The 57671-nt window shown below is 50.9% G+C and carries 50 protein-coding genes (2 of these 50 cut by a window edge); 30 read left to right on the top strand and 20 right to left on the bottom strand.

All coding sequences use genetic code 11. The annotated features are described in order from the left end of the window. The 4 genes from porK to porN all read left to right on the top strand — a co-directional run. A protein-coding gene (gene porK / locus J2I46_RS05885) for a T9SS ring complex lipoprotein PorK/GldK (RefSeq protein WP_229379541.1) crosses the window boundary here: on the top strand, positions 1–542 show its end. Its footprint begins 601 nt before the window's first position; only the last 542 of its 1143 coding nucleotides appear in the window; the start codon falls outside the window, past its left edge; it ends in the stop codon at positions 540–542. 45 nt (positions 543–587) lie between these two features. Further along, on the top strand, positions 588–1412 hold the full coding sequence (gene porL / locus J2I46_RS05880; RefSeq protein WP_207328019.1) for a type IX secretion system motor protein PorL/GldL: 825 nt from the start codon (positions 588–590) through the stop codon (positions 1410–1412). A gap of 118 nt (positions 1413–1530) precedes the next feature. Next, positions 1531–3123: a type IX secretion system motor protein PorM/GldM gene (porM, locus tag J2I46_RS05875; RefSeq protein WP_207328018.1), complete on the top strand. Its 1593-nt coding sequence runs from the start codon at positions 1531–1533 to the stop codon at positions 3121–3123. A gap of 59 nt (positions 3124–3182) precedes the next feature. After that, a complete protein-coding gene (porN, locus tag J2I46_RS05870; RefSeq protein ID WP_207328017.1) occupies positions 3183–4250 on the top strand; it encodes a type IX secretion system ring subunit PorN/GldN in 1068 nt (355 codons plus the stop codon). A 122-nt stretch (positions 4251–4372) separates the two neighbouring features. Here porN and uvrC read toward each other — a convergent pair whose 3' ends face one another. The 3 genes from uvrC to porW form a co-directional block, all read right to left on the bottom strand. Next, on the bottom strand, positions 4373–6187 hold the full coding sequence (gene uvrC / locus J2I46_RS05865; RefSeq protein WP_207328016.1) for an excinuclease ABC subunit UvrC: 1815 nt from the start codon (positions 6185–6187) through the stop codon (positions 4373–4375). 93 nt (positions 6188–6280) lie between these two features. Next, positions 6281–8632, bottom strand: a complete 2352-nt coding sequence (locus J2I46_RS05860) for a penicillin-binding protein 1A (RefSeq protein WP_207328015.1) — start codon at positions 8630–8632, stop codon at positions 6281–6283. Positions 8633–8740: 108 nt separating this feature from the next. Beyond that, positions 8741–11002, bottom strand: coding sequence for a type IX secretion system periplasmic lipoprotein PorW/SprE (porW, locus tag J2I46_RS05855; protein WP_207328014.1), 2262 nt, complete (start codon positions 11000–11002; stop codon positions 8741–8743). A gap of 153 nt (positions 11003–11155) precedes the next feature. Between porW and J2I46_RS05850 the strand changes: the two genes are divergently transcribed. From J2I46_RS05850 to J2I46_RS05815, 8 genes are all read left to right on the top strand, one after another. Then, positions 11156–11401: an AtpZ/AtpI family protein gene (locus J2I46_RS05850; protein WP_207328013.1), complete on the top strand. Its 246-nt coding sequence runs from the start codon at positions 11156–11158 to the stop codon at positions 11399–11401. A 109-nt stretch (positions 11402–11510) separates the two neighbouring features. Continuing rightward, positions 11511–11873, top strand: coding sequence for a hypothetical protein (locus J2I46_RS05845; RefSeq protein WP_207328012.1), 363 nt, complete (start codon positions 11511–11513; stop codon positions 11871–11873). Between the two features lie 19 nt (positions 11874–11892). Next, positions 11893–12996: a F0F1 ATP synthase subunit A gene (gene atpB, locus J2I46_RS05840; protein ID WP_207328011.1), complete on the top strand. Its 1104-nt coding sequence runs from the start codon at positions 11893–11895 to the stop codon at positions 12994–12996. Positions 12997–13047: 51 nt separating this feature from the next. Beyond that, entirely contained in the window at positions 13048–13305 is a 258-nt protein-coding gene (atpE, locus tag J2I46_RS05835) for an ATP synthase F0 subunit C (RefSeq protein ID WP_207328010.1), read from the top strand. 165 nt (positions 13306–13470) lie between these two features. Continuing rightward, a complete protein-coding gene (gene atpF, locus J2I46_RS05830) occupies positions 13471–13965 on the top strand; it encodes a F0F1 ATP synthase subunit B (RefSeq protein ID WP_207328009.1) in 495 nt (164 codons plus the stop codon). A 13-nt stretch (positions 13966–13978) separates the two neighbouring features. After that, on the top strand, positions 13979–14518 hold the full coding sequence (atpH, locus tag J2I46_RS05825) for an ATP synthase F1 subunit delta (protein ID WP_207328008.1): 540 nt from the start codon (positions 13979–13981) through the stop codon (positions 14516–14518). Between the two features lie 140 nt (positions 14519–14658). Then, positions 14659–15816: a pyridoxal phosphate-dependent aminotransferase gene (locus J2I46_RS05820; protein ID WP_207328007.1), complete on the top strand. Its 1158-nt coding sequence runs from the start codon at positions 14659–14661 to the stop codon at positions 15814–15816. Next, complete coding sequence (locus tag J2I46_RS05815; RefSeq protein ID WP_207328006.1) at positions 15813–16670, top strand: prephenate dehydrogenase; 858 nt, start codon at positions 15813–15815, stop codon at positions 16668–16670. Before J2I46_RS05820 ends, J2I46_RS05815 begins: the two co-directional genes overlap by 4 nt. Positions 16671–17398: 728 nt before the next feature. On the opposite strand, the gene J2I46_RS05810 is transcribed toward J2I46_RS05815, so the two are convergent. Beyond that, positions 17399–18070, bottom strand: a complete 672-nt coding sequence (locus tag J2I46_RS05810) for a DUF6973 domain-containing protein (protein WP_207328005.1) — start codon at positions 18068–18070, stop codon at positions 17399–17401. Here J2I46_RS05810 and J2I46_RS05805 point away from each other — a divergent pair. Both J2I46_RS05805 and J2I46_RS05800 read left to right on the top strand, forming a co-directional pair. Next, on the top strand, positions 18064–18306 hold the full coding sequence (locus J2I46_RS05805; RefSeq protein WP_207328004.1) for a hypothetical protein: 243 nt from the start codon (positions 18064–18066) through the stop codon (positions 18304–18306). The two genes, J2I46_RS05810 and J2I46_RS05805, sit on opposite strands and share 7 nt — an antisense overlap. A gap of 125 nt (positions 18307–18431) precedes the next feature. Continuing rightward, positions 18432–19298: an aldo/keto reductase gene (locus J2I46_RS05800; protein ID WP_207328003.1), complete on the top strand. Its 867-nt coding sequence runs from the start codon at positions 18432–18434 to the stop codon at positions 19296–19298. A 73-nt stretch (positions 19299–19371) separates the two neighbouring features. Here J2I46_RS05800 and J2I46_RS05795 read toward each other — a convergent pair whose 3' ends face one another. Both J2I46_RS05795 and asnS read right to left on the bottom strand, forming a co-directional pair. Beyond that, positions 19372–19827 carry a ferritin-like domain-containing protein gene (locus J2I46_RS05795; RefSeq protein WP_207328002.1) on the bottom strand — a complete coding sequence of 152 codons (456 nt, stop codon included), beginning with the start codon at positions 19825–19827 and terminating at the stop codon, positions 19372–19374. Between the two features lie 188 nt (positions 19828–20015). After that, a complete protein-coding gene (gene asnS, locus J2I46_RS05790; protein ID WP_207328001.1) occupies positions 20016–21467 on the bottom strand; it encodes an asparagine--tRNA ligase in 1452 nt (483 codons plus the stop codon). Between the two features lie 144 nt (positions 21468–21611). Here asnS and J2I46_RS05785 point away from each other — a divergent pair, with 144 nt between their 5' ends. The 4 genes from J2I46_RS05785 to J2I46_RS05770 all read left to right on the top strand — a co-directional run bounded on the left by J2I46_RS05785 (position 21612) and on the right by J2I46_RS05770 (position 23442). Then, positions 21612–22169: an RNA polymerase sigma factor gene (locus J2I46_RS05785; protein WP_207328000.1), complete on the top strand. Its 558-nt coding sequence runs from the start codon at positions 21612–21614 to the stop codon at positions 22167–22169. A gap of 5 nt (positions 22170–22174) precedes the next feature. Then, the gene (locus J2I46_RS05780) at positions 22175–22501 is read left to right on the top strand and encodes a hypothetical protein (RefSeq protein WP_207327999.1); all 327 of its coding nucleotides are present in this window, start codon (positions 22175–22177) and stop codon (positions 22499–22501) included. A gap of 158 nt (positions 22502–22659) precedes the next feature. After that, the gene (locus tag J2I46_RS05775; RefSeq protein ID WP_207327998.1) at positions 22660–22974 is read left to right on the top strand and encodes a hypothetical protein; all 315 of its coding nucleotides are present in this window, start codon (positions 22660–22662) and stop codon (positions 22972–22974) included. A gap of 69 nt (positions 22975–23043) precedes the next feature. Next, positions 23044–23442, top strand: a complete 399-nt coding sequence (locus tag J2I46_RS05770) for an Hsp20/alpha crystallin family protein (RefSeq protein WP_207327997.1) — start codon at positions 23044–23046, stop codon at positions 23440–23442. 104 nt (positions 23443–23546) lie between these two features. Here J2I46_RS05770 and J2I46_RS05765 read toward each other — a convergent pair whose 3' ends face one another. After that, the gene (locus J2I46_RS05765) at positions 23547–24413 is read right to left on the bottom strand and encodes a YitT family protein (RefSeq protein WP_207327996.1); all 867 of its coding nucleotides are present in this window, start codon (positions 24411–24413) and stop codon (positions 23547–23549) included. 133 nt (positions 24414–24546) lie between these two features. Continuing rightward, on the bottom strand, positions 24547–25248 hold the full coding sequence (locus J2I46_RS05760) for a hypothetical protein (RefSeq protein WP_207327995.1): 702 nt from the start codon (positions 25246–25248) through the stop codon (positions 24547–24549). Between the two features lie 233 nt (positions 25249–25481). Between J2I46_RS05760 and J2I46_RS05755 the strand changes: the two genes are divergently transcribed. The 6 genes from J2I46_RS05755 to J2I46_RS05730 all read left to right on the top strand — a co-directional run bounded on the left by J2I46_RS05755 (position 25482) and on the right by J2I46_RS05730 (position 34192). Next, positions 25482–26045 (top strand): hypothetical protein, encoded by a 564-nt coding sequence (locus tag J2I46_RS05755; RefSeq protein WP_207327994.1) that lies wholly within the window; start codon positions 25482–25484, stop codon positions 26043–26045. 103 nt (positions 26046–26148) lie between these two features. Then, a complete protein-coding gene (locus J2I46_RS05750; RefSeq protein WP_310588992.1) occupies positions 26149–26718 on the top strand; it encodes an RNA polymerase sigma factor in 570 nt (189 codons plus the stop codon). A 188-nt stretch (positions 26719–26906) separates the two neighbouring features. Beyond that, complete coding sequence (locus tag J2I46_RS05745) at positions 26907–27962, top strand: FecR family protein (RefSeq protein WP_207327993.1); 1056 nt, start codon at positions 26907–26909, stop codon at positions 27960–27962. A 111-nt stretch (positions 27963–28073) separates the two neighbouring features. Continuing rightward, complete coding sequence (locus tag J2I46_RS05740; protein ID WP_207327992.1) at positions 28074–31517, top strand: SusC/RagA family TonB-linked outer membrane protein; 3444 nt, start codon at positions 28074–28076, stop codon at positions 31515–31517. 27 nt (positions 31518–31544) lie between these two features. Next, positions 31545–33068 (top strand): RagB/SusD family nutrient uptake outer membrane protein, encoded by a 1524-nt coding sequence (locus tag J2I46_RS05735; protein WP_207327991.1) that lies wholly within the window; start codon positions 31545–31547, stop codon positions 33066–33068. Positions 33069–33133: 65 nt separating this feature from the next. Then, a complete protein-coding gene (locus J2I46_RS05730) occupies positions 33134–34192 on the top strand; it encodes a glycoside hydrolase family 43 protein (RefSeq protein ID WP_207327990.1) in 1059 nt (352 codons plus the stop codon). Between the two features lie 3 nt (positions 34193–34195). Here the strand turns inward: J2I46_RS05730 and J2I46_RS05725 are convergent, their stop codons facing one another. The 3 genes from J2I46_RS05725 to J2I46_RS05715 are packed head-to-tail and all read right to left on the bottom strand — an operon-like array spanning position 34196 to position 37623. Continuing rightward, positions 34196–34915: a YqjF family protein gene (locus J2I46_RS05725; protein WP_207327989.1), complete on the bottom strand. Its 720-nt coding sequence runs from the start codon at positions 34913–34915 to the stop codon at positions 34196–34198. Positions 34916–34969: 54 nt separating this feature from the next. After that, the gene (locus J2I46_RS05720; RefSeq protein WP_310588991.1) at positions 34970–36958 is read right to left on the bottom strand and encodes an OmpA family protein; all 1989 of its coding nucleotides are present in this window, start codon (positions 36956–36958) and stop codon (positions 34970–34972) included. A 32-nt stretch (positions 36959–36990) separates the two neighbouring features. Next, the gene (locus J2I46_RS05715; protein ID WP_374758075.1) at positions 36991–37623 is read right to left on the bottom strand and encodes a 7-carboxy-7-deazaguanine synthase QueE; all 633 of its coding nucleotides are present in this window, start codon (positions 37621–37623) and stop codon (positions 36991–36993) included. Between the two features lie 147 nt (positions 37624–37770). On the opposite strand from J2I46_RS05715, the gene J2I46_RS05710 reads away from it, so the two are divergent. Continuing rightward, positions 37771–38013, top strand: a complete 243-nt coding sequence (locus J2I46_RS05710; protein ID WP_207327987.1) for a GlsB/YeaQ/YmgE family stress response membrane protein — start codon at positions 37771–37773, stop codon at positions 38011–38013. Positions 38014–38024: 11 nt separating this feature from the next. Here J2I46_RS05710 and J2I46_RS05705 read toward each other — a convergent pair whose 3' ends face one another. Continuing rightward, positions 38025–38450, bottom strand: coding sequence for an NfeD family protein (locus J2I46_RS05705; RefSeq protein ID WP_207327986.1), 426 nt, complete (start codon positions 38448–38450; stop codon positions 38025–38027). A 173-nt stretch (positions 38451–38623) separates the two neighbouring features. Between J2I46_RS05705 and J2I46_RS05700 the strand changes: the two genes are divergently transcribed. Next, a complete protein-coding gene (locus J2I46_RS05700; RefSeq protein ID WP_207327985.1) occupies positions 38624–39844 on the top strand; it encodes an MFS transporter in 1221 nt (406 codons plus the stop codon). Between the two features lie 77 nt (positions 39845–39921). Here J2I46_RS05700 and J2I46_RS05695 read toward each other — a convergent pair whose 3' ends face one another. Continuing rightward, on the bottom strand, positions 39922–40992 hold the full coding sequence (locus J2I46_RS05695; protein WP_207327984.1) for an agmatine deiminase family protein: 1071 nt from the start codon (positions 40990–40992) through the stop codon (positions 39922–39924). Positions 40993–41054: 62 nt separating this feature from the next. Here J2I46_RS05695 and J2I46_RS05690 point away from each other — a divergent pair, with 62 nt between their 5' ends. Beyond that, a complete protein-coding gene (locus tag J2I46_RS05690; RefSeq protein ID WP_207327983.1) occupies positions 41055–43457 on the top strand; it encodes a leucine-rich repeat domain-containing protein in 2403 nt (800 codons plus the stop codon). A gap of 7 nt (positions 43458–43464) precedes the next feature. Here the strand turns inward: J2I46_RS05690 and J2I46_RS05685 are convergent, their stop codons facing one another. Continuing rightward, the gene (locus J2I46_RS05685; protein WP_207327982.1) at positions 43465–44031 is read right to left on the bottom strand and encodes a superoxide dismutase family protein; all 567 of its coding nucleotides are present in this window, start codon (positions 44029–44031) and stop codon (positions 43465–43467) included. A 310-nt stretch (positions 44032–44341) separates the two neighbouring features. Between J2I46_RS05685 and J2I46_RS05680 the strand changes: the two genes are divergently transcribed. Continuing rightward, positions 44342–47533, top strand: coding sequence for a leucine-rich repeat domain-containing protein (locus tag J2I46_RS05680; protein WP_207327981.1), 3192 nt, complete (start codon positions 44342–44344; stop codon positions 47531–47533). A gap of 29 nt (positions 47534–47562) precedes the next feature. On the opposite strand, the gene J2I46_RS05675 is transcribed toward J2I46_RS05680, so the two are convergent. Beyond that, entirely contained in the window at positions 47563–49491 is a 1929-nt protein-coding gene (locus J2I46_RS05675; protein WP_207327980.1) for a tetratricopeptide repeat protein, read from the bottom strand. A 122-nt stretch (positions 49492–49613) separates the two neighbouring features. Here J2I46_RS05675 and J2I46_RS05670 point away from each other — a divergent pair, with 122 nt between their 5' ends. Then, positions 49614–50339, top strand: coding sequence for a universal stress protein (locus tag J2I46_RS05670; RefSeq protein ID WP_207327977.1), 726 nt, complete (start codon positions 49614–49616; stop codon positions 50337–50339). 74 nt (positions 50340–50413) lie between these two features. On the opposite strand, the gene J2I46_RS05665 is transcribed toward J2I46_RS05670, so the two are convergent. The 5 genes from J2I46_RS05665 to J2I46_RS05645 all read right to left on the bottom strand — a co-directional run bounded on the left by J2I46_RS05665 (position 50414) and on the right by J2I46_RS05645 (position 56089). Beyond that, complete coding sequence (locus J2I46_RS05665) at positions 50414–51028, bottom strand: DUF4276 family protein (protein WP_207327974.1); 615 nt, start codon at positions 51026–51028, stop codon at positions 50414–50416. After that, positions 51025–52146, bottom strand: coding sequence for an AAA family ATPase (locus tag J2I46_RS05660; RefSeq protein WP_207327972.1), 1122 nt, complete (start codon positions 52144–52146; stop codon positions 51025–51027). The genes J2I46_RS05665 and J2I46_RS05660 overlap by 4 nt, the downstream gene beginning before the upstream one ends. Before the next feature lie 141 nt (positions 52147–52287). Then, positions 52288–52809, bottom strand: coding sequence for a DUF4494 domain-containing protein (locus J2I46_RS05655; RefSeq protein WP_207327970.1), 522 nt, complete (start codon positions 52807–52809; stop codon positions 52288–52290). A 130-nt stretch (positions 52810–52939) separates the two neighbouring features. Further along, on the bottom strand, positions 52940–55567 hold the full coding sequence (locus tag J2I46_RS05650) for a PspC domain-containing protein (protein WP_207327968.1): 2628 nt from the start codon (positions 55565–55567) through the stop codon (positions 52940–52942). A 15-nt stretch (positions 55568–55582) separates the two neighbouring features. Beyond that, entirely contained in the window at positions 55583–56089 is a 507-nt protein-coding gene (locus tag J2I46_RS05645) for a PadR family transcriptional regulator (RefSeq protein WP_207327966.1), read from the bottom strand. A gap of 397 nt (positions 56090–56486) precedes the next feature. Here J2I46_RS05645 and porU2 point away from each other — a divergent pair, with 397 nt between their 5' ends. Continuing rightward, on the top strand, positions 56487–57671 hold the start of the coding sequence (porU2, locus tag J2I46_RS05640) for a putative type IX secretion system sortase PorU2 (protein WP_207327964.1). It continues 2163 nt past the right edge of the window; 1185 of the gene's 3348 nt are visible here — the first part of the coding sequence; it begins with the start codon at positions 56487–56489; its stop codon lies off the right edge, out of view.

Raw genomic sequence — 57671 nt, 5'->3', positions numbered from 1 at the left:
TCCGGTTACCCTCGGAGGCTGAATGGGAATGGGCTGCTCGCGGTGGTAAGCAGGGGGCTAAATATCCCTGGGGTAACCCATACGTAGCTAACGGTAAAGGCTGCTACCTGGCTAACTTCAAACCACAACGCGGTAATTTCGATGCAGATGGTTACCCATACACGGCTCCTGCCAATCAGTATAACGCCAACGAGTACGGGCTATACAACATGGCCGGTAATGTAGCTGAGTGGTGCCGTGATGCCTATGCCGACAACGCTAATGCAATTGTGTGGGATATGAACCCCGATAACCAGAACCCCGATGAGCCGCGTAAAGTAGTTCGTGGTGGTTCGTGGAAAGATATCGCCTACTACTTAGAGTCGGGCACACGTACCTATGAAGACGAAAACGCCCGGCGGTCCTATATTGGTTTCCGTTGCGTGATGGATAACCTTGAAGGGCGTACAGCTTCAGCAAGAGGTGGCCGTTCGTCTGGCCGTTCGTCATCGAAATCATCTTCTTCAAAAGCCCCAAAAGGCACAAAAGGAAGTAAAGCTTAACCCTTTTCAATTCCACTTTTTTTAAAATCATCTGTAAACCAACTCATGGCAGCAGGAAAAGTAAATTTCTTTTGGGACCGTCTTGTTCCTACCATTTATAGTGCCGGTGCCGCCGTCGTAATCTTCGGAGCCTGGGCCAAAATTACCCACAATGAACAGTTCGGCTTTATGCTGACAGTGGGCTTGCTGACAGAGGTAGTGATCTTTGCATTGTATGCCGTTCAGAGTTTTACTCAGCCAGTCGCTACTGGTGACGATTACGAGTGGGAGCGTGTTTATCCTGAATTAGCTCCTGATTACAAAGGGGAGGCCCGTAAACCCGTGGCCGCCACCCCACAAGCTAATGGACTGACCGCTAATATGGATCAAATGCTGGCACAGGCTAAAATCACGCCTGACGTATTTGAAAAACTTGGATCGGGTTTCCAGAATCTGAATAGTACGGTTTCCAAGCTGACCGATCTGACAGATGCTACCGTAGCTACCAACGATTATGCTCGTAACGTGAAATCAGCTTCAGGTTCTATTTCAGAGATGAACAAGTCATACGGTACAGCAATCACAGCCATGAACTCTATGGCTGATGCTACTACCGATGCCAAAGACTACCGTGACCAGTTCCAGAAAGTGACCAAGAACATGGGTGCCTTGAACGCCGTGTATGAACTGGAACTGCAGGATACCAACAAGCACCTGAAGGCTATGAATGCTTTCTATGGTAACCTGACTTCTGCCATGCAGAACATGGCCGATGCCAGCAAAGACACGCAGCAGTTTAAGTCAGAACTGTCGAAACTGACGGGCAATCTGGCCTCGCTTAACAATGTCTACGGCAGCATGCTCACAGCCATGCGCGGCAGCAACCAGTAACAAATTAAAATTCAACGTTAAAGTCCGTGGTCTTGTCAAGTGCTCGATGAGCATTCGATACTGGCTGGGCTTTGACGTTGTTATACAATCATAAACAGTACTAAATCACTACCAACTAATGGCAGGTGGAAAAGAGACACCCCGTCAGAAAATGATCGGGATGATGTATCTGGTGTTGACCGCGTTACTTGCATTGCAGGTGACATCGGCCATCCTGGAAAAATTCGTCCTGCTGAACAATTCGTTAGAACAAGCAACGGGTTCAGCCAATCGGGTCAATCAGGAGACACTGGAAAAAATAAAGGCAGCTGTCAGTAAAACGGGTAACCGCCCCGCTGACGTTGCTGTATTACAACAGGCCGACCTTGTTCGCAAGAAAGCGGCTGATATGATTGGTCAGATCGACGGGCTGAAATCACAATTGGTTGAAGCGGGTGGAGGAACCGATGAAGAAGGGAATATCAAAAATCTGAGTGAAGAAGAGAAAGTAGCGCAGCTATTGGTTGGTAACAACCGAAATGGTGAGGCTTACAAACTTCAGGGAACGCTGAACCAGTATGCCGACGAATTGTCGAAACTGGGAAACGCTAAGTTTGCACCGCTGGCTCTTGACGGAAAAGATGATCCGATTGCCAATCGGTCGAAGGAACAACGCACGAAAGATTTTCCGACGTTGAACTTCGCTCAGACTCCTGTTCCGGCTGCTTTGGCTGTATTAAGCCAGAAACAGGCTGACGTTCGTCGTATTGAAGGTGAAACCCTGAATTATCTGGCAACGAAAGTTGGTGCGCAGGACGTGAAGTTCGATAAGATCATGGGTATGCTGAGTATGCAATCAAATGTGGTTGTAGCGGGCACCAAGTTCAGGGGCGAAATGTTCCTGGCAGCATCGTCGTCAGGTATTCAGCCCCGCATGAGCCTCAGTGGCGGCCCTGTTCGTATGGACAATGGGCGCGGTATTATTGAGTTTACCGCGCAAGGTGGTTCGTATGATAGTCAGGGGTTATCGAAACGCGTTTTGTCTGGTACAATTTCATACAACGCGCCGGATGGTACCGTTAAAACTGTTCCTGTTAAGGCAGAATACGCAGTAGCGAAGCCGACGTATCAGGTTGAAACCGGAACAATGCCTCCGCTTTATTTAGGTTGTGAAAACAAACTCAGCATTCAGAGTCCACAGCTGGGAGCTTTATGGAATCCTGTATTTTCGGCTAATGGTGCTGCAGTATTGCCATCGGGCGGAAAAGGTAAAATCACTGTTGTCCCTAATGCTGCTGCTGTATCCTTGAACATTAGCAACGCTGGTAATCTGTTAGGCACGGAGAATTTTAAAGTGAACAGAGTGCCTCGTCCTACGATTGAATACCTTGTGGGCGGCCGCCCTGCTACCGATCCTCGTGGTGTACCGGTTGGCTCGGCTCGCAGTATCAGTGTGCGGGCTGTGGCTGATCCAAGTTTCGCGGCCTATGCTCCTAACGATGCCAACTTCCGGGTAACAGGTATAACAGTGAATCTAGCCCGTGGCACACGTCGGGTTGCTGGCCCAATAACCTTACCGGCAGGAGGCGGATCATTGGGGGCTATGGCCTCTGAAATGGAGCCAGGTGACCGCCTTACGATTACGCTCGAAGGTGTTCAACGTCGCAATTTCCGTGGTGATATCAGCGACGTTCCTATGGGAAGTATGTTGCAGGTAATATCCTTATATTAACTATACTAAAGCGGCTTACGAGCCGTTTTTAGTGAGAATACAGGTAAAGAACACAGGCTATGAAGCAAGTGATAATGATACGGACGATTGCCTTTACAGCTACAGCTACGCTGGCACTGATGGGCGGTGCAGCTATGGCGCAGGAGCGTGATAACAGCAAAGCTAATTCCATGTCGGTTCGTCCTATCGACGATAGCGACATCATGATGAAGAAAACCCTTTGGCGTCGTATCGACCTGAAGGAGACGCAGAATCGGAGTATGTTCGCTAAAGGTAGTGAGATCACCAAATACTTGATCGACGCGGTGAAAGCCGGGCTGCTCGATGCGTACGAAGATGACTCGTGCACCAGGAAGATCTCGCCGGAAAAATTCCATGAAAAACTGCTTGTCCCGAATCAGGACGGTGGTCTGTCAAAGGAGGAGATCGAAGCTGGTTTTGGTAAGCCAGCCGATACCAAAAATGATGGCTGGGGAGATACTAAAAAGCAGGAACCAGCTAAAACGGCAGCTAAAAAACCAGCTGATGACGGTTGGGGCACCCCAGCACCAAAGGCAACCGCTAAACCAGCTGACGACGGTTGGGGCACTCCAGCACCCAAGAAAACAGCTAAGAGTACGAAGGGTAAAAAAGGCAAGGTAACGCAACCTGTTGCCCCGGTTGTTCAGAAGGATACTGTAGCGGTTGCTAAAGTTGCTCCTGCACTAACTGGCGACGAGTATTTTCCTAAAGAACTCAGTATTCTTGAAGTAAAGGAGGACTGGATTTTTGATAAGAAACGGTCGCGATTATACTACGATATTCAGACGATAGCCATGAAGCTACCTGCTGATAAGAACGCTGCTGGTTTCGAAGTGCCTGTAGCCACATTCAAGTACAAAGACCTCGATAAGCTGTTCCGGTCAGATCCGAAGAAGTTTGTGTGGTATAACTCACAGAACCAGGCTCAGCACAAAAATTTGGCCGATGCCTTTGACCTTCGTTTATTCTACGGTCGGATCACGAAAGTGGCTAACCCAGAAGATAAAGAGCTTGTTGGTATTTATGGTGATAAGGAAGGACTCATGAAATCGTATCAGACAGAGTATGATCTGATGGAAATTGAACACGGCCTTTGGGAATATTAAACCATTAAGCGTTACAAAAAAGGGCTCCTGCTGATCAGCAGGAGCCCTTTTTTGTAACGCTTAATGGTTTCGTGGGTGGAGCCGAAGGCGCGCAAAGCAATAACCGGAACGTACCTGGTCTTTTACACATCCTGTTCTTGCGCGCTGAAATAGGCCTTTACTTTTTGTGCCTTATCCTCGCCAATCAACTCTGCAATGGCGGCTACATCGGCTTCTCGTATCTTCTTAACGCCTTTAAAATGCGTAAGAAGTTTTCCCGCTGTCTTCTGACCAATGCCTTCAATTCCTTCCAACTCGCTAATCAGGCTGTTCTTGCTACGCTTATCCCGGTGATGCGTAATGCCGAACCGGTGCGCTTCGTCGCGGCAACGTTGAATGAGTTTTAGCGATTCTGACCGCTTATCTAGATATAAGGGTAGCGTATCTTCCGGGAAGTAGATTTCTTCCAACCGTTTCGCTATGCCAATGATTGGAATTTGACCGTATAGATTCAGGGCTTTCAGCGCGTCGCAGGCAGCGCTTAATTGCCCCTTACCACCATCGATGATAATCAGATCGGGGAGGGGGCCTTTCTCTTCCAGCATACGAGTATATCGGCGCGTAACTACTTCGTGCATACTGGCGAAGTCATTAGGCCCGATTACCGTTTTTATACTGTAATGCCGGTACTCCTTATTAGCTGGCTTTCCATCAATGAAACACACCATGGCCGATACCGGGTTTGTTCCCTGAATGTTGGAGTTATCAAAGCATTCGATTCGGTGAGGAAGATTCTTTAGCTGTAGGTCCTGCTTCAACTTAATGAGCACGCGATCTTTCTTGCTTGAGCTGGCAGTGGCTTCTGCGGCTGCCCGATCCTGGCGTTCACGACGAAAATACAGCACGTTCTTCAGCGACATATCCATCAGTTTGCGCTTGTCGCCGATCTGCGGAACCGTCACTTCTGCTTTCAAATCTGTGTCGAGCGGAATATTTGTAATAATTTCTTTAGCCTGGCTACCATACTGATCTCTAAACTCGATAATCATCATCGCTAACAGGTCTGCGTCGGCTTCTTCCAGCTTTTTCTTGATCTCGACCGTGTGGGTTTGAATGATCGTACCGTTCACCACCTTCATAAAATTGATGTAGGCAGCTACTTCGTCGGAAGCAATAGTGAACACATCAGCGTCGGCGATCTTCGGATTGACAACCGTTGATTTGCTTTGGAACCGTTGAATGACATCGAGCTTATCTTTATACTGCTGCGCTTGTTCGAAAGCCATTGTACCGGCAGCTTCAACCATGCGGTTTCGGAAGTAATCCTGAGCCGGCTTCAGCTGGCCTTTTAGAATGGCATGAATCTGCTCAATATCGGAGTCATAATCGGCCTCTGCCTGCTTTCCTTCGCAGGGGCCTTTGCAATTGCCAATATGGTATTCCAGACAGACCTTGTATTTGCCCGCCTCAATGTTTTCGGGTGCCAGGTTGTAGTTGCAGGTACGTAGCGTGAACAATTGGCTGAACATCTCCAGCACCGTGTACATTGGTTTCAGATTGGCAAAGGGTCCGTAATAAGTCCCTTGACCGCGTTCGATGCGACGAGTGGTTACCACACGTGGAAAATGTTCGTTCGTAACGCAGATGAATGGGTACGTCTTATCATCACGCAGCAGAATGTTATAGCGCGGCTGATACCGCTTGATCAACTGATTTTCGAGCAAAAGGGCGTCGAATTCAGTATGAACAATGGTGAATTCGATTTTCCGAATCTGGCTTACTAACCGCTGCGTTTTGCGGTCATGCTGATTCGATTTAACGAAATAGCTGCTGACCCGATTTTTCAGGTCTTTGGCTTTGCCTACATAAATGACCTCTCCTGTGGCATCGAAATATCGATATACACCGGGCTCATGAGGTACCCTTGCTAATTCCTTTTTGTAGTCGAATTCTGGCATGTATCGTTAACGAACGTACCTGGCTAAAGGTTGCCGTTTTATGCCTTCTGGGCGGTATCGTCTCGATACTGGCAGGGCCAGCAGATACGAACATTAATTCAAGATTTCCTCTTCTTCCGTAGGGGCAATCTGGGGTGGAATATACCGCTGGGCAGAATCGATGTAATAACCACCACAGTCTACTTTATAACCATTTGGTTTCAAAAATGGCCCCGGTTTATATTTGGTCAGCGATTTTTCAGCGTATACTTTCTGCATGAACAATCCCCACGCAGGCATAGCCAGACGTGCTCCCTGACCAAACGCAATATCCTTAAAGTGGATAGACCGGTCATCGCCACCAACCCAGAGTCCAGAGACCAGATTTTGCGTAATCCCCATGAACCATCCATCTGAAAAGCTCGATGTAGTACCCGTTTTCGCCGCAATCTGGTTTCCGCTTTCCAGAAGTTTATACTGTGAGGCGAGACGTGCTGCTGTTCCGCCCGGATCTTCAGTAGCCCCACGCATCAGATACAGCATATCATACGCTTTTTGAGCGCTGATGACCTGCACGGCGTTCAGCGTGAAATTGTGTAATACGTTGTCGTTCTTGTCCGTAATTCGATAGATTGTGATAGGCTCTACGCGGTGACCACTATTGGCAAACGTGCAATAGGCGGCTACCATGTCCATAACAGAAACGTCGGCAGTTCCCAGGCAAAGGGTTGGGTTTGTGGGAAAACCCGTTGTATCGATTCCCAGGTCGGCCGCCGTCTTTTTAACCGCCGCTGCTGTAGATTTTTTGATAAGCCGCGCCGATACACTATTAACGGATGCACCGATTGCTTCACGCAGCGATAATGCCCGCCCACTGTAGCGGCCAGTAGAGTTCTTGGGTGTCCAGGAACGGGGACCATTGCCATCTTCATATGCCGCAAACGTAACGGGGCTGTCCGTGATTCGGTCGCAGGTGGTGAAATAATTATTATTCAGCGCTGTCAGATAGACAAACGGCTTGAATGTCGATCCTGGCTGACGTTTTCCTTGTGCCACATGGTCGAACTTCATGTACTTGAAGTTGATACCCCCTACCCACGCCCGAACGTAACCGGTGGTAGGATCCATCGAGACAAAACCAGTATGAAGCAGGCGTTTGTAATAACGTAACGAATCAATCGGACTCATAACTGTATCTTTCTCCATACGCCGATTGGCATAGGTGAATACCTTCATCTTAACCGGCTTATTGAGTTCTTGCCAGATTTTTGCTTTGTCGTCGCCGTATACTTCCTTCAGCAACCGATATCGGCTGGTGCGTTTCACTGCATTTTCAATGAAGTTGGGCATTTCCTGCCATTGGTTGGCTGCATTCTTGAATACCCACGGATTTCGTCCCCGCCACTGCTGGTAAAATTTCCCCTGCTGATCCCGCATATTGGCCATCACGGCCTCTTCGGCTGCTTTCTGCATACGGGAATCGAGCGTCGAGTAGATTTTCAGGCCGCTGGTGTATAAGTTCAGGTCTTTGCCGTTTTCCTGGTTATACTGCTTGATCCAGCTTTTCAGGTAATCTCTGATGGCCGCGCAGTAATACGGAGCTTTGTTGGTATTCTGATTCTCAATATTGAAATCGAGCTTTAGCGGCTTGATTTTATAGGCGACGTATTGATCGGTGGTCAGAAACTTATATTTCTTCATCTGTGCCAATACTACATTTCGCCGCTCACGCGATCGGTCCTCGAAAACGCGGGGATCAAACAGTGACGGATTCTTTAACATACCTACCAGCGTTGCGCTCTCTTCAACAGAGAGTTGCCAGGGCTCACGGTTGAAATACGTTTTAGCCGCCGTCTTGATACCATATGTATTGTTGCCGAACGATACCGTGTTCAGATACATCATAATGATTTCCTGCTTGGTATAATTGCGCTCAAGCCGTACCGCCAGAATCCATTCCTTTGTTTTGGCAATCACGAGCTTAATAACCGGCAGGTCACCTAAAATGCCTTCATACTGCTCTTCCCGCGTATTGAACAGGTTTTTTGCCGTCTGTTGTGTCAGCGTACTACCTCCCCCTGTGCTGGCTGTATTCTGAAACGTAAGAATGCCTGTGATGGCTCTGGCAATAGACCGGAAATCGATGCCTGAATGCTTCATAAAACGAGCATCCTCAGTGGCCAGTAACGCCGAAATGACGTTGGGCGATACCTGTGTGATGTCGATCGGCGTGCGGTTTTCCAGATAGAACTTGCCCATCTGCGGGCCGTCATTAAAATAGATGGTTGAGGCCTCCTGGCTCTTCGGATTTTCCAGTGCTTTCAGATCAGGCATGCCGCCGAAAAGCCAAAGGAAATTCACCGATACCGCCAGTACATACAGCACAATGGCGGCCAGTGAAATCAAAACAAATTTCCAGAGTCGGGAAATGGTAGTGCGATACTGCCCGGAAGCAAAGTCAATCATGGGTGGGAGAAAGCTTCAAGTTTCATGTATCAGGTTTCAAGTGCCTTGCTTTACCGACATTATGTAGTGAAACAACGCACTTGAAACCTGACACCTGAAACTTGGAACTTATTGTTTAGTCCTTTTCGCCGTAAGCTGCTCAGCGGCAACCTGACGTTCTTTTATATGTGAAAGTAATGGACTCGTCGGATAATCACGAACGAATTCATTCAGGGCTTGCCGGTAGGCATCACCGCCCTGTACCCGACCAATCAGGATAATCCGCAACAGGGCCATTTTGTCGGCAATCTTCGAGCCGCCGAACGTACCCAGCGCTGCTTCAACCCGTGCCAGCGCTTCTGTGCTGTTGCCCGATTGGTACAACTCATACAGCTTTCCATAGGTTTGGTTGGCAGCAATCTCGTTGACACCACCCTTGCCCGATTCTGTACCACCAATTGCTACCGGGTTATTTCCCGCCGCCGTCAATAGTTTAGCGTACGACGACGTTGGAAACTCAGCTAGAAGTTTATCACGCCAAGGCGACGATTTTCCCGCCTGTTCAGCAGCAAGGTACAATAGATAGTAGGCTTCGGGTTTATAGCTGGAATTAGGATAGCGGACCAATAGTCGATCCAGTGTGGTCATGGCCAATAGCGGTTGTTCCAACTGAAATTTGTACAGCTTGCCCTGGCGGTAAAGGGCCGACTCGAGCAGGTCATTCGATTTTTGCAGTGCATCTGCCGAGAAGGGTATCTGCCGATACAACTCGTCCTTTTTTGTTTTACGCTGATTCAGCGTATTGGCCACTGGTGGGCGCGACCCCGCAACAGGTAACGTTGCCGCGGGGTTGGTAGCGTCTGCGGGGTTAGGCGCATTCAATGGGTTGCTATCACCAGCGATTGCCTGAGAGGCATCTTTATTTTGCCGCCGCCAGTTATCGGCCAGCGGACGATTTCCCCAAACCTGCATGAATTCCTGCTTGCCCTGTACCATCTGAATCGGGTTGTAGAGCACCCAACGGTCATTTGGAGCCAGATCAGAATTGGTGGCCTGCGCACCAGACAAGTTAGTGCGCCCGGTGATTTGCTTGGCCAGTTCAGCCTGAGCCGCATCTTCCTTCTCGCGCTGGTCAATGATTTTATCTAATAGCTGATCCAGGGCGGCCGGGTTCATCTGTGCCATGCGCTGCAAACTATCTTCCCGATCAATTATGGTCTGATTATTCACAAACTCATCCAGCGACTTCTTCCGGTTAGCTATGGTCGTATATAGCGCATTATTCTGCGGCAACAGTGCCAGTGAACTATCGTAATAGGCCTGAGCCTTGCTGTAGTTGCGCTTTTTCTCAAAATACAGATTACCCATTTCAGCGTATGTTAATGGGACCTGCGCCGTATTAGATACTCCTGTTTGAATTGCTTTGTTGAAATTTGCTAATGCTCGATCATAATTACCCCGGCGCGCATCGGCCTTGCCCATCGTGAAGTAAATCTTGTCTTTCAGATCTGAGTTTTTGCGGTCGTTCAGCATTTCCTCAAACCGTTCCGCGTTTTGAGCCAGTTGCTTCGGGTCATTGCCATCAGCCTGCATCAGGTAAATGTTGGCAAAAAACTCCTGATTATAGTTGGGCCGACTGCGAAGCACTTGCTGAAAATGAGGGGTAGCCAGCGCTGGCTTTCCTGCCGATTCATACAATTGACCTGCAATCAGGTGCAAACGAGCCATCGCTTCCGACTTTTTCAGCAATGGAAAGGTCGCATCCAGAATACCCGCAGCTACCAGTGTTTCTCCTTTCCGCTGATGCAGGTAAGCCTTTGTCAGGTAAAAATTTCGGGTGTTCAGTTTATTCAGCGGTTGCGCGCGCAGGTACTCCGCCACAGTTAACGCGTTCGGGAAATCGCCCGATTCAGTGTAGGCCCGCATGAGTAGAATGAGCGCTTCGTGCTTATCGGCATCGTCGGTGCCTTTCGTGTTCACGTATTTAAACACCTCAATCGCATTGGGCAAATCCTGCCGGTAGAGGCGGGTTTTGCCGATGAGCACATACGCATTATCGACCCACTTACTGTTCTGGTGCCGTTCTGCCACCAGCGATGCTTTCTTGATCGCATCATCTAACTGCGGACGTACCGATTGCGTCGCGTTTGAATCGAGTGGCAGGAGAATGGGCAGCGTTTCGTTGTAATTTTCCTGCCTGTTTTTGAACATGTAACGCTCCACTTCGTCGATATCGTCGCGTGCCATAACATAGGCGTTGAAATGAGCAGTCAGGTTATGATACCCCTTGCTCATAGAGCCATTGCTATGCTGCGAACACGACCAGAATTCACCCGCCAGCAAGGCAATCAGGCCTAGAGAAGCGATGGAGTTAAGTCGGAAACGGAGCATACACGATAAAGATGTTGGCTATTGCCCCTTTCCGGGACGTACCTTTGTAAAAGTGACAAAATAATGCTGAATCAGTTGTAGATAAAACGAGCCACCTACCGGCTAACGTATCGAATCCTGTGCCAGCGTGGCGAAATTAGCTATTTTCCGACGATGAATTCATCCGAACGCCCAAACAAGCCCGCTCAGGGCAATAACGATGACCGACGTCCGTCGGCCTTTGCGCAATACAGCGGTATCGGTATTCAGATGCTGGGAACCATCGGCGTGGGCGTGTATGCCGGTATGAAACTCGATCAGTGGCAGGGCAACAAAACCCCCGGCTGGACAATAGGGCTTTCGTTGTTCGCCATTTTTGCGTCGCTTTATCTTTTTATCAAGCAATTGCCCAAAAATTAAACCAATCGATTTAACAGCATTAAGGCGATTGGCAGGATATTATTTGGCTTCTTTGGTAAACGCCTTATTAAAATCAGGTTAATGCTGTTAAACGAAAAATTAACATGTAATGCGTGATTCGCTGCTGTTAACGGCATTCATAGGAATTGTATTTTTTGTAGCTGACCGATTATACAAACCAAACTGGCTGCATCCCTACTGGCCTTATTTATTGTTGTTCTACACCATGTTGTCGGTGTTGCTTCATCGGCTCATGAGTTTCGTAAAAGACCCTAAATCAGCGCAGTTCACCACTTTCTTCATGGCTTTCATCACAGCCAAGCTGATTCTGAGCTTAGCGTTCATGGGCGTGATGCTGTACAACAACGTACCTGGCCGCAAAATCTTCGTTCTTAGCTTTCTTGGATTGTATTTAGTTTACACCAGTTTTGAAATCTACGGCCTTACGCGTAAATTGCGGCGCGATTCGTAGAAACGCTTACTTATTTCATATGATGAGTTCGTCAATTAATAGATTTTTGCTCGCTTTTGCCCTTTTGTTCAGCACGGTAGCGGGTGCATTTGCGCAGGAGCACACCGCCGAAGGTGGTCACGAAGCTCACGCTGAAGAGAAGAAAGGATTTAAGGTTGGTGACATGATCACTCACCACATCAGTGACGACAAAGGCTGGGAGTTTGCTCATGGTCTTACCTTACCACTACCCGTTATTCTGTACACAGCTGATCGGGGTGTAGAGGTTTTCTCCTCATCACGGCTGGCCCACGGCGAAGTTTACAATGGATACAAGCTGGAACACGGTCATGTTCATCGGGTCGATGAAGCTGGTAAACCTGTGGAAGACATTCATGTAAGTGATTTTTCGATCTCGAAGAACGTAGCGTCACTGTTAATCAGTGCGCTTATCCTGTTCTTCGTCTTTACGTCAATCGCTAAAAGCTATACCGTAAACAAAGGAAAAGCGCCTAAAGGCTTACAGTCATTCCTTGAGCCGATCGTCATGTTTGTTCGTGACGAAATCGCCAAGCCGAATCTAGGACCGAAATACGAAAAGTATCTTCCATACCTGCTTACGCTGTTCTTCTTTATCCTGGTAAATAATCTGCTGGGCCTGTTACCCGGTGGCGCCAACCTGACCGGAAACATTGCCGTCACGATGGTTTTAGCGGTCATTACGTTCTTTGTTACAAATTTCAGTGGCAATAAGCATTACTGGATGCACCTGGTAAAACCAACTGGTGTACCTGTAGCCCTGCTACCGATTATGATTCCGGTCGAGATCGTTGGACTGTTCATGAAGCCATTGTCGCTGATGATCCGGTTATTCGCCAACATCACGGCCGGTCACATTATCATTCTGGCGCTGCTGTCGCTGATCTTCATTGCTGGTCAGGCAAGTGCCGGTACTGGTTATGGCGTAAGCTTGATCGTAGTTCCCTTTACCCTATTCATGAACCTGATCGAATTGCTGGTTGCTTTCCTGCAAGCGTTCATCTTCACACTGCTGACATCGATGTATATCGGTAGCGCCATTGAAGACCACCACGAAGCCGATCATGGTATCGGTTACGAAGGTCCTGGCGAAGAGATCGGGTAGTTCTTAGTTTGCTTTCTTTTGTTTCTTTTTCACATATAAATCTGTTTGAAGATGTTAGCTTTTTTGCTGTCAATCTTATTGGAAGCGACTGGTAGTGTAGCCATCATGGGTGCTGCTATCGGTGCTGGTCTGGCCGCTATTGGTGCTGGTCTTGGTATTGGTCGTATCGGTGGTAGCGCGATGGAGGGCATTGCCCGCCAGCCAGAAGCCGCTGGTCGTATCCAAACCGCCATGCTGATCATTGCCGCCCTGATCGAGGCCGTGGCTCTGTTCGCTGCCGTTATCTGTCTGCTGGTTGCCTTGGCTTAATCGCCCGGTCATCAGTACGTATCTTGTCTGAGCACTAGGCAACGACGCACGGGATACACCGCATTTCTAGTTAGCCTGCCAATTGGGGTTGCCGTTGGCAGGCAACTTTTACAACAAAAGAGAGCCTATAATTTCTTGACTCATTACGCTAATTTATAATTTACTATGGACCTGCTTACCCCCGATATTGGCCTGTTAGTTTGGCAAGTAGTCATTTTTGGTTTACTGTTCTTTCTGCTCAGCAAATTTGCCTGGGGCCCTATTGCTTCGAGCCTGAAAGAGCGCGAAAACAGCATTCAGGGTGCCCTTGACCTTGCCGAAAAAACGCGTGGTGAAATGGCTAAACTGAAATCGGAGAACGAACAGATTCTGGCACAGGCCCGTATCGAACGCGACACGATTCTTCGTGGTGCTAAAGAAACGGCCGACCGTGTTATCGCTGAAGCCCGTGACAAAGCCGTTGCCGAAGGGCAGCGTATGCTGGAGCAGGCGCGCGATGCCATGCAGAACGAACGTCAGGCACTCGTTGCTTCGATGAAGAAAGACGTTGTCAATCTCTCGATTGAAGTAGCCGAGAAAGTGCTGCGTCGCGAATTGGCCGACAAAGCATCTCAGGAGAAACTGGTACAAGACCTGGTGGCGTCATCACGGTTAAACTAAACGGTAGTAAACGATGGCTATTTCAACGGTTGCTGCCCGGTATGCTAAATCGCTGATCGATTTGGCTCAGGAAAAAGGTATTGTGGAAGAGATGTATGGCGACATGCTCTATTTCCAACGTACCATTTCTGAAAACCGCGCGTTGGGTGTTTTGCTGAAGAACCCTATCGTGCGTAACGCGAAAAAATGGAACATTATCAACGCGGTATTTGGCAGCAAGCTGAATCCGATGACGATGTCGTTCTTTAAGATCGTAGCGCAAAAAGGCCGCGATAATATTCTCGAAGATATTGCTGTTGCGTTTTGTACTCAGTTCGATAAGCTGAAAGGCGTTGAACGGGCTACGGTAATCACTACGGTGCCCCTCACTGAAGAGCTTCGCACCCAGCTGAAAGCCAAAGTGAAGTCGTTGACCGGCGGGAAAACGGTTGAACTGGAAGAGAAACAGGATGGCAAACTTATTGGTGGGTACGTTCTCCGCGTAGGTGACCGTCAGATCGATGCGTCGCTTCGGAGCCAGTTAAATGATCTGCGACTGGCCTTCCTGAACTAGACAACTTGCATGATATGCGTAAAAGCCGCCCCTGTCTGGGGCGGCTTTTGTATTTTTGTAGGAACGGGTTTCGGCTACGTACCTGGAATGTGACTTCATCAACTGTACAAGCTTATTCATTCACGTACCCAAGTTAGATTGTGATTATCCCTCTTGCTCACCGCGCCAATCAGGCTCAGGAATACTATTTCTCCATCAAGTTGGCCGAAGTGCGTAAGCTACAGACAGCGGGTCATGATGTTATTAACATTGGCATCGGTAATCCGGATATGATGCCTTCTGAAGCGACTATCGACACGCTAGCGCAAACGGCACACCAGCCAACAGCGCACGGTTATCAATCGTATAAAGGGATTCCGGCCCTGCGTCAGGGAATCGCAGCATACTATGCCCATACCTACGGCGTACAGCTTGATCCCGAGACCGAGTTACTCCCGATGATTGGCTCGAAAGAAGCGATCACTCACCTTTCGTTGACGTTTTTGAATGAGTGTGACGAAGTGATGGTGCCTGAACTGGGCTACCCGGCGTATCGGGCGGTGAGTCAGATGGTAGGCGCAAATGTAGTTGAGTACAGCTTGCTGGAACATCAGGGTTGGCAACCCGACTGGCAACAGATGGCCGACCAACTAACGGAACGTACCCGGATTATCTGGCTGAATTATCCGCATATGCCAACGGGCGCTCCAGCCACGCGAAGTCTCTTCGAAGAAGCCGTTAGGTTTGCGCATGAACATAAGCTGCTGCTCTGCCACGATAACCCTTACAGTTTGGTGCTGAACAAGAAAGCGCCGATCAGCCTGCTATCGATTGATGGTGCTAAAGAGGTGGCCGTGGAACTGAATTCGATGAGCAAGTCGCACAACATGGCTGGCTGGCGTGTTGGCTGGCTGGCTGGCGCAAAATCGTATATCGATGCGGTCTTGACTATCAAAAGCAACGTCGATTCAGGCATGTTCCTAGCGCTACAACAAGCAGCAGCTACGGCCTTACAAAACCCTGATGAATGGCATGCGCAGCGCAACGCCGTATATCAGGGCCGGCTGGAAGCCGCTTATGCGTTTTTGGATACGCTGGGTTGTACCTATGCCCGCGATCAGGAGGGAATGTTTCTATGGGCCAAACTTCCTGATAGTATTCCATCTGCCGAGGCCCTCGTTGATGATTTGCTGTATAACAAGCATATCTTCATTGCCCCCGGCCTGATCTTTGGCCCCAAAGGCAATCGCTATATCCGAGTGTCGCTCTGTATGCCAAAAGAACGAATTGAGCTGGCTGTAAACCGGTTACGTATATGACTATTTCGATTGTTGGTGTTGGTTTGCTCGGGGGCTCGTTTGCGCTGGCTGTTCGCGAAAAATACCCCAAGGCACGGTTTATTGGCGTCGATGCGTCGGCGGTACATGGCCAACTGGCATTGGCGAAGGGCATTATTGATGAAATGATGCCCCTGACTGAGGCTGTAGCCCAAAGCACATTAGTTGTGCTGGCAACGCCCGTCAACACGATCTTGACCCTATTGCCTACAGTGTTGGATCACCTGCCGGTCGATGCTACTGTGCTTGATCTGGGTTCAACCAAGGAGGGAATCTGCGCGTTGGTTGATCTGCATCCGAACCGTGCACAATTCGTAGCGGTTCACCCAATGGCGGGCACTGAAAATTCGGGACCCGGTGCGGCGTTTCGGGAGTTGCTCCCCGGCAAAAACCTGATCATCTGCGACCGCGAAAAAAGCCAGTCCGATAGCCTAAGCCTGGTAGAAGCCATGTTCAACGACATCGGCATGAAGCTGTTTTACATGACACCGCAAGAGCATGATCTACATTTGGCTTACGTATCACACCTGAGCCACATCAGCGCATTTGCCCTGGGATTAACGGTGCTGGAAAAAGAGAAAGATGAACAGGCCATCTTCGATATGGCCAGCACAGGTTTCAGCAGCACCGTCCGCTTAGCCAAAAGCTCGCCCCAGATGTGGGCACCGATCTTTGACCAGAACCGCGATAATGTATCGCAGGCCCTGGCCGATTATATCGATTTTCTGCAACGGTTCAAAGCCGTGATCGACGAGCGGGACGTACCTGGCTCACTCGATTTTATGGTCCGTGCCAACGTCATTCGCCGCGTGCTGGAAGGTATCGAAAAACGGTAAGTAGTTGGGTACGTATCAGAAAACAGAAGCTGGGCTCACATCCGGCTTCTGTTTTGTCTCTTCAAGCTATAAGTTACCACAGATGAGAGAGTGAACTATTAGTCATCAACATACTCTCACTTGAGCCTCAGAACACCGTCAACCGGTGATGAATTTCTTTGTAAGGTAACCCGTAGAAAAAGAACACCTGAAGTTTAGCTGGGTAATAAGATGCTTGGCGAGGTTGATGCCGAATAGCGACGTATGAACTGTCCTCGCGTTGCACAATCTCATAGTTAACGACGCCCTTGGATAACATTGATTGCCTCGACGTTGATGGCCAACGCATGGTATCTTGATGCGAGATCAACGATGCATTGATATGCTGCTGTATCACTGTCTTCACTGAATCATATGCACTAAGTGTATCTGAAAAAGAAAAACAATAGCTGTGAACAATACGGTTCTTGAACTTTAACGAATCAAGGTTTGGCTCTCCCAAGAGTGAATAGTCACTGCTTTTATACGGAAATTCCAGGTGCATTTTTCCATTACAACTCACTTTCGTTGAATACAGGTTAGGTCTACTGAAGCGAAGAGTATATTTCTTAGCTGCCTGTTCAACCGTAAGCGGTAAGACCCAAGTTTGACCAGCAAAAGTGAATTCTCTGGGGCTGTGCAACACAATAATAAGTCGGTTGGGTATTAACGCAGTAATAATAAATACTGCACTAATGCCGATTGTCCATCTACGGAGTAGGTTGCCCATTGATTTTATGAAGTCTTCCTGTTCTAAAAGCGTTGAAAATTTCTTCTGCTAAGTTGTCCCTATTGGCACATCCTATTTGAGCTTGAATAGCTAGTCCAACATTATTATTGAACAAGTCCATTGCCGCTGATTGTGCTCTAGCCGGAGGAATCCCACCGCAATTTTCATGAAGAGTCGCCATGTTTCCTGCATCAAAATCGCCGAAATCACATGCATTGAACGCAATGAACATGGCGTGCTTGACCGCATTAAGCGGTTCAGAATCTTGATCGGTAAAATTAGGGAATCTATCAAATATCCTATCAACTACATCTGAGGCATTTAAAAGCATACACACCGCTGCGTGTAAAGGGTTTCTACCTTCAAAGGCCATTTCGGCTAGATAAGAAATTTCACAATCATTGGCATGTGGCGGTTCAACCGGGTTCGGATTACCATCGCTACCGCCACTAATTCTGGTAGGATCGTCCGATTGTTGCAGGGATGCATCGACACACCAAGGTGCCCCTATTGGGTCCCAATCCTCATGACCATCTTCATAAGTCGTTACAAGGTAAGATTGAAAGCAACTTTCTTCGTGTAATGGAGGTAGATCAAAATGGGAAATAGTCGTCTGTATTAAGCCAAATAGCGGCTGGGTTAGAGATGACACCTGCCGAAATTCTGGCCTTTGCGGAACGAATGACTAATTTTTTTGAGCGGTGCAGTGGCGCAATCGGGTTAAACAATGGCACTCAGACAAATCACTATGACAATCGTGAGTTGATACATGAGCTTGAAAAGTCAAAACTGGAGATTGAGAAACTGCGCCTAGAAGCGGACAAGCTCAGAGTAGAGCGAGAGAAGGCCGAACTGGAAGTTCGCTATTGGCGCGAAAAGCAGGGTTAACCGGCTTCGGCAACGTACCCAACCAAAGAAAATACCCGGGGTTGAAAACAGTTAGCGGTTCTGACTAGTAAAGTAATGGAGGTTCATGAGGATGGACCTAAAACAAGAGTCAACAACCAATACCCATGCAGTCAACAACTGAACAACCAGCTACCGCCTCAGGCACAATTACGCTCGGTGGCGATCTAACAGTAAATCGTTTAGGCTATGGTGCCATGCGCATTACGGGCGAAGGCATCTGGGGACCACCCAAAAATCGCGACGAAGCCCTGCGCGTGCTGAAACGCTGCCTCGATCTTGGCATCAACTTCATTGATACCGCTGATAGCTACGGCCCATTTATTTCAGAAGAGCTTATTGCAGAAGCATTGCACCCCTACGCTGATGATCTGGTTGTTGCCACAAAAGGAGCCTTGCTTCGTACCGGCCCCAACCAGTGGCCGGTTGATGGTAGCCGTAAACACCTCGAAGAAGCCCTAAACGGAAGTCTGAAGCGTTTGAAAGTTGAGCAGATCGATCTATATCAACTACACCGGTTCGATGATAAAGTGCCTTCGGAAGAGTTTCTGGGCTTTTTGAAAGAAGCACAGCAGCAAGGTAAGATCAAGCACATTGGCCTGTCGGAGGTTGATGTCGATCAGATCAAGGAAGCGCAACAGTATTTTGAGGTGGTTTCGGTGCAGAATATGTACAGCTTCGGTCAGCAGAAATGGAACCCCACGCTGAAATTCTGCGAAGAGCAGAATATTGCGTTTATTCCGTGGTACCCGCTCGGTGGTGGTGATCTCTCGGCCGAGAAAGCCATTCACACGGTGGCTCAGCGACATGGAGCCACCGATTTCCAAATCGCGCTCGCCTGGCTGTTGGCGGCTTCGCCCGTAATGCTGCTCATTCCAGGTACGTCGTCGGTGAAGCACCTTGAAGAAAATACGGCGGCAGCTACCATTAAGCTAACCGACGAAGATTTCAAAGACATGCCATTGCCACAGTAAGCAATTGAACGTCACGAAAAAGGGGATGCAATCAGTGATTGCATCCCCTTTTTTTACAGGTAGCCGGAGCTACTTATTTATTACCCCGTAACGAGACAATCTTGTCACGTGATTCTTTGAGTTTCGTTAATTGGGCCGACAGATCCTCCTTGATGTAGGCAGGGATTTTGTCTTCTTCAATCGCCTCTTCATAGGCCTCAACAGCTGCGTTTTCGCCGAACTCTACGGAGCTTAAAACGGTGTCGCGGTCTTTGCCGGTGATAGCTGTTTTGATGTCGATCCAGGCGCGGTGGATTTTGCTGCTCGTATCCGTTGAGGTTGCTTCTGAAACCGCCGTTCCGTCGATGCGTACGATATGATCGGCCAACTGGCTACGGAAGTTCTGACTCTGTACGATCATCTCATTGAAAAGGTGATCTAACTGTGTGTCTTCGGTGTCTTCTACGGCCTTCAAATAACCCTGAATCCGGTCGTTATTGATCTTAACAAGATCATTCAGATCTTCAACAATTTCTTCGTTCTTAATCATGACTAACGTTGATTGAATGGTTTAAGCAATCACTGAAAAAACCGTCTTGGCGCATCAATGTTCAAAAAAAGCAGCCCGGCTTATTAACCGGGCTGCTTTAAAAATAGGGCGTGTGATGGTTGCTTGTCGGCGTATTGCTTACGGGAGGCGGGCGGCCCATAGTGGCCGCCCCTACAGATCAACCTTTTCTAAAACTCGGCTGACTTGGGGGCTCGGGGGAAGGGAATTACGTCGCGGATATTGCTCATGCCGCTCACGAACAGAACCAGTCGTTCGAAACCGAGGCCGAAACCTGAGTGAGGAGCTGAGCCAAAGCGACGTGTATCGAGATACCACCAAATGGCTTCGTCTGCAATGCCAACCTCCGCCATACGCGTAGTCAACTTCTCCAGATTATCTTCCCGTTGCGAGCCGCCGATGATCTCGCCGATGCCGGGAAACAACACGTCCATTGCCCGTACAGTTGGGCCGGGCGCCGCCGCTGATTCGTCGTCCTGCTTCATATAGAACGATTTGATCGCACGGGGATAATTGGTAAGGATAACTGGTTTTTTGAAATGTTTCTCAACCAGATACCGCTCGTGTTCCGATTGCAGATCAATGCCCCAGCTTACTTCATACTGAAACTGCCCTTTTTTGGCTGGTTTCGAGTTGCGCAAAATCTCAACGGCTTCCGTGTAGGTGAGTCGCTCGAAATCGTTATCGACCACAAACCGAAGCTTTTCGGTCAGCGTCATCTCGCTTTGCTCTTCTTTCTTTTTCGTTTTTTCTTCCTCTTTCAGGCGATTTTCGAGGAAGGCCAGATCATCGGCGCAGTTGTCAAGAGCATACCGAATCACCGTTTTGACGAAGTCTTCGGCGAGGTTCATGTTATCTTCCAGCTCGAAGAAAGCCATTTCGGGCTCTATCATCCAGAACTCGGCGAGGTGGCGGGTCGTGTTCGAGTTTTCGGCGCGGAAGGTTGGCCCGAACGTATAAATCTTGCCCAGCGCCAGCGCACCCAATTCACCCTCCAGCTGCCCGGAAACAGTCAGGTTGGTTTCACGGCCAAAGAAATCCTGGCTATAATCAACTTTTCCGTCCTCTGTTTTAGGCGGGTTTAGCGGGTCGAGCGTTGATACGCGAAACATTTCACCGGCCCCTTCGGCATCAGACGCGGTAATGATGGGCGTATTGAGGTAGAAGAAACCGTTGTCGTTGTAGTACTTATGCACGGCAAACGCCAGCGCATGCCGAATGCGAAGAATCGCGCTGAACGTGTTGGTACGGGGGCGCAGATGGGCGATCTCGCGCAGGAACTCGAGCGAGTGACGCTTGGGTTGTAATGGATACTTCTCCGGATCAGCGGGGCCATAAATGTGCACGTCGGCAATCTGTACTTCCACGGCTTGCCCGGCACCCTGCGACGGAACAAGTTCGCCCGTAATGGCCACACAGGCGCCGGTTGTGATGAGGCGAAGCGTTTCATCAGGGAGAAAACCAGCCTCGGCCACCGCCTGAATTGTGTGAATAGTAGAGCCGTCGTTGATCGCCACGAACACGGCGTTTTTGCTTTCGCGCTTGGTACGTACCCAGCCCTTTACCGTCACGGTCTGGCCAGGTTCCGTCTGAAGCAATTGCTTAACAGGTAGGTAACTCATGGGACAAAGATAAGACGGAGGGCCAATAGGGTTCAACGTTTAACGGCCAAAGTCAAACGTTGAACCGCAATTTGAACCGATCTTCATACAATAGGCCCATCCTGAGCGTTGGACCTTGACCTTTGAGCCACTTACGTTCACCCTATGTCTGCTGAAACACCCAAACGAACTGTGCTCGATGCTGTAAAGCAGTATGGCGGGCGGCTGTTTGGGTTTATCCGGGACAGGGTACGAACGGAAGAAGATGCCGAGGATATTCTGCAGGATGTCTGGTACCAGCTCAGCCGGGTGGTCGATCTCGACCAGATCAGCAGCCTGAGCGGATGGTTGTATGAAGTGGCCCGCAACCGAATTACGGATCGGTACCGACGTACCCGTGAGGTAACACTGACCGATGCGGCCCGAGATGACGATGATGGGGATGATCTTTCGCTTGATGATCTGCTCTTGGCCGATCCCGAATCGGCCGATGACCCGGCGTTTCGCGATCTGATCTGGGATGAACTGATGCAGGCGCTCTCCGAATTGCCCGACAATCAGCGCACGGTGTTTGTTCAGAACGAACTGGAAGACCAAACGTTACAGGCGATTGCCGATCTGACAGGCGAAAATCTGAAGACCATTATTTCAAGAAAACGGTACGCCGTGCAATACCTTCGCAAACGGCTTCAATCACTTTACGACGAACTGTCGAACTCCTGACACCCATGCGCTACGGACCTAAACGCCGCTTCATCTGGATTCCTTTTTTTGTGTTGCTCAGCGCGGCCATGCTCTCTGCGGCTGTAATGTGGCTCTGGAACCACGTACTCGTCGCAGTTGTCCAGGTACGTCCCGTAACGATCTGGCAGGCCGCCGGGCTGATGCTATTGTGTCGTTTGCTGTTTGGTAACTGGCCTGGCCGAAATGGCCGTTGGGGAGGCGGGCATAACCGGTTTGCGGGACCATCCTGGAAGGCCAAATGGCAGCAGATGAGCGAGGAAGACAAGGCCCGTTTCCGTGAGCAGTGGCGCAAGCGAAGGGGAGGTATTTAAGCCGATAAGCTGTTTTTCATTCGTTAAATAGTTGATTATCAACGGGTAAAAAATAATTTCAAAATTTTTTCAATTCTGTTTAAAGTAATTTCACGACTCATGCGTCATCCTGTTTGAAGCCGATAATAACCCCGGCTGTCAACAGAACAATGAACCGTATGCCTCGCTTTATAGTACCCGCCATTGTGTTTGGCGCGGCTTTAGTAGCCTTCCCGTTTTTCTTTCTACGGCTGGCTTTATTTGCCCTCATCGTTGGCGGGGCGCTCCGCTTTATTCGTCGTCGGGCTTTCGGTGGCGGTGCCGGATACCAGGGTAAATGGAGTAATCCGTGGCAAATGCGCCGCCTGGAATTCACCGACCGCATTCGAACCATGAGCGATGCCGAATACGCTGATTTTGTTCAGCAGAACAAGCCACAACGCCCTATTCCAATTGAATCGTTTGATCGTCGCAGCGAAGATTTCGTACTGTAGGTAACCTACGCCGATGCTGTCGACCAGCTTCTATTAAGTTTACAACCAATCCAATAAACAACAAAAAACATGCATCATCACCAACACCGCCATCAGCAGCATGGCCATCCGTTCGCTCAATTCATTCGTCCTTTCTTTGGTGGCTGGCGTCGGCCGAAACACAACGTACCTATGAACGTTGAAGATCATGGCGATCATTACAAAGTCATGGTATATGCCGTCAGCTTCGACAAGGCAGATATTAAAGTCAGCGTGCTCAACGACCAGTTGATCATTCAGGGAACCCGCGCGCACGATACTGCCAACGATCCGGCCTTTCTACTTCAGGAATATCCGCTGAAATCGTTCGAGCGCGCCTTACCACTAAGCCAGCGTGTTGACACGGCAGGTATCGTGGCCAAACAGGAAAACGGTGTACTCATTTTAACCGTGCCTAAAAAGCCAGAAGTGGTTGTTGAGGTAAGCTAGCGTCTAGTGAGTCGTTAACTGAAAGAGTCCTGAGTATGGAAGGCCAACGCTTTATGGCGACTTTCCGTACTCAGGACTTCTTTAATTAAGGACTGTCTATGGTATCAATGTAACGGCAGACTCTTGATTTGCCCACCCAGTACATCATCGACAGGATACTGAATTAAAAAGGCTTTAGGATCAATTGTCAGAATTGTTGATCGTAACCGGCTGATTTCAAGGCGAGTAATTACCACGTATAGTACATCAACGTCTTCGGGCATATTGCCGCGCTTGCCGTGGCCCTGAGCACCTTTCAATACGGTAAGACCCCAGCCAGCAGCCGACACCTGCTCCCGAATAGTCTGGTGCTCCTCTGAAACGATCAGAATAGCCGTATATTCTTCGATACCGTGAACAATGAAGTCGATGGTTTTGGAGGCGGCGAAGTAGGTAATCATTGAATAGAGTGCCAATTCGATGGTTAGGAAAAAGGCGGCAGCACCGAAAATGACCACATTCAACAGTAAGATAACGTCGCTCACTTTCATGGTTGTAGCCTGACGGCTAATGACCAGCGCGGCTACTTCGGTACCATCCAGCACCGCACCACCGCGCATGGATAGACCAATACCAGCGCCAATGAAGAAGCCGCCAAACAACGAGGTGAGCAGAAGATCAGGTGTAATGTCTGGATACGGAACGAGAACCAGACAGGCAGACAAACCGGCAATACCAAGCGTGCTTTTGATGGCGAATTCCCGACCGATCTGCCGATAGCCCAACCAGATGAAGGGCAGGTTGATGACTACAATGCCAACAGCGAGCGGCAAACCCGTTTGGGAGGCGATCAGCATAGAAATGCCCGTGACACCGCCATCGATGAACTGGCTGGACAGGAGAAAGCCTTTTAGCCCCAGACCTACGCTGAGGATACCTGCAATGATGAACGCCGCGTCGCGGACGTAATGGGTTGGTGGTTTTTTGAGCATAACATTGAGTGGATTTTGGGTCACTACATACAGCGTTGTTCTACCTACATAAAGCAAAATCGGCTGACTATGGTTATAGCCAGCCGATTGCTTTTAAATAGATAGTCGTTTAATACAACCGATATAGGTACGCTTACGAATTGCCGTTTCGATTCCCTGGCTGAAGAAGCTGGAGAATGAGATCAACTTTATCGGTCAAACCGTCTACTTTGTTGGCCAGGCCCTCGACTTGTCCCGACACACCATCGAATTTCTCATCCAAGCCCTCGACTTGTCCCGACACACCGTCGAATTTCTCATTCAGGCCTTCAACTTTACCCGATATACCCTCGAATTTCTCGTTCAAGCCCTCAACTCTACCCGATATACCCTCGAATTTCTCGTCTAATCCGTCAATTCTGTTCGACATGCCATCAAATCTATCTGACATACCATCAAATTGACTTGATAATCCGTCAATTCTGTTTGACATGCCATCAAATCTACCTGACATACCATCAAATTGACTTGATAATCCGTCAATTCTGTTTGACATGCCATCAAATCTACCTGACATACCTTCAAAATGACTTGACAACCCGTCAACTCTGTTGGTCAATCCGACAAGCCCCTGCTCCAGCTTTACCTGTCCCTGTTCCAGCTTTACCTGTCCCTGTTCCAGCTTGACCTGGCCTAATTTGAGGTCACTCACTTCGTGAAGCAGAAATTGAATATCGTCTGTATGCTGGACGGCAATAGTGATTAACTGATTATTCTGAGCGGCCACACGATCCATCTGCGCAGAAAGCTCTGCGACAAGTGGCTCTATCTGGTTAAGGCGTTTTTCCGGTGTCATAATGACAAATATATGCCGTATTTGGTAGCAGGGATAATCAATTACAGGTTATCTAACCAGTTATTCTTCTGTATGTTTAGTGCCTTAACTATAGTAAGGCAGTAACTGATAAATTGGTAAATTCATTGTTTGTGATAACCCTGGACGGGAAACTAAATGGCTAATCTGCTGCATTATCAGTTAGTACTATTGCGTCTGGATTTTTTGTTCATGTCGACTAGTCAATCAATACAATGGGCTTAATAAAACCAATCGGTACCCTCGACAGGAACCTGTCCAAAACGGGTCTTGTGCGTCTGGCGTCGGACCATGCTCAGCAGATCATTGATAGTGGAAACTACGATCTGCTGAAGACGTACGTGGAGATGAAGCGGTATGAGGTGTATATTAAGGCGATCATTGCCCGCCTCAAAAACCATAGCGTTGCTCAGGCGCAGGAGTTGCGGGCCATCACGCAACACCCTACGGTTGCCCCCGTTCAGGAAGGACAGGAAAACGCAACCGAATCCATGGCAGCTTCGCTTCTTCCCATGCCCACCAACTCGGCTACCTCGCTCGACGAAGGCGACGAGCCGACCGATGATCCGATCGTTCGAAATAATACGATCAATTACAACACGGCCAGCGTTCAGATTACGAAACGCGTGACGTACGACTTTACGCAGGATACGGAATGGCAACGGCTCACCGCCGAAATTGCCTCGCTCAAAAGTCAGCTTAAGCAACGGGAAGAATACCTGAAAACCCTGGATGCTACGCCCGCTCATGTTCAGGAAAATGTATCGGTGAGGCTGTAACGAGTGATATTACATACCTATTTTCAGGAAAACTTGACTGATACCGGGAGGAAAGCGTTATCTTGATATAGATTTACTCAACACTGAACTAGTCGTATTAAGCGTGTATACTTACTCAACTGACGCTGTACTGTGGGATGATTTTTTGACCGGAAGTCGTGACGCCTACGCGTTCATGTATGAGCGATACGCCAAAACGCTGTACAATTACGGCTATAAGATTGCCCAGAACCGACAACTTACTGAAGACTGTCTGCAAGATCTGTTCTTAACCATTCTGGAAACACGCGATCGGCTGGGGCGTACCGATTCTATCAAATTTTACCTCATGCGGTCGCTTCGGCGCGAGATCGTACGGCGGTTGCAGGCCGAGCAGCGCTTCGATCCCGACCCTGATGCGCTGGATTTTCAGGTCGAATTCCACTACGAACCAACCTGGCTCGATTCGCAGATTTCGGCCGAACAGTCGGCTGCCTTGCTCGTTGAACTGAACGCGCTACCGCCCCGGCAAAAAGAGGCGCTCTTCCTGAAATACTTCGATAATTTGAGCTACGAGGAAATCGCCGGCGTGATGAATATTGAACAGTCATCGGCCTACAAGATTATCTATAAAGCCATTGCTGCCCTCCAAAAACGCGTCGGTAGCAGCGTTCTGATGCTGTTGTTAATGTAAAGAAACCAGTGAGCGAACGAGTATCGATGCTTCTTGCTTGTGGGTGTTTTGTTCGTCTTTCGTTCGCTCACTGGTTTATTTCCTTCATCGTAGAAATTTTTGCATTCGTGAGGGATAAAAAGGGAATGCGTTTTCTTCTGTAGAAAATCGCCCGGAATGCCGGCCTGCCGGAGTGCCAACCCAACTTAATGCCTAACGAGCCATCAACCGACTATTCGCAATATACTATTCGTGACTTCGTCCTCGACGAATCATTCCGGCGCTGGGTACTTCAACCCGACGAGGAGACGATGTCATTCTGGCACACGTTCATGCTGCGCCATCCTGAGCGGCAGTTGGTGGTCGATGATGCCGCTTCGCTGCTCCTGCATTTGCGCGCTAACTATGATGACCTGACCGATGCCAGTTACGAACGGATCCGGGTAATTCTGGATCAGGCGCATGCTGAGCAGTTTACGCCGGTCGTTGACTTGAATAGTCGCTCATCTGTCTGGACATGGCTCGGTAAATGGAAGGTCGCCGCTGCTGCCATTGGCCTGCTGGGTACGTTGGCAACCGGCTGGTATATCCGCGAAAGCCGCCATCAGCATAAAGAACATACTGCCTTCGGCGAAACGCGTACGTTGACCTTACCCGACGGATCAACCGTGCAACTGAACGGCAACTCAACGCTAACCTACCAAGACGATTGGGACGAGACACACCCACGCGAGGTGTGGCTGGACGGGGAAGGTTTTTTTACCGTTGCGAAAAAGGCCGTGTCCGGGCAGCGGGTGAAGTTTACAACCCATACGCCTGGCCTAGATGTACAGGTACTGGGCACACAGTTCAACGTACACTCGCGCCGGGGGCAGACCGATGTAACGCTGGTGGAGGGCAAGGTGGAGCTCATTCGACCCGGCGAAACCAAAGCCCGAATACTGGAGATGAAACCAGGGCAGATAGCCACTGCCAAGCCTGGCATCGAGCAAGTTGCCGTGCAGGAAACCACTCCGGAAATACAGACAGCCTGGACACAGAAGCAGTTCATCTTCGACAAAACGCCATTACGTGAGGTTGGTCAGCAACTCAGCGACTCGTATGGCCTTACGCTGGTGTTCGACAATGAGGCGCTGGCCGCACGACAGTTTACGGGTAACCTGTCGAGTCAGGATGTGGAGACGCTGCTGACTACGCTGGCTGCCACCTTTGACCTTACTATTGAGCGCGACAGCAATATAATTTATCTGCGAAAGAACAAGTGAACGGGTAGCCCGCCTGCAACGGGTATGAAACGATAGTCATTTACCAATCGAGTTGCTTGATCGATTCACTATAGTGAACTGGTCGACTTTTATTCTTAATCATCCAAAACCATGAAAAACAGGTACGTTACCTTATCTGTGTTGATTGGCCTAAGTCTGTATAGCCTGCCTCAACTGGCCGCTGCACAGTTAATGACCAGGGCCAATACGAGTAGCAGGGGAGCCACGTTACATCCTGACGTACAGAGCGACGATAATCGGTCGAATCGGACACGGTCGCTGAAAAAGGCGCTGTCAGAAATAGAGCGTAAATACCACGTCAACTTTGCCTATGACGAGCAACTGGTCACTGGCCGGCAGGCAGAAGCAGACCTGTCGGGGGCAACGCTTGAACAAACGCTCAATCAGCTACTGACGGGGCAGGGGCTACGGTTCCGTAAGATCAAAGACAATCTGTTCGTCATTCAGGCAGCCGCTGCCGATAAAGCTACGCCGACCCCCCCTTTAGCAAACCCAGCCACGGATCGTCCGGACGTGGTGGTGGTGCAGGCTACTGAGGCTGTTGTCAAACGAATTTCGGGGCGGGTGGTCGACGAGAATAATCAGGGGCTGCCGGGGGCCAACGTAATTGAGAAAGGCACGAACAACGGCGCCACAACCGATGCTAATGGCAACTTCGTGATCAACGCCAGCGACGCCGCGACCACATTGGCAGTCAGCAGCGTTGGCTACACTACGCAGGACGTGACGATTGGCGATCAGACGGTTATCAACGTTAAGCTGGTGCCCGATGACCGCACCTTGAACGAGGTGGTGGTAATTGGTTACCAGACCGTTCGAAAGAAGGACCTGACCGGTGCCAATGACGTGATCAGCCCTACGCAGGCCAATAAAGTGACGGCCAATTCACTGGCCGAATCTATCCAGGGTCTATCACCCGGCGTTACGGTTCGCAACAGTGGGGTGCCGGGTACCCAGGCATCGATTCAGATTCGGGGAGTGGCCAGTTTTCTGAATACCGATCCTCTGTACATTATCGATGGCATGATTGCCGATGCCAACCCGACGATCAACAACGATGATATTGAGTCGATTCAGGTATTGAAAGATGCCTCAGCTGCCGCCATCTACGGGTCACGGGCAGCCAATGGCGTCGTAATTATCACCACGAAACAGGGCAAAGAAGGGCCGGTTCGCGTGTCGTTTTCGGGTAAATATGGCGGGCAGCAAGTCTACAAACGCTGGAACGTGACCGATGCGGCTGGCTTTGCGGCCCTGCAACGTACCCAGTATCAGAATTCGGGTCAGACGCCACCAAGTAGTGTGGCCACAGGTACGTTCAACCCCAACATCAACACGAACTGGCAGGACCAGGTGTTGCAAACGGGCAGCCTCCAGGATTACAACCTGTCACTGTCGGGTGGAACAAAGACCAGCACGTACCTGATTTCGGGCAGCTATTTCAATAACAAAGGTTACGTAATCGGCAGTGGTTTCGACCGGGCCAGCCTGCGGATCAACACCCGTAATCAGGTAGGACGGTTTACGTTTGGTGAAAATGCACTGCTGACGAACTCGAACATCCAGAATTTTCCGGCGGGTAACCCCATCTACGACATGGCCACGGCCTTGCCGGTCATTCCGGTGCAGGACCCCAGGTACGTTAACGCAGCCAACCCAGGCGGCTACGGTATCGGCACGAACCCCGACGCCGTTTCGTATTCGTATAACCCGGTGGCGGTACGGAATCTAGTCAGCAATGGGAGTAACTTCGCTAAACTGGTGGGCAACGCCTATCTCGACGTGAAGCTGACCGATTGGCTTAGCTACCGCGCCAACGCGGGTCTGGAGGTGAGCTTCGATTACACGCAGAACCTGCGTCGGTTGGGTACGTACCAGTACAGCGCCTCGCCGGTGCCTACGTCGGTGAGCGAAGATCGATCGCGTTACCTGAGCCTATTGTTCGAGCACACGCTGAATTTCAACAAAACGTTTGGCGCACACAGCATCAACGGGGTTGTTGGGATCAGCCAGCAGACGACGCGCCGTGATATTACGTCGGGATCGCGCACTAATCTTGGCTTCTCGGGAGGGCAGTATTTCACAACGATCAACGCCGCCACAGGCATCTCCAATTCGGCCGGTAGCACACCCGATGATTACCGGATTCTGGGGTATCTGGGCCGGGTAAACTACGCGTATAACGACCGCTACCTGCTGACCTTCACCGGCCGGGTCGATCAGGACTCGCGGTTCGGGGCTAACTACCGGACGGGCTTCTTCCCGTCGGTGGCGGCGGCCTGGCGCATCAGTCAGGAGAAGTTCTTCAAGGCAGACTGGGTATCTGATCTGAAATTGAATGCTTCGTATGGCAAGCTCGGTATTGTGGTGCCGTATCTGGGTTCGTTCCCGTACACGGCCTTCATCAACAATAACCCAAGAGCCATTTTTGGGGTCGATCAAACGGCAAATGTGGGGGCGTATCAGGCGCAGTTGGCCAACCCGGATCTGCGTTGGGAAGAACGGATTCAGCAGAACTACGGCGTGTCGACGAGTTTCCTGAACAACCGGATTACTACGGAGATCAACGTATACAACTCGCTGTCGAACGATGCCATTCTTAATCTGGCTGTACCGGGCTATCTTGGTAACCTGCGCGGAAATCCGTTCGTGAATACGGCGTCAATTCGCAACCAGGGCGTTGAGTTCTCGGCCACGTACCGGAACAATGAGCATCCGTTCAAATGGGATGTGTCGGGCAACTTCACGACCATTAAAAACACGGTGGTCAACGTTGGGAACCAGGGGCAGAACATCAACTACATTCAGAGTGGGAACACACGCTCGCAGGTCGGTTTACCGGTAGGCCAGTGGTACGTGCTGAAAACGGCGGGTATTTTCCAGAGCCAGGAAGAGATCAATAATTACCGGGGACCAAACGGGCAACTCATTCAGCCGAATGCCAAACCGGGCGATATCCGCTACGTTGACACGAACGGCGACGGGCAGATTACCCAGAATGATGATCGCCAGTTTGTATCATCGCCCTGGCCGAAGCTACAGGCAGGAGCGCAATTCAATGCGTCGTATGGCCAGTTCAGCCTGAACGTCCAACTGACGGGCGTATTCGGTTACACTGTCTATAACGACGTTCGGCGCAGTCTGGATACCTACCAACTGACCAACTTCCGGCGTGACGTTAGCCCGTGGTCGCCAACAAATACGAATACGACCGACCCTCGTTTAGGCCTGGAGGCAGGCGATCAGGGCATCGTATCTAATAATTATGGGTTCACCGATCGCTGGCTGGAAGATGCTTCCTATGTACGGATGCGGAACGTGGAAGTGGGCTATACCCTGCCACGTGCGTTCCTCGATCGCGTTAAGGTGCGTAGTGCACGTGTGTATGTGAGCGCTCAGAACCTGTTTACGATCACCAAATACACGGGTCTTGACCCCGATGTAACGGGTGCCAATATTCAGGAGCGTGGCGTTGATAACGGTCACTGGCCATCGCCCCGCGTGGTATCGGTTGGGCTTAACTGCGAGTTTTAAATTCGATTCACTCCAGAGCAAATCATTATGAAAAATACAATCATATCGCTCACCGTAGCTGCCGCCCTGATGCTGGCAGGTTGCGACCGGAGCTTAGATATTGTTAACCCAAACCAGGTGACTGCCCAGTCATTCTGGAAAACTGGCGACGACGCACTGGCGGGTGTTAATTCCGTCTATAGTACCATGCACCGGGGAGGTATTTCGCGCTGGATGCCGTTCTACTACATCATCCGGTCGGACGAAGGGCGGAGCCAAAGCCCGGCAACCGACATTGTGAATAACATGGACCAGTTCCGGGTGACCGATTATAACTACGGCAATGCCTACGCTGTCTGGAACGACAACTACATCGGCATCAACCGGGCCAATCAGGTGATCGATAACGTACCCAACATCAGCATGGATGCCACGCTGAAAGGTCGTTACCTGGGTGAAGCCAAGTTTCTGCGGGCCATGTACTACTTCCACCTCGTCACGCTGTGGGGTAACGTACCGTTGATTCTGAAAACATCGGTGGTGGGTGATAAGCCTGGTTCAGCAACTAGTGCGCAGGTTTGGGCGCAGATCGAAAAAGACCTGACCGAGGCCGCTACTGTGCTGCCAACTACATATGGCAACTCCGATTTGGGCCGGGCTACCAAAGGCGCTGCCTATGCATTGCTGGCCAGAGCGCAGATGCAGCAGCAGAAGTACACGGAAGCACTTACGCCCCTGCAATGGCTGGCCGATGGCGAAGGGAAAGGTATTTATTCGTTGATGCCCAATTACCGCGACAACTTCCTGATCACGTCGGAAAACAATAAAGAGTCGGTATTTGAGTGGCAGTTCCAGATCAACCCGGCCGAGTATACGGATGATGATACCGAAACGCCGAACCAGAACTATGGCACCTCGCTGGCGCAGTTCTTTGGTCCGAGTGGTATTGGCTGGTCAGACGGGGAAGCGCAACGCTGGCCGATCAGCGAATTCAACGAAAAAACGACCACGGGCGCGCGCGATCCACGGCTGGAAGCCTCGTATCTATATGATTCGACGGATGTGCGTGGGCCTAATTTCACGCAGATTTACGGGCAGACCTTCACGCAGCGGTACGGCACCGGCAATAAGCGTGTGTGGTTCCGGAAGTTTCAGAACGACCACTGGAAGAACGAAGAAGGCTACCGGTCGCCCAACAACTGGCGGTATATCCGTTATGCCGATGTGCTGCTGATGTATGCCGAAGCCCTGAACGCAACGGGCAAAACAACGCAGGCCTACGCCTACGTAGATCAGGTACGTCGTCGGGCCGGGCTGCCAACGTTGACCGTGGCGAAACCAGGGCTATCGCAGGCGCAGTTCCTGACCCAGCTAAAACACGAACGGCTGCTGGAACTCTCGGGTGAAGGCCACCGCTGGAATGATCTGGCGCGTTGGGGCGATCTTGGCCCGCAACTGGCCAGCCGCGATGCTGCTTTCTCGACCTTTGTGAAAGGCAAGAGCGAACTCCTGCCTATTCCTCAACTTGACCGGGATTTGAACCCGAACCTGACGCAAAACCCGAATTATTAACCAAAACGGAATTTACCACAGTGAAACTTCTGTTCCGCTGTGGTAAATTCCGTTTATACTCAACGATGAAAAACGCTCTTTTCTCAACCCTTATTCTGCTCTGGTTTATTGGTGGATATGGCTGTAAGTCAACCAGTACCGTAACGCCGCCAACGCCCGTTGTGCCGACGGATACAGTCGGGAAGTTCAAAAACCCGATATTACCCGTTGGCCCCGACCCGTGGGTGGCTCAGCGCGACGGGTTTTATTATGTGATGCATACCACCGGTAATACCATACGGATCTACAAAACAAGGTCGATGAGCCGTCTTGGTTCGGTAAGAGCCGTTACCGTCTGGACACCACCAGTTACCGGCCCTAACTCGCGGAATATCTGGGCACCTGAACTGCATAGCGTGAATGGCAAGTGGTACGTCTACTACACAGCCGATGATGGCGCTGACCGGAACCACCGCATGTTTGTGCTGGAAAATGAAGCCGCTGACCCTACAACAGGTACGTGGGTAGATCGTGGTAGCCTGGCCCTGCCCGACAATAAATGGGCGATCGACGGAACGTTGCTTAATCTGAACAGCCAGCTTTATTTTGCCTGGTCGGGCTGGGATACCGACCTTGGTGGAGCACAGTACATTTACATCGCTAAACTGACCAACCCATATACGGTGGCTGCCGGCCCACGGGTACGGTTATCAGCTCCTGACTACAGTTGGGAAAAGCAGGGCTTTGGCGTGAATGAAGGGCCGGAGTTTCTGGTCAACGGCAACAAGGTTTTCCTGGTCTATTCAGCCAGTTACTGCGCCACCGATCTATATGCTCTTGGCCAGCTGTCGGCCAGCACGACCAGCGATTTGCTGAACACAGCCAGCTGGACAAAATCAGCAACGCCCGTATTCGGACCATACGCCAGCGGGAGTACGTACGGAGTGGGTCACAACGGATTTTTTAAGTCGCCCGATGGCACTGAGAACTGGATCATCTACCACGCTAATCCGGCTCCCGGCCAGGGTTGCGGCGACTTCCGGTCAATCCGCATGCAGCCGTTTAGCTACAATACAGATGGAACACCCAATTTTGGCACGCCCGATCCGGCAACGAACTACATAAAACGGCCGGCGGGCGAATAGGCGCTAAATCACGGCTGCCCCTGATTTGATCGCAACGGCTGACCCATCGGCCAGAAAAACAGAATGGGGGGGCTGCTCAAAGAATGGCGCAAAAGCGGCTCCGTACAGTTTAGGTACGTTGCATCTGACGTCATAATCCGAGACGGTGTAGATGTTCCATTTTGGATGGACCACTTCATACTCGGATGTTCGGCCCGCGCCCCGCCCGGTATACCCCCAGTAATGCTCGGTAATGAAGGCCTCTTCGCTACCGGGAATCAATGCATGGCCTGTCTTGTCGGCGCTGACGCGGATATAATTCCAGTCGGCGCCGACTTTCCATTCATACCCAATATGTTGTGTATCGCCCTCCGTTTGCCAGCTGTGGCGCATGGGGTGGGTTGCGTATGGTTCGCCGTATAACGTTCTGGCAACGAGTGTAATGGCCAGTTTGGGCACAATCTCCTTCACGAAAACGACACCTCGTTTCCAGCCGGTTTCGGTCTTTCGCCGCACGTAGAACCGCAGATTGAATTCTTCGAACTCACGGTGGAACGGCACCGCGATCTGGCCAAACATTTTCACGCGCTGAAAGTAGAAACCAACCAGGCTTCCGTAACAAACACCCTCATATGTGTCGAGCTCGGTACCGTACGGAACCAGCGGCTGTAGTACGCGACGGTCAATGGCGTAGTTGGCAAAAATCAATTGTCGCCATTCGGCGGTCAGGAAGGTAGTAGCCATTCGGTGGGGGGATTACGCTGATGTAACGATGCCCGCAACGGAAGGTTCACTTCTCTACATCACCCGCCATTCGATGCGGCGATTGCGTTGCCGGGCTTCGTCGGTGGTGCCTTTTACGGCCGGGCGGGTTTTGCCATAACCAATGGCTTTCAGGCGGGCCGGAGCCACATTCATACGGACCAGGTAATCGACAACCGTTTGGGCACGTTTGCGCGACAATTCCAGGTTAGCGGTCGGGTCGCCACGGTCGTCGGTATGGCCGGCTATCTCGATCCGCGCCGTAGGGTTCACGTTCATAAACTCGGCCAGCCGTTCAAGCTCGGTCAGCGATTTACCCGATAATTCATATCGTCCAGACTCGAAAAACAGGTTGTTCAATGTTTCTTTGCTCGTGGTGCCTATAGGTTCCAGACCAGCATCGAGCGATACGCCCTGACCCATTCCTGTTTCGGTAGAGGTTTTATCGGTATAGTTAAAAGACAGACTTTTAAATAGATAACCCGGTGCACTTACGTAAAGGGCATACTCGCCGCCAGCGGGCAATACGGCAACATACTGGCCCGTTTGCACATCCGACGAAATGCGTGATACGGTCTGGTTCGTTCGCACGTCGATGAGGTCGATGGTGGCGCTCAGGGGTTTGCTGGTGCGGGCGTCGGTAATCAGGCCCTTCAGGTAATTCACGGGACGTACCTGATCGCGCAGTGTGACGGGCAGATCGAAGGTATAAATCCGTGATTTTTGCGATACGCCGTCTTTTTGTTCTTCAAACGAATAATACGCTTTTGCGCCACTGGCCGAGACAAACAATGACGCCTGATCTTCCGACGTATTGATCGGATATCCCAGATTGGCCGGTACAGACCAGCCTGCTTTGGTGCTGTCGGGGCGGTACCGGCTCACGAACAGATCATAACCACCCAGGCCTATATGCCCATCAGAGGCAAAAAACAGCGTTTGCCCGTTGGCATGCAGGAAAGGCGAGGCCTCGTTGAAGGGTGTATTAACGGGTTTACCCAGATTTACCGGTTCAGACCAGTCGCCACTAGCGTTGCGGGTGCTGCGCCAGATATCGCGCTGACCCAGACCGCCCGGCCGGTTCGAGACAAAGTAGAGTTGCCGCCCGTCGGCCGAGAGGCTGGGTTGTGATTCGTAATCACGGGTGTTGATGGTGGGGCCAAGGTTTTGCGGCACGCTCCAGACATCGCCGGTTTTCTGCGTGCTGTACAGGTCGCAACTGCCGAAGCCCTGCCGAACGCCGCTCTGGCAAGCGGTGAAAACCAGTAACCGTCCGTCGGCAGAAAGGCTGGCTGTGCCTTCATTATCAGCCGTATTAATGTTGGCTGATAGCGGGACAGGTGTTTGCCAGCCACCTTCCGGCGCAAACGTAGCCGTCATCAGGTCTTCGTCGCCTTCCGGTTTCAGCATCGTAAACACCAGCGTCTGCTCGTCGGCAGTCAGCACGGGGAAATACTGTGACTCGCCAATTTTTATCGACTCAGATAAGGGCTTCGGATTAACCGATACCGGATGCTGCACGGCTTCCTGGCCAAACCGGGCGGTAGCTAACGCACGCTGTACCTGCCGTGCCTTGGCCGACTCGGGCGCAAAGTTTTTCAGGAACGCCTCTAGCATTGGAATGGCTTCGTTGTAGCGGCCCAGTTTGAGCAGGATCTGTGCCGAACCCTGATAGGCGGCGGCGATGGCGCCGGTGGCCGAAGGCGCTGCTGTTGTTGACTGATTGCTCTGAAGCGCAATGGCAGCCCGGTATGCATTAAGGGCTAACTCGGGACGACGGGTGAATTCGTAAGCTTGCCCCAAACGTACCTGAGCGTCGAGAAAGGCGGGGGTATCTCGCAGGGCCTGCTCGAAAAACGGAATCGCTTCGCCCGCTTTCCGTTCGTTAAATAACTTTATCCCCTGCGTGTACAGATCAACGGCTTTTTTCGATTGTGCATGCCCCAGAAACGGCAGGGTAATCAGTAGCGCACAGTGAAAAATTACGAGCGCGACCAGACGTACCTGAGCAGAGTTGGCGGTCAATCGGTTCAGACAGACCGTTGCGGTCCATTTGCCTAGGGAATTTGCATGAATTTGTGCGTTTGCAGGGATATTTGCCACTGTGGATTTGCCTTTACATACTCAACGATGCGGGGCAACATTTCGTCTGAACGGCTCCACTCCGGTTGAAGTAATAATCGACAGCCAGGCCGTAGGTTTACGACGAACGATTCGGCAAAGGCAAAGTCAGACTGGTTGTAGATGATGACTTTCAACTCGTCGGCCTTCGCGTAAATGTCCGGATTGGGTTGCTTGAATTTCTTTGGTGAAAAGCAGATCCAATCCCACGAACCACTAACCGGATATACGCCGGATGTTTCAATGTTTGTCTGAAAACCAGCTACCTGCAGTGCAGCAGTCAGCGTGCTCAGGTCGTGCATCAGGGGCTCGCCACCCGTAATAACGGCCATACGCCCTGGGTACGTCAGGGCCTCCGAGACGATCTGGTCGATTGGCAGGTGAGGGTGGGCGTTAACATCCCAGGACTCTTTTACGTCGCACCAGTGGCAGCCCACGTCGCAGCCGCCGAGACGGATAAAATAAGCGGCTTTGCCGGCATGGGCGCCTTCACCCTGAAGCGTATAGAACGCCTCCATGACGGGCAGGGAATTGGTTGCTGTTTGTTGTTGATGCTGTTCGGTACTCATACCGCAAAGATACGGCTTTCCTAAAAGTCAATTGTAGTCAGCAGCAACAACAGTAATTGCTACATTCAGTCGAATGTACGAACATAACTGCTGGTTCGCCGTTATATCTCTGTTTTCGTAAACACTCAACTTTAAAGAAAAACTATCATGGGTATCTTAACATCAATTCTCGTTGGCGCTGTTGCCGGTTGGTTAGCCGACCTCGTGTTTAAGCGTTTCTCTTTTTCGCTGCTGGTAGAAATTCTGCTGGGTATAGCGGGCGGTATCGTTGGTGGCTATTTCTTCGGTAAGTCAACCGGCCTGATCGACGCCATCCTGACATCGTTTGTGGGTGCTGTTATCCTGCTTGGTATTGCTGCCCTGATTAAAGGCTCAACCAGTAGGGCCTAGTTGACCTCTGTTTAGTCAACAACCAGTATAATGCCTTCAACCCGGCGTATGGTAACTCCATCGCCGGGTTTGTGCGTTTTACCGGCTAACGTTCTGGCCGACCACTCAGTACCCCGATAATTCACGCGTCCAAGGCCATGAACGGGTATCGTCTGCGTTACTTTAACCGAGTCGCCAACACAATCGGCTTGGTGAGTCGAGCATGTAAGCCACCGTCGCATCCATCTCCAGAGAAATAGGCCAGACCCTGCCAGTAATGGTGTTTCGTTGGGCGGTGTGCTATGAATGCCGGGTACTGAGAGAAACAAGGTCATCACTGACTGACCGGCATTGCCCAACCTGCAGGTGTCGGTCAGGGCGGTGAGGTCAACTGTTCGGAGGGCCGTATCGAGATCGGTCCAGTTTATAGGAGGTGGTAGGGTAAAAATAGTTGTCATGAAAGTGGCTGATAGGAATATCAATAAAAAAACTTCCAGCAGTTTATCAATCAATTATCACCTTACCGGCCAGATAGTGAGGACACGGTCATCTGAAAGGAAATATCGAACCTAATGGCTTTTATCTGTAGATTCGAACTTCTCTGAACAGACACTTTAAACGAACGTACCTGATGTCGTTGACTACCCGCCTGCAATTATCGGCCATGATGTTTTTCCAGTTTTTTATCTGGGGAGCCTGGTATGGTCAGGTTACCAAGTACATGGAAAAAAGTATGGGGGCCACGGGCCTGCAACAAGGCGCTGCTTTTGCCACGTTTTCACTGGCTATGCTGGTTGCTCCTTTTTTCGTTGGTATGATTGCCGATCGCTATTTTGCCGCTCAGCGGGTGCTGGGCGTGCTAACGTTGCTGGGCGCAGCGGTCCTTTATTTTCTGATCGATGTGCGTGATCCCGACCAGTTTTTCTGGGCACTGCTGGTGTATTGTATCACCTTTGCGCCAACGCTGGCCCTGACCTCGTCTATTGCCATGCAGCAGATGGTTAGCCCCGAGAAAGAGTTTCCGGGCATTCGGGTGCTGGGCACTATCGCCTGGATCGTAGTGACGAATATTGTGGGGTACTACGGATTTGGCGACAAGGTGGCCATCTTCGAACTGTCGATGTACATGTCGGTGGCACTGGGCATCTTTGCTTTCTTCCTGCCCAACACGCCGCCCAAAGCAACAGGTGGTGCATCGATCAGCCAGATTCTGGGGCTCGACGCCTTTCAACTGTTCAAAGACCGGTCGTTCGCTATTTTCTTCCTGTCGTCGGTGCTGATCTGTATTCCTCTGTCGTTCTATTATGCTATGGCCAACTCCGCCCTGACTGATTCGGGCATGAAAAACGTAGAGAACGTGATGTCGCTGGGGCAGGCTTCAGAGGTGATCTTTATGCTGCTGATTCCATTTGCCTTTACCCGTTTCGGCGTCAAAAAAATGCTGATTATTGGCCTGATTGCCTGGATTGCCCGCTTCCTGTTCTTTGGCTACGGTAACGCCGAGTCGGGTATCTGGATGTTCTACCTCGCCATTATCCTCCACGGGGTGTGCTATGATTTCTTTTTTGTAACGGGCCAGATCTATACCGACCATAAGGCGGGCGATTCGATCCGTTCGTCGGCGCAGGGGCTGATTTCGCTGGCTACCTACGGCATCGGGATGAGCATCGGCTCCTACCTGTCCGGCTTTGTGAAAGACTGGGCTAAAACACCAACAGGTATCGATTACACCGCTTTCTGGATGGTGCCCGCGGCCATTGCCGTGGTTGTACTGCTGCTCTTTATCTTCCTGTTCACCGATACGAAGAAAACCCAACCAACTGAAGGTGAATTGGTAACGGGACCACTTTAAAAAAGTTTACAGTTTTCTGTTGCTCCGCTTAGACCGATTACGTACCTGGGCGGAGCAACAGAAAACTGTAAACTTTTTTATACTGTTGGCTCCTGCTGGCTCAGGCAGTGGAAACTGCCGAGACCCCAGACGATTTCGGTGGAGTCGATGCCAATGATTTTCCGGTCAGGGAAGCACTGGCCAATGAGGTCAAGGGCAGGCTGGTCTTTATCGCAACGGAAGGTTGGCACGATGACTGAGCCGTTGGTGATCAGGAAATTGGCGTAGGAGGCGGGTAGTCGCTGTCCGTCGCTTTCAACCGGGTCGGGCATGGGAAGTTCGACGATGTTGAGCTGCTTGCCGTTGAGCAAACGCATCTGCCGAAGCTCGTGGTGGATCTCCTGAAGCGGCGCGTAGTTCGCATCGTTGGGGTTGTGTTCGATAGCGGCAATCACCGTGTCTTCGTTCACAAACCGCACCGTATCGTCGATGTGCCCGTCGGTATCATCACCCACGATTCCGTCTTCTACCCAAAGCACCTGCTGAACGCCGTAATAATCGCAGAGGTAGCGTTCGATCTGGGCCTGTGACAGGTTTGGGTTCCGGTTTTTATTGAGCAGGCAGGCGCGACTGGTTAGTACCGTTCCGGCCCCGTTGAACTCGACCGAGCCGCCTTCCATAATGATGCCCGGCGTCACGTAGTCCAGCTTGCGGTAGTGGGCAATGGCCGTTGGCAACAAATCATCGCGGTCGAAGGGAGGATATTTGCCACCCCAGGCATTGTAGCCCCAGTTCACGATCATCCGTTCTTTTTTTGCGGGATTGATCAGAAAAGCCGGGCCATGATCGCGGCACCACGAATCGTTGGTGGGGAAGGGCAGGAGCGTGATCCGATCCAGGTTGGCCCCGGCCATGAGCAGTCGCATTTTTGCCTGCTGAATCACCAGTTCGTTGTGCGCATTGATGCATACCTGCTCACTTTCCGAGATCACTTTTATGAATTCGAGGTATGCAGGCATCATTAACTCAAGACGTTCTGCTGTCCATGACGCTTCGGTGTGCGGCCAGGTTAGCCAGGTGGCCACGTGCGGATGCCATTCGGCCGGAAAGAAAAAGCCCTGTTGCGCGGGCGTAAGAACCTCTGATTCTGTATCTGAAAAGAGCGACATTGCGTTAACTATTCGTTGAAATCGTTACTTATTACTAGGTTTGCCAGTAAACGTACAAAGCTATGCAAGGATACCGTGGCAACAACTGTCAACGCCAGTGGGCAACGTACCTGATTGGTTTATTGACGATCTGCTTGCCAGACTTCAGTATTGCCCAGCAACTGACCGAGCAACATCTGCCATGGTACATTCCACAACGGTCGGCTCCTTCCCGCTACATTGGTAGCTCGGCCATTATCGAGTATACTTCGTTGCAGGATCTGGCCGAAAAACTGGCTCAGCGAACGGATGGGCCATATCATCTTTCCATAAAGTTAGACAAGAACCCACCCGCGTATTGGCAACAGTTACGAGCGATCCCCCCGGCAACAAGTCTGGCTATTGAACTGGCCGACAGCGTGATGACCGACACGCTGGTTGCTATTCTGGCCAGTTGGAATAGCCTGAAACGACTGGATATTACGGGTATAACCGGCCCGCGTTCCTACACCATCGTGACGAACGCGAAAGGAGAAAAAGTGTTTGGCTCGTCTATTTACACCAAACGACTAAGTGCAACGGGCTGGGGCAAACTTCGGTCTGTCCAGGAAGTACTTATTTCAAATGAAATTGATCTGAATCAGGCAGCTACCGTTCTACGGCAGTTGCCCGCTCTGGAATCACTGACAATCCGCCAATTCCTGGATCGCACTATCCAGAACGTACCTGTAGAGTTCGCCGGTCTAGAGCGACTACGGAAGCTGACGGTTTCGGGGGGTATTTCCTGGAATTACAAGCAGACGTTTTCTGCGTTGCCAGATCTGGATGAGTTAGTGATTACTGACCCAGACATTCGCGAGTTGAACGCCGGATTGCCCTATCTGACAAAATTGACCTGTCTGCAGATAACTGTGTTTGGCCGGTCAACAGCATTGCATCAGCTAAGGCTGGGTGGGTTAACCAACCTGCAGTCGCTGTACGTAATGAGCCGCTCGCAATCGGCAATCTCGCTGGATTCTACGCTGACCGGATTGACTACACTTCGACGCCTGTCAATCGAGCAGACCAAGCTTAAGTCATTTCCGGTTAGTTTGTTGACAAACAAGAAATTAACGTACCTGTCGATGCCGGATGCTGATCTGGAAACAATCCCCGATCAAATAGACCAGCTACCTGCACTGGAGGAGTTGATACTCGATAACAACCCGCTTCATCGCTTGCCTGCTGCGCTTGGCAAACTATCCCGACTGAACCGATTGAGCGTCAGTAAATGCGAGCTTGACTCCTTGCCTGCTGCCATCGGGCAACTGGCCTCACTTACCGGATTGTCGCTGAATAGCAATGTATTGACCGCTTTGCCTGCGTCAATGGGGCAGCTCAGCCAACTCCGGCAGCTGAACGTAGCGATGAATCAGCTGACGGAGTTACCGGTTGAACTGGGTACGTTGCCAAACCTGGAAACGATTGCCGCTTTCTGGAATAAAATTGCCCGCTTCCCTGCGGGCTTTAGCCGGGTACGTGATCTTTACCTGACGGATAATCTGCTCACCGAACTGCCGGCTGCGCTGGGTACGTTAACCCACCTGCGTACGCTGATGGTGGATAATAACCAGATCAGTTCACTGCCCGCAGGTATTGGCCAGCTCGATTCGTTGCAAACCCTGGGTATTGGCGGCAACCCGCTGACGGCCTTGCCCAATTCGATTGGGGGGCTGCGTCGGCTGAACCGGCTTGATCTGGGAATGAGTCAGATACGGGAGTTGCCTGAAACAATTGGTGGCTTAACCTCGCTGACCAGCGTATCGCTCAAAGACATGCCGCTTACTCGGTTGCCCGCCTCAATCGGGGCCTGGCGGCAAGTTAGGCAGGCATTGTTCCGGTTACCCCAACTTGAATCACTCCCTGAAGAGGTTGGTCAGTGGCAGCATCTGGAGAGTCTGACTATCGAGAGCGACCGACTGTTGGTATTGCCCGAGAAACTAACGGACTGCCAACAGCTTGGTTACCTGTCCGTTACCGGAAAGAGGCTCATCGGCCTGCCCGAATCGATTGGGAAGCTGATCAGCCTGAGCCAGATTACCCTCGACGGCCGGGCCGATTCGCTGTCGGGGCAGGGTATTGGCAAATTCACGATGCTGCCCGCTGGTATCGTCAACTGTAAGGCACTTACCAGCTTGCTTGTGCTGAATCAGCAGCAGTTTGATGGCATAGAAGGCATGCAACTGGTTGAGCGCCTCCCCGGCCTCAGGTATTTGTCATTCGTTAACTGTGGCCTTACAGAACTTACGGGTATTTCCTGGAAAAAACTGCAGGCATTCACGGTCAACCTGTCCAGAAACAGAATCAGTCAACTGCCTGCCGGTATCCTCGATATGCCTCAGTTAGAGCAACTAAATCTATCAGAAACGAACCTCCCCGGGCCGCTAAACCAGTTTTTTTTCCGTCGGTCGGAGCTGGTTCAGGCGTTTAAGAAAGTAAGTGAATAACGTTAGCTTACTGCATCACCAGCACCCCCGCTGCAATGCGCCCGCCACTATTACCCGATGGGTCGGTTGTCTGATCGTCGGCATTAACGTGAATGACGATGGCCGTACCATCCGTATCGAAAACCGATTTGGTGCCTGCCGACAGCGTAATCCGTTCTGTGGCGGTTGTTAACGTACCCACGCCCTGTGCGTTAACCTCCAGGTTAGGCAGATCACCGTTGTGTGCGCCGTCGGGATTACTCAACCCATGTTTTTTGCTGTCGGGATTAAAATGGTCACCCGCCGACATAAACGCGGTGCTGGGTTCGGCCCGGCCCACAGCGTGAAAATGAATACCATGCTGACCTGCTGGCAGCCCGGTTACGCTGATCGCCATCGTGACAATCCCCGTCGATTCCTGCGTGAACGTAGCCGTACCGATAGATGCCCCGGCTGTGTTGATGATATTGGCCGTTGCCGTTGCTGTAGGTGCCGCATTTTCATTCGTGCCCAGACAACTGACCAGCAGGCCTGTGAGCACCAGCGCCAGCAGCACGGCGAAGCGGAGTGACGTATATTTTCGATCTGCTTTCATCGATGTTGAACCATACGGTGTGATCTGGATAACCCACAACAGATGCAACTGTTGAGGATAATGAGCCTGCGACACGTTTACTCTGTAAGGATACCTTTTTTTGCTAGTTGTAGAATTAATGAATAGTATTACAGGCCTGTGGAATGGGACTTAAATTGACATCCATCAATGCAGTTGCGCGTTGGTTACACCAATTTTGGCCCTCAACTCAACCACAGAGACTTCTATGCACCGGATTGTACTACCCTTTCTTTTATGTTTTTGCGTCAACGCGTTCGGGCAAGTAAGGTCGTCACCATCACCCCAGTTGATGCGCTTCTTTTTCCCTGATGTCAATCGCCCGCAGGGGACGATGGTGGAGAAACGGGTGGATGATTTCAATCTGACTTACACCTCCTGGGCAGACCTGGCTGAGAAGAGCCGTGCCAGTGAAAAACCTATTTCACTGTCTTTATTCATTGATTCAACCAGTTACCGGGCCGATTGGCGTGGTCTGAAACGAACGCAACACGTTCGGCTGCTACAAATTCGCCTGGCTACTCCGCTGACACAAACACTGGCCGATTCGCTCATTGGCGCACTTGCAGGCTGGCCGGAACTGGATAATATTCATATCAGCGCTTCGTTACCAGGTTCACCCACGGCGTCAGGCATTGCACCGCAGCAGATTGATGGAAAGGCCAGCGCCCGGCTCGCGTCGGTTCGCCGGCTGAATTTTAGTTTGTCGGGCGATCCATTGCGTGCTGCTATTCAGTTGTTTAGCTACTGTCCTTCGGTTTTCCATGTGGCCATCAATGACTATAAAATGCCTGCCAGTACGTTGCCCGATGAACTGCGGAATCTGACAACGGTACGTTCCTTTTCAATGTATGGACCAGGGCACGTAAGTATGGAAAAAATCATCGGTAGATTCCCTGCCCTCACGGCTCTGGAACTGGCTTATACCGGCGATTGGCAACAACTGACTACTGACCTGAAAAAGGTGCCGAACCTGCGTAGACTGAGCCTGACAGCCGGACAGGGACAGAGCAGAATCAGTGGACTGCGGCTCGGCTCCCTGACGAAACTCGATACGCTCAACCTCCGGCTAAACCAAGGCATAACTGAGCCCGTTGATTCGCTGCTCATAGGGCTCACATCCCTACAGGTGGTTGAGTTCGCCGATGCCACCCTGTCATCGCTGGCCTGGATGGGCGAAAATACAGGATTGAGGCAAGTGAATCTGTTTCGCTGCCGGTTTCCGGTCTTTAGCGAATCACTGGCCAGGCTAACCCAACTGGAAAGCATTGCCCTCAATCAGGCCGATTCGCTGAAACAGTTTCCAGTGGGGTTCACAACCGTACCGAATCTGCGCTACTTATCTATCCACAACTCAGGGATAACGGCTATTCCTGCCACCATCGGCACAATGACTTCGCTTACCGCCCTGACTATTTCGGGAAGTAAATTGCGGAACGTACCTGACGAAATCGGGCAACTGACCGGGCTCAGACTACTCTCGCTGACTGGGAATCAGCTGACCTCGTTACCGGCCAGCCTATCGCGGCTCGACCAGCTAACTGCACTGGAGCTGGCAACCAATCAGCTGACCAGTTTGCCGGTTGGCGTGGGTCGCCTTCGGCAGTTGCGCACATTGGCCCTTGCCCGTAACAAATTGACCGCTCTGCCCGACGAGTTGGGCCAGTGTCGTCAACTAACGGAGTTGAATCTCAATGACAATCCGCTGACGGCCCTGCCCGAATCGATCGGTAACCTGGATTCGTTGCGCACGCTGACGATGACCATGACGCGGCTACGGTCGCTGCCATCGACGGTGGGTAAGCTGAAACAGCTACGCTGGCTAAACGTATCGGGTAGTCGGCTGACGTCGTTACCCGAATCGTTGGGGAATTGCCAGAATCTGGTATCGCTCGATATCAGTGACAGTACGCTGACAAGCCTGCCTGCTAGCATTAACCGGCTTGGGAAACTCAGTGGGTTATCTCTGGAACTGACTCAGCTTCAAATGCTTCCGGCCAGTGTTGCCAGCCTGACGAACGTGAGGACGATGAGGCTGAACACACCACAGCTCGTTCTGTTACCCGACGAAATCGGCAACCTGACCAGCCTGACATGGCTCTCTGTTTCCAGCAGTAAGCTGATGGGGTTACCAAATAGCATTGGTCGGCTAAAGCAGTTGACCAACTTGACGATAGATGGTAAAGTAGAGCCGATCACCAACAAACCAACGGGTATGCTGGAATACTTTCCCGACAGCCTTGTCCGCTGTGATAAACTGACCGATCTGACGATTACGAATCAGATCGCTTTCGACGGCGTCGATGCGATCCGGAAAACGGCGCGCATGCCCAGCCTGCAAAGCCTGCGACTAGACCGCTGCGGCATGGATCGCCTGACCGATATAGACTGGAAAACGGTTCGGCTACGGACCCTCTCATTACAACAGAACAGTCTGCGCGACGTACCCGAATCGATCCTCGACGCGCCGAACCTTCAGTCGATCAATCTGTACTATAATTACCCGCTACCCCGTGCGCTGAATCAGAACTTCTGGAACAAAGAAGGCTTAAAAACGGCCTTTGTCGAGGCTCAACTGGCTACCAGTCCGGCGGCTGTGGATAAACCTGATGCCCGTATAATGCAAGCCTACATGAATGCGGGCATGCGCCAGATGCAGCAGCGAAACTGGGGCGAAGTGTTTGCCAACATGGAAAAAGCAATTCTTGCTGCCCCCGATACCCTGAAAGCAATGCCACTCGCGCAACGGGCCGAACTGTACATGATAAGAAAAGAATACGCGCTGGCTGTTGCTGATTATGAAATGGCAATTGCCGCCGCGCCGCGTTTGGTTGATCGGCAGATGGGAATGAACGCAGACATTGCCAAAAAAATGATGATTGCGCTGTGGCGGAAGCAGTTGGGTACCGCCCGTTCGGCACTTGGCCAGTACGATAAGGCATTGAGCGATTTAAATAAAGCGATCGAATTGCTTCCCAAAGAAATGAGTTCTCCCTTTCTGGCCAATTTTTACACTGAACAGGCCAGGGTGAATGCCAATCGCAATAAGCCGGATGAAGCCAGAAAGAGCCTCGACAAAGCCAATGAGGTGTATGCCGGGATGCTCTATGCGGGTCCGGGCGAACGGCTCACAGAAGTGGAGTTGGCCATTCTCACCAACCAGCCCGATAAAGCGACCGCCGCCCTGACCAAATACCAGAAGCAGTTTATGACGAGCCGGCCAACCGGTTTTGATACGGGTGGATACAACACGCTTTACGAGTATCTGGCTTCCTGTACGGCAATTCTTTCGGGCAGCAAAACGCCCGAACAGGCACAGACAGCACTGGCAACGTACCTGAAAACAACGCCGGGTAAAATCTATAACTGGAGCTTCGATCTGTTTGAGACCATGTTGCCGCGTATCGGATTATCTACTGAAAAAGTTGCGGCTTTAGGTGCACTTACGAAACTAACCAAAGAGCAGGCCGTGAAGATGGAATAAACAAGTTGCTGGTTTACCTGACAAAGACACTACAGCACCCTCATGATGGCGGCATCAACAACCTGCCCCAGGGCCTGAGCCTGTTGGGCATGTTTTCGGGCCTCGGCCAGATGCCCCGATTTTACGAGCGCATAGCAGGCATATACATGGGCGGGGCCATTGGTCGGGTCTTGGGCAATGGCTTTCTCACAGGTCGCTGTGGCTTCCTGATACTGTTTATTCTGTAGGTACGTTGCGCCCAGGTTCGTGATGAACTGGGCGTTGCCCGGGGCGCGAACAATGGCTTTCTGATAAAAACGGGCGGCTTCAGGATATTGCTGGTTTGAAAAATAAGCCGCTCCCAGATTGACCAGCGTATTAAGGTACGTTGAATCGAGCTGGTAGGCATGCTTAAGATACGCGATTGCCTCAACCGGCTGATTCTTGCCAACCAGCGCCGTTCCTTTGATGGCCAGTGCAACCACGTTTTCCGGATTTTGTGAGAGCAGGAAATCGGCATCCGTTTCAGCCTCGGCGGGGCGATTCAGTTTTGATAATAAGTAAGCCCTGTTGGCTCTGAAGAGTGGTTTAGGGTCGGTACGAACGGCTATGTCATAGTCAGCGAGCGCTTCGTCCAGGCGGTTGTTCTGCTCATAAAACAGGGCCCGGTTGCTGTAGGCAATAGCTGAGGCAGGCTGTGTTTTCAAGACGTCTGTCCAGAGGGTTTCGGCGTTTTTCCAGACAGCCGTGCGCTGAACGGTCAGCCAGCCGAATGCGAGCGAAAACAGGGAGGTCGCCACCAGTGTGGCCCACGTCCAGGTACGTTCGCGTTGGCGCAGCAGACGGTCGATGGTCATGGCGGTTGCGAAAAAGAGGCCGATGTAGGCAATGTAGGTGTACCGGTCGGCGTAGGCCGCGCTGCCAACCGCCTTGATCAGATGAAGTGTTAAGGCCAGATTGACAACGAAGAACATGAGCCCGAAAAACCATAACGCTGAACGCCGATAAAGCCAGACCAAACCAAGGACCCCGGCCAGACTGATTACCGTGCAGATCAGGTAAATGATGGGGAATGACGAGCCAGCAACGGGCCGCCCGTACAGGGCCGATAAACCCACAGGCCATACAAGTTTCAGCACGTAATTGACCAGGGCATAACCGCCCAGCTGGGTACGTTCCCAGAGCGAATAGTCGTTGTTGATGGCCAGCGCCGATGCCTGTGCTTGCAGGGTTAGGTAGGCAACATAACCCGCCAGCAAAAAGAAGGGAATAATAGGAATTAACTGATTGATTTTTAGCTGTTTGGTATACCAGTAACTGAGCAGCGCCAGCACAACAGGCAGTATGGCGGCGGCAGGTTTCGACAGGCTGGCCAACACGCCGCAGAGCAGGCTCAGGCACAGGTAAAGTTTGCGCCTACTGGCCAGGAATTGCCAGAACGTAATGAGCGACAGCAGGAAGAAAAAGCCATAAAGCACATCCTTGCGTTCAGATAGCCAGGCAACTGACTCAACATGCATGGGGTGAATGCCAAACCAGAGTGCTACCAGAAAGGCCACCAGTGGCCGACCGTCAGCCAGTTGCCAGATCAGGCCAAATACCAGGCCTACATTTAGTACATGCAGCAGCAGGTTGGTGCGGTGAAACTGGCTGGGCGAGGAGCCGCCTAGCGCGTAGTCGAGGCTCAGCGACAGCATGGTCAGCGGGTGAAGGTTGCCGGAAATAACGGCGGTGAAGTAGGCTGATAGCGGTGTTTTACGGAAATCGAGCAGCGGGTTGTTGGTCAAATAATCGGGGTCGTCCCAGTTCGTAATTCCGTTTTGCACCGAAGGCAGGTACAACACGACTGTACCGACCATGGCCGCTGCCAGGTACCAATACCAGTTAATCTGCCTGGCCGGTAGCGATGGGCCGGGGGGCATTACTTGCGTTGGGAAGGTAGTTGAGGTTGAAAGACGAGGGGCTGTTCGGGTCTTCATGCATGAGATGGGTTTGACCAGCTACGATCAAGTTACGTGCCATAATCGACCTACGCTAAGATGGGATAACTATACGGTCAGTTGAACAGTTGACTAGGTGACTTTATTCTGATAATCCACTTATGAAAACGATTCTCTTTCCAACGGATTTGTTCGACCAGTCGTCGACCACACTTTCGTATCTGCACCTGATGGCCCGTGTCTGGCAGGCCCGTGTCATCCTGCTCCATGTATATCAGCCTGTTATTGCCGACACCTCTCTGCCAACGTTTGCCGATCCCGGAATGGGTTCACTGGCAACGCTCGATCTGGAGACGATCAGCCAGAAGCACCTGAATACCCTGGTGGAGAAGTTCCGCAGCGAAGGGCTTGACGTAGTTGGCGAATGGCGGGTGGGTGATGTCGAAGATAGTATTATCGATGCTGCACGTGAGTTTTCTCCCGATATATTGATTACCCAACGCAGCGCCGTAGCCACTTTTTTCGATCGGCTTGTTGGCAGTGCTGCCGATGATGTGGCCCGGCAGGCGCCCTGTCCGGTGCTGTTTATTCCCGACGATGAAACGGAGGCAGGCAGACCGTCTGTTGCGTTCAGGTCGGTGGCGTATGTGCTGCAACCAACGATCACACAATCGATGGTGACCGAGCAGACATCGGCTATCATTGATGCCTTCGATGCCCACCTGACGGTGATCACCCCCGAACAGATTGAGGAAAACAAGCCCGATCTGTTCATTATTCAGCGGAGGGAAACCGGTTTCCTTGGCGGGCTGATGGGCACCGACCCAACCGAAAAACTCCTGTCATCATCCCAGGTACCAGTGCTGGTTTATCACGCCGCCGAGTAATTTTTGAACCTTGGATGATTGACAGTAAAAAGGCCGTTCTCTTTGCAGGGAACGGCCTTTTTGTTGATTGGCTGTTATTGATTGGCATACTCATCCATAAACTGGAGGACCTGCTGATGAAAGAGATTAAAACTACGTGACTGCTTCGCCAATTCATCAAAATCAGCTACCTCGGCAATTGATCGTGCAACAGCAATCATTTTCCGTTGATCGTCCTTTTCGCCGTACAACAGTCGCTTTAACTCTTTTTGATTCATTTTCTCGAGACTACGCACCTCAGGTTTCGAGCCTTTGTTTATTCGGAAAGCCTGATAGGCTAGCCAATGCTCTATTGCCTGAATAGGAACATACACGATAATCTGTTTTTCGTACCGTTTATAGGCGCTTGCGAGAGCATTAATCAGTTTTTTACATTCGTTTGTATGTTCCTGGAGATCATCTGTATGATCTGGTTTGTCCAAATCAATTCCGACAATGCATAATGCCTGCTCTTCGTCCTGCAACGCTTTTAGGCAAAGGAATTCAGCTTTTGATAATACTGTTGATTTGCTAGGCTGCCCCTTTAAATTTACACTGCTAGGCTTTACCTGTATATTTTTCTGAAACGCTAGCCTTTTTAGATATACTGGAATAAATGAATATTCGGAAAATCCTTCTGAAATCAGGGCGTAGATAAGAGCTGCTTTCATAAAACTTCCTCAGGTACGCCTCCTAATAATCCATACATCCAGTTATCCCCTAAATTACTCGTAAAGTCTATTTGTGCTGTGTTATTATTAATACTTTTCTCATGTGATGGTTCAATGATATCGTGTAGAAGATTTTTTACGTGCGTGGCTCCTTCGTCATCTTTCTCAAATACAAAGACGGCTTCTGGCCATGTAGTGAATTGGTCAAGCACATGCTCGTTGTGCGTTGTAAGAATAATTTGAACCCCTTTTTCTTCAGCTAGCCGAAAGATGAAATTCATCACCTCTCGAATCCGTCGGGGATGAATACCGCGTTCGGGCTCTTCCAAGAGAAGTAGTTTAGGCGGATTAGGTTGATTGACAATGCCGAGGAGCATGAGGAAATACAATACTCCTTCCGATACCTCATTTGCCCAATAACCGACATCTTCCTTGTCAAAAAATCGTAAGCTCAACAAACTATCATTACCAACCTTCACAGGTGGCATTGTAAAATAAGTAATTTCAGGAACGCACCTGGTAAAATCTTCTTTTAACTGCTTTGAATAAGTATTTCTAAAATTCGTCTCTATATAATACAGGAAAGAAACCAGATTTGAACAATCTGGTAATAACATTAAGTCATCTGCAGAAAGCTTTACCTGATGAATCAGCCGAGATGGGTCAGGGCGAAATAGTGTCGCTGACTTATAGTTGATAAATTCTTTCATATGGCCAGGAAAAGTTTCAATTGGTAACTCTACTCTACTTTCATTAATAAAAGAATCATGTGCGTCAGTTTTTATCCAGCTATTATTTTCATCGGTAGTTAATGTATAGGCAAGGGAATAGTGATATATAGTGTTTGGATTATTGTTTTTTAGCTTGCTCATTAGTCCATTAATATCAGGTAAATAGTCAAATGAATAGGTGACATCAACGGGCTTATGCTTGAATGTTAATTCTTTAAATGTATCGATACGATTACTGCCTAATAATGACAACGTCTCCTTATCCAATGCTTTTAGAAAGTTTGTTTTACCCGAGTTGTTAGGGCCAATCAATAGATTGACTGGCTGAAGATTGAGAGTGACGTCTTTCAGGCTTTTAAAATTCTGTATGGACACGCGCTTAAGCATAATTTGTAGCGGCTGATGTTGGTCGGTAAGTTAGCGATTTTGGCAATAGTACCATGTCAGGCTCGCGCCTGAAAGCGAGGATACACAAAAAGCCGCTAACCAGAGAAGTAAGCGGCTTTTTGTGCACTAAAGAGAGATGACCTACACCGTAGCTGCTTCTACCTGGGCCAATGGCTTCAGGTTCGCCGGAATTTCAGGTTCAAGTGCATCGTGCGGGACCACCTCCAGAATGGGCGTGAGGTTTATGTCCGTGATTTCAACGGGTACCAGCATCGAACTGAGGTTATCCGAGAGGCGTTGGTGCGCTTCACGAAGGTTAGACCCGTTGATGAGCATGGTGTTCAGCACCTTCTTGGCCCGTCCTTTATCATCTTCGGTCATATAATACGTCTTGCACTTATACCAGTTGTCGCCGCCTTCGATATGGAACACGTCGCTCAGACGCATGGGACGAATGGCCGTGATCTCAAAATCGGGTGTATTGTCGGCCACAATTCGGTACAAACGGGCTTCGGCATCGGTATACGAAACGGCATCGATCAGGTACGTTTCGTTAATGGTTTTCATTTTTGGTAATTCAGACGAGGCATCTTTACGCGTATCAACGGCCGCAGAATCGTCGGTTTGCTGGTAGCGTATTTTGCCGATAAACCAGGTTGGCATGAGTCAATTATCAGTTAACAATGATCAGTTATCAATGAACAATTACCAATGATCAACGGCTTATAGCAAACGGATTTCCGCGTGAGCCGATCGATAATTGACCAGTGCTAATTGTTCATTGTAAAGATACTCAATCCCGTTCGTTGGTCTGCTTTACCCGGCTGACGCCGGTGGTCTTTTTTGTCAGGTTTTTCACTTCGCCAATACGGGCAACGCTGGCGCCGGAAGCGTTGATGTCGGCCCTGTCAATGCGTATCTGGTTGGCCTGTAGCCTGCTTGCGCCCGACAGCGTAGCCAGCACCTGATCGGCTTTGCCGCGCAGAACAATCTTGGAGGAGCCTGTTTGGTCGGTCGTGATTGCTTTAGCCGTTGTTTTGACAAACACCTTACTATTCCCCGACAGGTCGAGCGTCAGGGTATTCAGAGCATCGAATTCGGAGAGGCGTGCTTCTGATTGACCCGATAACCGGACCACTTCTACCGTAGGCAGGGTGATTGTCAACCCAATCCGGTTGGTGGGGCCGTCGTTATTGTCGCGCTGTTCAATCCGGAGCGTACCATCTTCATTCGTAACGGTCACCTTGTTCAGCCCTTCTTCGCTGCCATTGCCGTCTACTTTAAAGATGGTGCCTTTCTGGAAACGTACCCCGAAATTACCCGAAATCGATACGGTGCGCGGGGCGGCGGTAGCGGTGCCAGAGGTAGGAATCATGGGGCGGGTCAATTCACCATCAGTGTCAACATCAACGTCGTCATCGTTGTCATCGTCATCATTTTGGTCATCATTACCCTGCTCATCTTCCTTATCGAGGGTGCGCTCGAAGCCAACGCCCGACAGCCCGGCGGCGGTAAACTGCCAGAGACTCTGTGGCATTGCGTCGAATTCCCGGTCGTCGAATCGGTTGATGATATAACGGGCAAACTCAGACGTCATATGGAATGGCTTGCCATACGGAATGTAGATACGCACGTTCAACTCCTGATCGCGGAAGCGAACATCCTCAGGCAGGACAAATTCGTCGCTGAACTTCACCAGTGAATCGGTTACCGCCGGTACATACTGGATTTCACGGGCATTGGCTACTGCCTGAGCCCGGGTACGTCCCCGTGCGGTTGCTTCGCGAATAATCTTGATCTCGGTACCGGGGTACCCCAGCAGTTCGATCCGGGGGCGGGTGTGGAAATCGCCGTCATTATCGGTATCGTTGATTGTAAAGGTTGGCGTGCCCGACGGACGTAGAATCTCGGTGGTTTCGACCTTGCCACGGCGGTTGAATTCGCCAACAATCTGCGGAATGGTTGTGGCCAGGATGACACCGCTGATAACCCATATAGCCAGCAGCGTCAGGGCCGTATTACCGTTCAGGAACGACTTGCGGGTGATTACGATCAGGCCGGTCAGGGTCAGCGCCAGACTGGGGAGAACGCCAAAAATAAATCCGGCTATTAACGTCAGGAAACTGGTGTCTTCACGCAGAAGCGAAAGCGGAATACCATCGCCATCACCAAAGCTGGTGCCCGACATAATGCCAATGCCAGCCCCAAAAACGGTTAGGCAGGCAAGGATGCAGCTGAAGCCGACGAGGAGCATGATCAGGCCAAACAAGACGCGGATGACGCTGCCCAGCCCGCCCAGTGTTTTGCCGAAAAGGCGCCCCAAGGCAGAGAATATGGCAGCAATGGCCCGGAAAGGGAAGAGCAGTAATTGGGTCAGGCCACTTTCCGGAGCGGAACTGGGTACGTTCAGGCTGCTTTTTACACTACTCTCGATATTGCTGAGTGTGATGGGCTTACCGGTCATTTCCATCTTCTCGGTTACGCTGCGGGCTTCCGGCGCTACCATCCAGAGCACGATGTAGGCCAGAATGCCGAACCCGGCCACGAATACACTAGCCACCATGGCGATACGAACGATACTGATCTCGACGCCGAAATAAGCGGCCAGCCCCGACGACACGCCCCCCAGGACCTTATTGTCGGGGTTGCGGTAGAATTTGCGAATACCCTTTTCTTCTTCGAGGGTGGAATCGCCGGGAAGAAAGGCCCAGAGCAGGATGTAGGCAAGGATCGTGACGCCTGAGAGAGAACCCATGCGGCCATCATGAAACAAACCGTTACTCAACGCGGGAAAACCGATGACCAGGGTTACGAGCAGCACCCGGACCCAGACCGGATCGATTCGGAAATAGTGAGCCAGACCGGCCGCTACACCACCCAGCGTTTTGTGGCGCAGGTCACGGGCCAGTTTGCGGCCATCATACGAATAGGACGTTTGCGTTTTGCCGGTGTTGGCGTCGCGCTGGTATTCATACTCGTATTTACCGCTCTTGTAGCTGTAGCTGGTGCCCGGCGGCGGAGCGTTGGTTGTCCGCTCTTTGCCAGGTACGTCGGCGTCAGGTACGTTCGTGCGAGGCTGGGTGCCGGGTGTCGGATTCGTTTTAGCCCGGCTGCTGCCGGTAACCAGTACTTCGTCGTTTTCAACGGCTTCAAAGTCGGCCACGGTACCCATTTTGGCAATCAGTCCGTTTACGTCTTCGAGCGTTACTGCCTGCCGGGCGGGTGTTTTATCATCACCTTTCAGGTTATTGAGGAGCTTTTCGGCAATCCGGTTTTCGATATCGGTAACAATCTCCTGACTGTCGTCGTAGGTCGAAAAGTATTGCTGAATTGACTGGAGGTAACTTTTCAGTTTCTCGTAGCCGTCTTCTTCAATATGGAAGATCACCCCGCTGATGTTAATGCTGATGGTCTTTTTCATGGTTGTAAAGGGGGCTTATTGATCTTGTTTAGGTTCGGGCATGACAATGTTGACCGACTCGGGAGCCGAGTCGGGCGTGTCAGTTGCGGGTTCCGGCGTTGAGTCTACGATCACAGCAGGGACAACGATAGCCGGTGCCGGTTGCACATCTACCGCGGTTTGTATGGTTGGTGGCGTACTGCCGCCGTTGGCCTGAGCGCGGTTTACGATCAGCTTTACTGAGTCGGAAAGCTCCTGCCAGGTTTCATTTAGCGATTCTAACGAATTTCGACCTAATTCGGTGAGCATATAATATTTGCGGGGTGGCCCCGAGGTCGACTCTACCCATTTATAATCGAGTAGCCCGGCGTTTTTCAGGCGCGTTAACAGGGGATAAAGCGTTCCTTCGACCACCATGATGCGGGCGGAGGTTAGCTCATCGAGCATATCCGAGGCGTAGATCTCGCCCCTTGATATGATGTGTAGAATGCAGAATTCCAGAATGCCTTTTCGCATCTGGACCTGCGCGTTTTCGATATTCATGAGCCGTAGTGGGTCATAGGTCAATGGATGAAACAAACATACTATAAGGTACTTTGTGATGCAAGGTACTTGACTCGGAATAGTAGTATTTTGGTATGAATGGTGGATTATCAGGGATGAGAAGTAGACTGGTTGATTGGTGGACTGGTTGATTGGTCGATTGGTTGGCTGGTTGATTGGTGGACTGGTTGATTGGTGGACTGGTGAACTGGTAAATGGTTAATTGGTGGACTGGTACATATTTATAGATCAACTCGTCTAACTTTCCTATTAACCAGCCAATTAACCAGCCAACCAATTAACCAGTCCACTAATCAACCAACCAGTCCACCAATCAACTGACTAGTCAACCATTAACCAATTCACCGTACCTTGTTGCTGTTTTTCACGCCACCGTATGAGACTACCTGTTTACCTGTACCTGTTCATCTTTCTGTGCAGTGTTGCCGCTAACGCCCAAAAACCGGTGTTCGGCAACGAGTGGATAAATCTCCAGCAGACCTACTATAAAATCCCTGTAGCGCAGAAGGGGCTCTATCGAATCACGTTCAGCGATCTGCAAAAAGCTGGACTGCCCGTAACCACCCTTGATCCCAAAACACTGCAACTATTCCACCGGGGTGTTGAGCAGGCTATTCTGGTGGAAGGGGAAACCGACGGGAAATTCGACGCCTCAGACTATATCGAGTTCCTTGGCCGCGGTAATGACGGCGCCCAGGATTCGGCGCTGTATCGCCCGGCTTCGGCGCAGCCTCATGCCTATTACAGCCTCTATTCCGACACTACGGCTTATTTTCTGACTACCCGTCTGGATGCACAACCCGGTAAACGGATGGCTACCTATACGGATATCACTACCAACGGACTGACGCCCCAGCCCTATGTCTGGGCCGAGGATGTGCGGGTCTTCACCGACCAATATCCGGCAGGTAATATTTACCCGATGGGAGCGGGCTATAGTAACGGTGCCATTCTGACAGCCTACGACGTTGGTGAAGGCTGGATGGGAACGAGTGTAAAAGCACAGACCCGGTACGAGCAGGCCATTACCCTTACTAAGATGCTCAGCACCAGTTTGGCCACCCCCACGCTAACGGTTCAATACATTGGCCGGACGCCTACGCTCCATAGCGTGCAGATACAGGTGGGGCAGGGGGCAAAGCCACGCACGCTGGTGCTGGCAAAAAGTGCCAACTATGATCCGCTTACGCTGACCATTCCGTTATCGGCAACGGATGTGGCTGATGGGGGGCGGGTGATCTGTAGTCTGAGCCCACAGATTACGGATGAAGAAGTTTCGATGGCCTATCTGCGCGCACAATACCCACACCAGACAGACCTGAGCGGCTATTCGTATCGCGAGTTCAGGACCGACCCGGTTGCGGGCGGGCGGGCTTTATTACGGCTAACGAACGTTCTGATGACAGGGCGCGTGTTCGACATCACAACACCTGGGCAGACGTCGGTTATTTCAGGTACGCTGGTCAATAGCACCCTCACAAGTGGCACCTGGACGGGTGTGATTCGAGCGGCAACTATACCACGTCAGTTGGTGATGACCAGTACAGTGCTGCCGGTGATT

Source organism: Fibrella forsythiae, from assembly GCF_017353175.1.
Lineage (GTDB): Bacteria > Bacteroidota > Bacteroidia > Cytophagales > Spirosomataceae > Fibrella > Fibrella forsythiae.
The sequence above is the reverse complement of the archived record's forward strand: the minus strand, read 5'-3'. Positions and strand labels throughout refer to the sequence as shown.

Bases quoted from the DNA above. Each gene is read 5' to 3' on its own strand.
- porL (WP_207328019.1), top strand. From the start codon at position 588: ATGGCAGCAGGAAAAGTAAATTTCTTTTGGGACCGTCTTGTTCCTACC.
- porM (WP_207328018.1), top strand. From the start codon at position 1,531: ATGGCAGGTGGAAAAGAGACACCCCGTCAGAAAATGATCGGGATGATG.
- porN (WP_207328017.1), top strand. From the start codon at position 3,183: ATGAAGCAAGTGATAATGATACGGACGATTGCCTTTACAGCTACAGCT.
- uvrC (WP_207328016.1), bottom strand. From the start codon at position 6,187: ATGCCAGAATTCGACTACAAAAAGGAATTAGCAAGGGTACCTCATGAG.
- J2I46_RS05860 (WP_207328015.1), bottom strand. From the start codon at position 8,632: ATGATTGACTTTGCTTCCGGGCAGTATCGCACTACCATTTCCCGACTC.
- porW (WP_207328014.1), bottom strand. From the start codon at position 11,002: ATGCTCCGTTTCCGACTTAACTCCATCGCTTCTCTAGGCCTGATTGCC.
- J2I46_RS05850 (WP_207328013.1), top strand. From the start codon at position 11,156: ATGAATTCATCCGAACGCCCAAACAAGCCCGCTCAGGGCAATAACGAT.
- J2I46_RS05845 (WP_207328012.1), top strand. From the start codon at position 11,511: ATGCGTGATTCGCTGCTGTTAACGGCATTCATAGGAATTGTATTTTTT.
- atpB (WP_207328011.1), top strand. From the start codon at position 11,893: ATGATGAGTTCGTCAATTAATAGATTTTTGCTCGCTTTTGCCCTTTTG.
- atpE (WP_207328010.1), top strand. From the start codon at position 13,048: ATGTTAGCTTTTTTGCTGTCAATCTTATTGGAAGCGACTGGTAGTGTA.
- atpF (WP_207328009.1), top strand. From the start codon at position 13,471: ATGGACCTGCTTACCCCCGATATTGGCCTGTTAGTTTGGCAAGTAGTC.
- atpH (WP_207328008.1), top strand. From the start codon at position 13,979: ATGGCTATTTCAACGGTTGCTGCCCGGTATGCTAAATCGCTGATCGAT.
- J2I46_RS05815 (WP_207328006.1), top strand. From the start codon at position 15,813: ATGACTATTTCGATTGTTGGTGTTGGTTTGCTCGGGGGCTCGTTTGCG.
- J2I46_RS05805 (WP_207328004.1), top strand. From the start codon at position 18,064: ATGACACCTGCCGAAATTCTGGCCTTTGCGGAACGAATGACTAATTTT.
- J2I46_RS05800 (WP_207328003.1), top strand. From the start codon at position 18,432: ATGCAGTCAACAACTGAACAACCAGCTACCGCCTCAGGCACAATTACG.
- J2I46_RS05795 (WP_207328002.1), bottom strand. From the start codon at position 19,827: ATGATTAAGAACGAAGAAATTGTTGAAGATCTGAATGATCTTGTTAAG.
- asnS (WP_207328001.1), bottom strand. From the start codon at position 21,467: ATGAGTTACCTACCTGTTAAGCAATTGCTTCAGACGGAACCTGGCCAG.
- J2I46_RS05785 (WP_207328000.1), top strand. From the start codon at position 21,612: ATGTCTGCTGAAACACCCAAACGAACTGTGCTCGATGCTGTAAAGCAG.
- J2I46_RS05780 (WP_207327999.1), top strand. From the start codon at position 22,175: ATGCGCTACGGACCTAAACGCCGCTTCATCTGGATTCCTTTTTTTGTG.
- J2I46_RS05775 (WP_207327998.1), top strand. From the start codon at position 22,660: ATGCCTCGCTTTATAGTACCCGCCATTGTGTTTGGCGCGGCTTTAGTA.
- J2I46_RS05770 (WP_207327997.1), top strand. From the start codon at position 23,044: ATGCATCATCACCAACACCGCCATCAGCAGCATGGCCATCCGTTCGCT.
- J2I46_RS05765 (WP_207327996.1), bottom strand. From the start codon at position 24,413: ATGCTCAAAAAACCACCAACCCATTACGTCCGCGACGCGGCGTTCATC.
- J2I46_RS05760 (WP_207327995.1), bottom strand. From the start codon at position 25,248: ATGACACCGGAAAAACGCCTTAACCAGATAGAGCCACTTGTCGCAGAG.
- J2I46_RS05755 (WP_207327994.1), top strand. From the start codon at position 25,482: ATGGGCTTAATAAAACCAATCGGTACCCTCGACAGGAACCTGTCCAAA.
- J2I46_RS05745 (WP_207327993.1), top strand. From the start codon at position 26,907: ATGCCTAACGAGCCATCAACCGACTATTCGCAATATACTATTCGTGAC.
- J2I46_RS05740 (WP_207327992.1), top strand. From the start codon at position 28,074: ATGAAAAACAGGTACGTTACCTTATCTGTGTTGATTGGCCTAAGTCTG.
- J2I46_RS05735 (WP_207327991.1), top strand. From the start codon at position 31,545: ATGAAAAATACAATCATATCGCTCACCGTAGCTGCCGCCCTGATGCTG.
- J2I46_RS05730 (WP_207327990.1), top strand. From the start codon at position 33,134: ATGAAAAACGCTCTTTTCTCAACCCTTATTCTGCTCTGGTTTATTGGT.
- J2I46_RS05725 (WP_207327989.1), bottom strand. From the start codon at position 34,915: ATGGCTACTACCTTCCTGACCGCCGAATGGCGACAATTGATTTTTGCC.
- J2I46_RS05715 (WP_374758075.1), bottom strand. From the start codon at position 37,623: ATGAGTACCGAACAGCATCAACAACAAACAGCAACCAATTCCCTGCCC.
- J2I46_RS05710 (WP_207327987.1), top strand. From the start codon at position 37,771: ATGGGTATCTTAACATCAATTCTCGTTGGCGCTGTTGCCGGTTGGTTA.
- J2I46_RS05705 (WP_207327986.1), bottom strand. From the start codon at position 38,450: ATGACAACTATTTTTACCCTACCACCTCCTATAAACTGGACCGATCTC.
- J2I46_RS05700 (WP_207327985.1), top strand. From the start codon at position 38,624: ATGTCGTTGACTACCCGCCTGCAATTATCGGCCATGATGTTTTTCCAG.
- J2I46_RS05695 (WP_207327984.1), bottom strand. From the start codon at position 40,992: ATGTCGCTCTTTTCAGATACAGAATCAGAGGTTCTTACGCCCGCGCAA.
- J2I46_RS05690 (WP_207327983.1), top strand. From the start codon at position 41,055: ATGCAAGGATACCGTGGCAACAACTGTCAACGCCAGTGGGCAACGTAC.
- J2I46_RS05685 (WP_207327982.1), bottom strand. From the start codon at position 44,031: ATGAAAGCAGATCGAAAATATACGTCACTCCGCTTCGCCGTGCTGCTG.
- J2I46_RS05680 (WP_207327981.1), top strand. From the start codon at position 44,342: ATGCGCTTCTTTTTCCCTGATGTCAATCGCCCGCAGGGGACGATGGTG.
- J2I46_RS05675 (WP_207327980.1), bottom strand. From the start codon at position 49,491: ATGAAGACCCGAACAGCCCCTCGTCTTTCAACCTCAACTACCTTCCCA.
- J2I46_RS05670 (WP_207327977.1), top strand. From the start codon at position 49,614: ATGAAAACGATTCTCTTTCCAACGGATTTGTTCGACCAGTCGTCGACC.
- J2I46_RS05665 (WP_207327974.1), bottom strand. From the start codon at position 51,028: ATGAAAGCAGCTCTTATCTACGCCCTGATTTCAGAAGGATTTTCCGAA.
- J2I46_RS05660 (WP_207327972.1), bottom strand. From the start codon at position 52,146: ATGCTTAAGCGCGTGTCCATACAGAATTTTAAAAGCCTGAAAGACGTC.
- J2I46_RS05655 (WP_207327970.1), bottom strand. From the start codon at position 52,809: ATGCCAACCTGGTTTATCGGCAAAATACGCTACCAGCAAACCGACGAT.
- J2I46_RS05650 (WP_207327968.1), bottom strand. From the start codon at position 55,567: ATGAAAAAGACCATCAGCATTAACATCAGCGGGGTGATCTTCCATATT.
- J2I46_RS05645 (WP_207327966.1), bottom strand. From the start codon at position 56,089: ATGAATATCGAAAACGCGCAGGTCCAGATGCGAAAAGGCATTCTGGAA.